Raw genomic sequence first — 57,671 nt, forward strand, 5'->3', positions numbered from 1 at the left:
TCACGTTTCAGCATGTGGGCCGCAAATACTTGTTGTCAAATGCGCAATTTATTGTCCTGCTCAAGCAACGATGGATGGCTACGTCGACCTCCCAGCAGACCTCTGAGGCGACGCAGCATCCTGTAATGTTGTCTCTCGTCAATGTCGGGTTGTCGTTGTGGGAGGGCATGGCGGATCGGAGGATCAGTCATGGAAACCCAAACTTACCTGCCGTTCGCGCGCTTCGCCCAACCTGGAACAAAGGACGTATCGTCGGTCAGAAGCGGCCGCCAAAACCCAAGCATGTCTGGGCGACCCGAGTTCGACTTGAACTGGCCGAAAACCACCGCGATTTCGCGTTGTTCAACATGGCATGTCTTACGGGCGAGGGCATCGATGACGATTGACGGCCTGCACATCATCGAAAGCTTTTTCAGTTACTTTTGGGTTGTCTCTCCCATAAAGTGCGTTGAAATCAGAGTTGGCGGTGATCGAATGAACGGCGCAGAATCGTTAGTCAAAACCTTTCTTCACAACGGTGTGGATACGGTTTTCGCCAATCCAGGCACGTCTGAAATGCACTTTGTTGCGGCTCTTGATAGACATCCCGAGATGAACTGTGTTCTGTGCCTTTTCGAAGGTGGAACGACGGGCGCTGCTGATGGCTACTACCGCATGAAACGGGACGTCGCCGGCACTCTGCTGCATCTTGCACCGGGGCTAGGCAACGCATTTGCCAATCTACACAACGCCCGAAAATCGGGGTCCGGGATCGTGAATGTGGTGGGAGATCACGCAACACATCACCTGCGCTATGAAAGCCCACTCAGAGGCGACATTATTGGCGTAAGTCAAGCCATAAGCCATTGGACACGAGTTTCTGATCAGGCCACAAGCGTCGCATCGGACGGGGCCGCAGCCATCCAGGCCGCCCGATCTCAAAACGGCCAGATCGCCACCCTTGTTCTTCCCGCCGATACGGCTTGGGATGCAGCGACTGGCCCTGCGATGACCAGCATTCTGGCCCAACCACTTCATCGTCCGTCCTTGGAAGACATCGAGGCCGCAGCCATGCGTCTAAAGGCTGCAAACGCGGCTTTGATGATAGGTGGGTCCGCGCTTTTTGGTCCACTTCGTGTACTGGCTGGAAAAATTTCCGTCAAAACCGGATGCCGCCTGTTGGCGGATACTCTAATCCCTCGAATTTCGAAGGGGGCCGGGGCTGCCAAATTGGATCAACTTGTGTATCCAATTGCACCCAAGATCGCTCAGCTTGAACAGACCTCCTCAATCACTTTGATCGGCGCCGACCAACCCGTTGCCTTCTTTGCATACCCGGGCAAACCGAGCACACCCGAGCCCGCCGGTTGCACGGTTTCAAGCCTGTGCACTCCGACGGATGATATTGCCTGGACTATTCAATCACTGGCAGACGCAGTAGGTGTCACGAGCAAGACACAGCTGAACACATACGCTCTCGACCTGCCTCCAATCCCAACCGGAGATCTCACCCTAGCGAAAGTCGGCCAGGCGTTAGCGGCCCTCATTCCCGAGAATGCTATCGTTTGCAATGAATCCGTGACGTCTGGGTTTCACGTCATTCCTCCGACTGCAACCGCGCGACCACATGACTTGCTTGGGGGAACCGGTGGTGCGATAGGGCTTTGCCTACCGTGCGCAACCGGCGCAGCAATTGCATGTCCAGACAGAAATGTAATTGCTCTAACAGGCGATGGATCAGCCATGTACACGTTGCAATCTTTGTGGACGATGGCACGCGAATGCCTGGACGTTACGGTGATTGTTTTTGCAAACCGCGGCTATCAAATCCTTCGGGATGAGCTGGCAAATGTCGGTGTTGAGAGTTTTGGCAAGAATGCAGAGGCAATGTTTGATGTGGAAAACCCAACGCTTGATTGGGTTGCGCTCGCTAAAGGGCATGGTGTTCCTGGAATACGAATTGAAGACACCGATAGCTTTGTGAAAGCCCTTTCCGCGGGACTATCACGTAACGGCCCTTCCTTGATCGAAGTTATCTGCCCGCCAGCATCTTGAGCACAAATTCCTTATGAAACGGCCGGCCCAGACCTGCCGTTCACTCACCGCGCTGGCGTCGCACTGCGGCCCGTCATTCCTGACATTCGCTGCAACTGCACAGTCTGGACGAGTGTAAGTACACACATTGATTCCACTTGGTCGATCCAGCTTGAAGGGTAGATTCCATTAATTCGAGTTCTCAGGTAACAAGTAATGATGGATATCGTCGTCATTACGACCATCATCACTTCGCTTTTTGTTGTAATCGGCTTGGCGGAACCACTGGCCGCGCGAATGCGCCTGCCCTACAGCGTTATCCTCGCCGTCCTGGGGATAGTGATCGGGCTTGGCGCGACGTTCTTTCTCGACACTGACCTGACGAATGCACTGAACCCGGGGGCGCAGGCAATTATCGATCTACCGATCCGGTCAGACGTCTTCCTCTACGTTTTCCTGCCAACGCTGCTCTTTCAGGCGACACTCGGCATGAACCTGCGCAGGATGCTGGATGACTGGATGCCCATCCTGATGATGGCAGTTGTGGCAGTGATTGTCGCAACTCTCTCCATTGGCTATGCGCTGAGTTGGGTAAGTGCCCTGCCGCTGGCCGCCTGCCTGTTGATCGGCGCTATTGTGTCAACAACTGATCCTTCGGCGGTTGTCAGCATTTTCCGGTCGATTTCGGCACCGCGCAGGTTGTCGCGAATAATTGAGGGTGAAAGCCTTCTTAACGATGCTGCTGCGGTCGCTCTTTTCGGACTATTCATGAGCTTCGTAATGCTCGGGCGACCCGATCCATTGCTAAGTGAAGCCGTGGGGCAGTTTCCGCTGTTGATCGCAGGCGGAGCACTCACTGGTTGGCTCATGGCGCGCATGGCGGTCTGGCTGATGGCTTTTGTAGATCGCTGGGAAATGGCGCAGATTTCAATTTCCATTGCGCTGCCTTACCTCGCCTACATCGTTGCAGAGCAAAGCATCGGGGCTTCGGGTGTCATTGCGGTGGTGGCCGCGGGTCTTACGCTCAACCTCACAGGCCCCGGTCGTTTGTCACCGGTCGCCTGGACAAATCTGCAAGAAGTTTGGGATCTTCTGGCACATTGGGCAGGCGCGCTGATCTTTATTCTTGCAGCGTTGCTGATACCGAGATTGCTGGAAGAGGTGCGGCCGTCCGACTTTGGCCTGCTGGTTGTGGTGGTTCTGGCCGCCATGCTCGCACGGGCAACAATTCTGTTCGGGTTGCTGCCACTGCTTACGGCAATAGGCCTGTCGCCAGCTGTTGAACGCCCCTATCGCACCGCAATACTGTGGGGTGGACTTCGTGGTGCCGTGACGCTGGCGCTGGCGCTGGCTGTTACCGAAAGCACGCATATCCCGCTTGAGACCAAGCGCCTGGTCGGCATTCTGGCCACTGGCTTTACGCTGTTTACACTGATTGTTCAGGGTACAACCTTGCGCACGGTGATCACAAAACTGGAGCTCGACAGGCTTTCTCCGCTTGATACCGCCCTGTCGCGTCAGGTGGTCGCCGTAGCATTGCAATCCGTTCGCGAGGACGTGTCCCGCACAGCAGAAAACTATAACCTGACCCACGATATCGTCAGGAACGAAGCCAAACAGTTTAGTGAACGCCTGGACGAAGCCGTAAAGGCCGCTGAAGACAGCGCGCAGATCCTTGATCGTGACCGGGTCACGCTTGGTCTTATCGCGCTGGCCGGTGCAGAGCGGGATTCCGTCTTGGCTCGGATGCGGGAACGCACCATGTCATCGGTTCTGAGTGAGAAGATTTTGTCCGATGCGGATCGGCTCATTGAAGGCGCACGGACTGGCGGACGGATCGGCTATCAGCGCGCATCAAATCGGTCGGTCGTTTACGGCAGATCTTTTCGGATCGCCGTGTTTCTACACAACCGGCTTCGAATTTTGTTCCCACTCACGCGTATCACAACGGACAGGTTCGAAAGATTGCTCATGCAACGTCTGATCCTGCAGGACCTCGATGGGTTCGTCCGCGGCCGCATCCGCCGGATCCATGGCCGCCGGGTTGCGGAATTGCTGGATGAAGTGTTGGCGCGTCGATCCGAGGCGGTTGAGACGGCGCTTGATGGTCTGAGACTGCAATTTCCCGGTTACGCCGAAAAGTTAGAGCGACGGTTCATCCAGCGAACCGCGCTGCGCCTTGAAGAACGTGAATATGCGGTCATGCGCGAAGACGGCCTTGTGGGCGAAGAACTCTATTCCGTGTTGATGCAGGAAGTGGCGACGCGACGTACGTTATCTGAAGGACGTCCAAAGTTGGACATCACTCTTAAAGGACGGGATCTGGTTAGGCAGTTCCCACTATTTTCCGATCTCGACAAATCTTCGCTCAGGAAACTTAGCCGGGCGCTGCGTACCCGATATGCCAACGCGGGTGATACCATCATATCCAAAGACGAATTCGCCCGGAGTGTATTCTTCATTGCTTCCGGGGCGGTGGAAGTGGAACTCGGCAGGCACAGCTCGCGGCTGGGTCGCGGTGAAATGTTTGGGCAATTGGCCATGCTATTGAAACGGCCCCGTCGCGTAAACGTGCGGGCGTTGGCACCCTCGACCCTGCTTATGCTTGACGAGGCAAGTTTCCGGCGCTTACTGCGGCGAAGCAATGCCATGCGAAGCTCTGTCAAGATCAGCGCTGACAAGCGCATGATCGACCCAGCGGTGTTGGATCTGGATGAGGCAGAGGGATCCTCAAAAAAAGGGACTATATCTTGAGAGTTTCTCAATTGGAAAGGAACCGCAAAATCAACAGCGGTGTTTCACGGGCACCAGCCGGGTTCTGTTTCGTTGAATGTCTACACCTATCAGAGGCTTGTTCACTCGAGAAAAACCGTCACTACCCTCAACATCTCGGAAAATCGCCCCAATTGCCGACCTCTCATTTTTTAAGCGTCAGTCAAGAAGTGCAGCTGTATTAGACAGCGGGGCGCACGATCTGCGATATCAACGGCCCAAACCTGCCGTTCACAGACCGGTCAAGATGCCGCGGTCGCAGCCCGCTTACCGGCCATTCACTGCGGGAGCAAAATCTCGAGGTCCACGAATGCTAAAGTCGCGGACAAAGCCGCCCATGCCGGTTTGGATGCGAACGTCTGCTATTCATCCCAATACAAATAAGCCCACACCCTTGACCAAGCGCCCTAGCACATTTAGGCAAAATTGATCTGCCCGCCGGGACGACCCGGCCAGGAACGGCGCTTAGTCAGGACGACCTGATAAAACTGAGGTCGAAGATGACAACCAAACACAAAAATGCAAAGAAACTAATAGAGGGTCGACCCGCCCTAATCGTGATCGACATTCAGAAGAGCACGTTCATTGATAACAGCGCAATCCGCTCAATCGACAATATGCCGGGCTATAGGGAACGAATGATCGCGGCGCGCGATTTGGTTGACGCTGCACATCAAAACAATGTGCCCGTCATCTTCATTCAGGAAGTTCATCGTTCCGACCGGATCGACTTCGGCCGGGAGCTGGATGGCGATGAGGACATACACTGTCTCGAAGGTGATCCACGGACAGAGGTTGCCAAAGAAGAGATGGGATATCGCACTGGTGACTATTTAGTTCCGAAGCGGCGTTATTCTGCGTTTTTTGGAACCGATTTCGAAATTCTGCTACGCGGCCTGAAGGTAGATACTCTGATACTATGCGGAGGGTTGACCGATGTCTGTGTGCACTACACGTTCGTTGATGGCCACCAATCAGACTACTTTTGCCGCGTTGTGGAGGATTGCGTCGGCGGGTCATCGCTCCAAGCCCATGAAGCTGCGCTTAGAGCAATGGAGTATTTGCAAACCGGCGCTGTTCAGAACCGTGAAACAGTGATCAACGCGATCTCTCTACTCTGATCCGAAATGGCTTCTTTATTTCTATTTCACATTGCCTAAAGCCCAATCCAGCCATTCGAAATGTGTCGAAGGCTGTTAGGTTTGGGCTCGTACCTGTCCTCGGATGCGACGCGGCATCGGCATGATCTTTTACGCCCGGCGATCCAACCACGGCCCGTACCGGACTCTCAACACCCTCTAGAATTGCGGCGGTCGCAATCCGCAAAGCCGCCATTCGCCGCAACAGCAAGACGCAAGACGCAAGGCTAGGCGAACTCACAATCTGCGCAACAAGTCGTCCGTACTCTTCCTCAATATCCGCTAGGGCTTAGACTCCGACATTCGTGCTTTCTCCGAAATAGGGGATGGTTCTTTTGCTGTCTTTTAGTGCAAAAAAGGATGTCTTCGCTCCTACTGACGGATATGAAACGTGTTGAAACTTATCAAGAATGCGAACCTCTATTCGCCTGCACCTTTTGGTTTGGGCCATATTCTCACCGCAGGTGAACGCATCATTTACCTCGGTAGCGTAGTGCCCGAATTGCCGGATCAGCTTCAGGCCGAGGTCATTGACGTCGACGGCGCAGCGGTTGTTCCGGGCTTCATTGACGGGCATGCGCATATCACCGGCGGTGGCGGCGAAGCCGGACCAGCCAGTCGGGTGCCGCCGATGGTCCTGTCCTCTTTCACCCGTGCTGGTGTCACTTCGGTCGTTGGGGTCTTGGGCACCGACGATCTGACCCGCAACACGCAGACGCTGGTACAGCAGGCCTATGGGCTGCGGGCCGAGGGGCTTTCGGCCTGGTGTCACACTGGTGGCTATCACGTGCCTCTAACCACCCTCACCGGCTCAGCCCGCGGTGATATCGTGTTTCTTGATCCGGTTATCGGTGTTGGGGAACTGGCGATTAGTGATCACCGATCGAGCCAACCGACGTTGGACGAGTTTCTGCGGATTGCAAGCGAGGCGCATGTCGCGGGCCTGATGACCAGCAAGGCCGGCATAGTTCATTGCCATATGGGAGACGGCGAGCGGGGTCTGTCGATATTGGAACAGACGATCGCGACTTGTGAAATCCCCGCACGTGTCTTCAACCCAACCCATGTTAATCGCAACAAACCACTTTTCGAACAGGCCGTCGCGCTGGCGCGGCACGGATGTTACATCGACGCGACCGCATTCCCCTGCGCGCATATCGAGCCGGGCATTTCAGCCGCCGAAGCCTACATCCAATTCCGCGATATGGGCGGTCGCGCGGACCGATTCACCATCAGCTCTGACGGTGGTGGTTGCCTGCCTGCCTTTGACCGTGACGGTAATCTGACACGGTTCGGTGTGGGTTTGTCGGACACTTTGCCCGAAACGCTGCGCGACCTTACCGATAGGGGAATGCCCCTGTCTGATGCGCTGGCTCCGTTGACGTCAAATGTCGCCGATCTGCTGAAGTTACATCGAAAAGGTCGTCTGAAGGTTGGCATGGACGCGGATCTGGTGGTTCTTGACGAAAACACTGCGGTGCGGCATGTGATGGCCCGGGGGGAATGGCATGTCCGCGATGGCCAAATAGCCCGACGCGGCATGTATGAACAGGTTTGAGCGTCCGCGCGGTCCCCGGTGGCTGCCCGCTGTAGCACCGGAAGGTAGTTAGATATGTGCCCTGCACCCATTGATGCAGAGACCCCGCGCGGGTTCATCATTCCAATCGGCGGTGGCGAAGACCGCGTCAAGGAAATGCAGATTCACCGCAAATTCGTGGAACTGTCCGGCGGTGCGGATGCCGATATCGTCGTGATCCCGACAGCCTCGATGCTGGAAGAAACCGGACCGGATTATAACCGTATTTTCTCAGAACTCGGGGCCGGTCAAGTCGAGTTTCTGCCGATCTCGCGCCGCGCCGATTGCGACAATCCCGACTATGCCGAAATGCTGGACCGCGCCACCGGGATATTCATGACTGGTGGGAACCAGCTGCGCTTGTCGGCGATTCTGGGTGGGACGCTTGTCGCGCAGAAAATCCGGCGTCGGAATGCGGCGGGTGTACCGGTTGCGGGGACCTCTGCCGGGGCTTCGATCATGTCCGAGCACATGGTTGCAGGCGGTAGCAGCAATTCGGCCCCTGCCGAAGGCAATATCACTCTGGCCCCGGGTATGGGGCTGACCAATGCGGTCATCATTGACCAGCATTTTACACAGCGTAACCGTCTAGGCCGCCTGCTAACCGCCTCATCTTTCAACCCATTTCTGATTGGGCTGGGCGTTGACGAAGACACGGCGGCCTTCATCGGGCCCGATAACGTTCTTGAGGTTGTCGGCAGCGGATCCGTTACTGTGGTGGATGCCAACCATCTGACGCATTCGTCGATGTGGGATGCCCGCCGCGGCGAGGCGCTGAGCCTTCTGGGACTTCGGCTTGACGTTCTGGGCGAAGGGTGCCGTTATGATCTGACGGCTCGCCAGGCTTTTCCGCCGGATGAGCATATGGCGTTCTGTACCTTACCGGACCTGTCCGGGGATGAGGTCGCCAGCGAGGGGGGAATAAAAAGTTAACCAACGGGGAGCCTCATGAAAATAATTTCGACCAACGTCTTTGTCGGCCCGAATGTCTGGGCAAGTTTTCCGGTTATTCGTCACGTTATCGACTTGGGTATTCTGGAAGAATGGCCGTCGGCGAAAATTGGTTCCGAATTTATCGACGCATTGGTCGAGGCACTTCCCGGTTTGGCCGAACACGGCTGTTCCTACCGTGAACCCGGCGGGTTCATCCGCCGCTTGCGCGAAGATGAAGGCACTTGGCTAGGTCATGTGCTGGAGCATTGCGCCATCGAGGTGCAGAACGTGGCCGGTTCGGATGTAACTTTTGGCCGAACGCGCGGCACTGGTGAACCCGGCCAGTACAACATGGTCTATGAATACCGCCAGCGCGATGTCGGCCTGGCTGCGGGCAAGCTGGCGATGCGTCTGCTGATGCATTTGCTGCCACAATCCCTCAAGGAGCAGGTGGATTACGACTTCGACCCAGATTTCAACTGGGATGATGAGTTGCGCAGCTTTGTGTTGCAGGCTCAGCGCAAGGAATTTGGCCCCTCGACTGGCTCGTTGGTCAAGGCGGCACAAGAGCGGGACATCCCCTGGATCAGACTGAACTCAGGCTCGCTGGTACAGTTCGGGCATGGGAAGTACCAGAAACGCATTCAGGCAACCATCACCTCTGAGACCAAGCATATCTCGGTCGAGATTTCCTGCGACAAGGAAGATACCCACAATCTGCTGAACGATCTGGGCCTGCCGGTGCCGCAGCAGCGCATGGTTTATTCGGCACGCGAGGCGGCAAGAGCGGCGGGTCGTATCGGGTTTCCTGTCGTCGTCAAGCCGCTCGACGCCAATCACGGACGCGGCGTTTCGATCAATCTGAAATCGGAATCAGAGGTCGAGGCCGGTTTTGCCGAAGCCAAGGAACACTCCCGCAGCAGGGCCATTTTGGTGGAAAGCTTCATCACCGGTTTCGATCACCGAATGCTGGTTGTGAACAACAAGCTGGTCGCAGTGGCCAAACGTGTCCCTGGACATGTCGTTGGCGACGGCACGCACACGATTGCCGAACTGGTTGACATCGTGAACCAGGACCCGCGCCGTGGCATCGGGCATGAAAAAGTGCTGACCATGCTTGAAATCGACAATCAGGCCAAACGCCTGATGGAGAATGCGGGCGTGACAGAAGAGACCGTGTTACCGGATGGTGAGATTTTCTATCTCCGATCGACGGCAAATCTGTCGACGGGCGGTACAGCCATTGACCTGACGGATGTCGTACATCCTGACAATCGTGACATGGCCGAACGCGCCATCATGGCGGTTGGGCTGGATGTGGGGGGTGTGGACTTCCTGATCGACGACATCACCAAATCTTACAAGGATATCGGTGGCGCTATTGTCGAAGTGAACGCAGCCCCCGGCTTCCGAATGCACGTGGCTCCGTCCGAAGGTCAGCCGCGCGACGTGGCGGGCAGAGTGATTGATATGCTGTTCCCCGCCAATGAGGAAACCCGCATCCCGATTGCGGCGATCACGGGCACCAACGGCAAGACTACGACGTCACGGATGCTGGGGCATATCATGAAAACAAGCGGCAACACGGTTGGCATGACCTCGACAGACGGCGTCTATGTCGACGGTAAGCTAAGCGTCAAGGGCGACATGACAGGGCCCAAATCCGCGCAGATCGTCCTGCGCGATCCGGCGGTCGATTTCGCGGTGATGGAAACCGCGCGTGGCGGGCTTGTGCGGTCAGGTCTGGGCTATCAACGCTCAAACGTGGCGGCGTGTCTGAATGTCTCGGCAGATCATCTGGGTCTTGGTGGCATAAACACGGTCGAGGAACTGGCTGTCGTCAAGCGCGTGGTGGTTGAAAGCGCCACAGATACGGCAGTGCTGAATGCCGATGATATCAATTGTCTGAAAATGGCCGATTACGCTGGCGCGGATCAGATCTTCTACGTCACCACCAATCCGGGGCACAGTCTGGTCAAAGAACATATCAAGGCCGGTGGCAAGGCCATCGTGCTGGAAAAGGGCATGAATGGTGACATGCTGACCATCTATGACAACGGGCTTCATATCCCTGTTCTGTGGTCACATCTGATCCCGGCGACGTTGGAAGGCAAAGCGATTTTCAACGTCCAGAATGCCATGTTCGCCGCCGCGATGGCCTATAGTTTCGGAGTAGACCTGGACAATATCCGTCACGGTCTGCGCACCTTCGACACCAGCTATTTCCAGGCACCCGGGCGAATGAATGTCTATGACGAACATCCCTTCAAGGTGATCCTGGACTATGGCCACAATCCAGCCGCACTGAAGGCGATGGCGGCGCTGGCCGATCAGTTGGAGGTCAAGGGCCGCAGGCTGTGCGTTGTTGCGATGCCCGGAGACCGGCGCGATGAGGACATTGTAGACGGGGCCGCCGCGCTGGCTGGACATTTTGATCATTTCATCTGCAAGGCAGATGACCGCCGTCGCGGGCGTGGGCATGACGAGGTGCCCCAGATGATGCGTCAGTCATTGATCGACAACGGCGTCGACGATGCAGCCATCACGATCATCCCCGACGAGGTCGAAGCGGTGAGTGCCGCGTTGGAGCAGGCTGCACAGGGCGATCTGCTGGTGATCTTTGGTGACGACACGACGCGTTGCTGGAAACAGATCATCTATTTCAACTCTGATGGTGAAGCACCCGAGGCCGCGCCGGTGGCAAGCCCCGCCGAACCCGCATTCGAAGACATGTTCGAAGGCGACCAGAACCTGATCCGGGATGAGCGTGGCGTTCGTCTTGCCCGTGAAATCAGCGAAGACGCAGATTGAGCGGAGGCACCGGAATGGACCGGATTGAAGAACTTGAGACCGCGCTGACAATCGAAAGCGCGACCGTCGACCATATTCAGGTGGATGACGCCCGGCGTCTGACCGGGCCGGGTCTGTTGTGGGATCGACCCGGTGCGGTAATGGACGTGTTTTTCACCGAAATTGATGCCACGCAGGTCACCGCCCTGTGGGAGAACCACGCGCGTCGTGTGCTGGATGCGCTTGGCTGGCAGGATCAGGATCTGACCCATCGCATCTTTACCGGTGGCGTCAATTTGGCGATCTCGGCGCCAATGGATCAACTCTATTCCTCGATCTTTGCTGCGCAAACCGCCTGGCATTTCTGTGCCGCTGACCTGCTGGCATCCGAGCCCGGAGAATTCGATCAGATGGTTGCGGATGTCAAAGGCGTGATGGAGAAAGAAGCCAACCCCGCGCTGATCGCACTGATCGCAGCAGCACAGGCGCATGGTGTGGATATTCTTTGCGATGATGATGACGTCTCGATCGGGCATGGGACGGGCAGTCAAACCTGGCCGGTCGATGCGCTGCCAGCCTCTGATGATGTAGACTGGTCTGCCCTACACGATATCCCCGTCGCGTTCATCACTGGAACCAACGGCAAAACTACCACAACCCGGTTGCTTGAGGCGATCGCGCGCGCTTCCGGCAAGGTCGCTGGGCTGACCTCAACCGAGTTTGTGCGGGTGGGTGACGATATTCTGGACCGTGGCGATTACTCAGGTCCCGGCGGCGGGCGGATGTTGCTGCGCGACAAACGTCTGGAACTTGCCTGTTTGGAAGTTGCACGTGGCGGCATCCTGCGTCGGGGACTGCCGACCCGCGCTGCCACGGCAGCCGCGGTCACAAATGTGGCGAATGACCATCTGGGGCAATACGGTGTAAACACGGTACCAGAACTGGCTCAGGCCAAGTTTGCCGTTCATCGCACGCTGGCCGAGGGCGGTGTGCTGGCCCTGAATGCCGACGACCCCTATGTCCGCACCGAGGCCGAGAAGACTTCGGCAAACATCTGGTGGTTTTCGCTGGACGCACAGAATGGCCTGATCCGGCAGGCTCGCGATGCAGGCAAGTGTTGCGCCTATGTGCGGCAGGACGATATCGTCTTTTTTGACGGCGCGGCCGAACAAGTAGTGATTGCAGTTTCCGATGTTCCCCTGACCATGGGCGGCGCTGCGAAATACAATATCCTGAACGCTCTGGCGGCCTTGTGCCTAGGCCTTGCACTTGACTTGCCCATTCAGGCAGTGCGGGATGGGTTGGCCGGGTTCAAGCCAGACGCCAAAGATAACCCAGGTCGTTGCAACGAGTTTGAGTACAATGGAGCACGGGTCTTTGTGGATTTCGCACATAACCCACATTCCATTTCCGCCGTTTGCGATGCGCTGTCTAGCTTGCCGGCAAAACGGCGTTTCATCATGCTCAGCCATGCGGGGGACAGATCGGATCAGGATATCCGGAACGTAACTGCGACAGCGCTGAACTTCCAACCTGATGTGGTCGTCGCAACCGAACTGGAGGGGTATTTAAGAGGTCGCCAACTAGGAGAAATTTCTGATCTGATCGAACGGACAACGTTAGAACATGGGTATGATGCGAAACAAATACTCAGAGCTACTTCACCCTCACAGGCTGCTTCAATGATACTTGAAATGCTGGAGCCGGGCGATATTGCCTTGCTGCTGGTGCTATCCGATCGCGACGCCGTTCTTGCGATGCTCGACGGTTAATAACAAAGCCGGCTGCTGAATTCACGGAGTTTCAGCCAATACGAGGCAATACCAGCAAACGCAATGCAGATGGTGTTGTCAGACTAATTCGAACTAGTCTCAGTTTGCCTCGGAAACCGCGAACCTATCCGGAACAAAGTTGACGCCACTCGCTAAGAGCGGCGGCGCGGGTCAGCTTGCAGGTATCTCTGCTTGCGAGCGATCTTTCCTGGTTGAAGTGGTTGTAGACGGAGGAGTGGACGGAAGCGAATTTCTGTAAACTTCGCATGCGCCTGAACCTTTGCATCGCGCGTTCGCGCCGTCGGAAAGGAAGGTGGGGATTCTCGACGCGGTTGTTGAGCCACCTGCCCGTCTGCTGTTTTTCGGTAGCACCAAGCTCCCTGAAATCGGCCCGATACGATGCGAAGCGATCCGTGACGACGTTTTCCGCTATACCGTGCCGCTTCATCACTTTCTTGAGGAATTTCAGCGCTACAGCTTTGTTTCGGCGTTTGGTGACAACGGCTTCCAGCACCTCACCTTCGTGATCAACAGCCCGCCAAAGATAATGCCACTAGCCATTCACCTTCACGAAAACCTCGTCCACGTGCCACTTCCATTTGGAGAACGCGCGCAGCTGCTGCACACGCTTCCGTCTGATCTCAGCAGCAAACATCGGACCGAACCTGTTCCACCAATATCGGACAGTTTCGTGGCTCACGTCGATGTCTCGCTCGTGCTGCAGATCTTCGACATTCCGAAGCTAGAGCGGGAAACGGATGTACAGCATCACCGCAAGGCGGATGATCTCGGGACTGGTTTTAAAGTACTTGAAAGAGGCGGGTCTGGTCATGGGCAAAAGCTACGCAACCGCCCTGCCCCGTTCAAGCAAAGTTCTTCTGACAAGACCTTCTGACGCCGTCGAACTGGTTCAAACCGGAACTTCACAGCAACGATCAATTTCCTTGATTCCTGGCTTCCAGCCGCTCCAGATTTACAACTGTGGAAAGCATTAACCGATCGTGGCTCCAATCCTGAGTTTGACGGATTGATGCGGAACCAATGGCTAGGACTGTAGCCAAGGTTAATGTCATCCCGAGGAACGCTGCTGGTAAGTGTGCCTTCGTGATTGGCGCCTCAGTCAGCGCGACTACGCGTTGCCGCAATACATGCTTTGCCTTGGTGCCATTCACCAAGGCCACGTGAAGAACGCGTGGGTTACTCAATGCGACAGACCGCGCACAATAGTCCAACAGGCAAGTGGTATAGTCTTTTACGTTGATCCCTTTGCGCGACACTACAGATTGATCACAGGCCAGTTCCCGAAGTCGGTCAAACTGATGCTTCAATACAAGATAGGCCGGGTTCCAGAATAATACTGGTCGCAGGAGTTCGAAGCCCAACTCCCACTCCACATCCCTAGCACGGATATGCTGGAACTCATGAACCAGCACGAACCGGAGTTCGGCTGGCGCGTTCAACAGATGGCTGGGCAAAACGACATGCCGTCGACGCAAGCCCCGCACGGCAAAGGGCACGGTTACACGGTCGGACAGCCGAATATCTACATTCAATGAGCGGCGCCAAAGGAAGCTGGATTTTACAGCTTTACGAATAGCCCAAGCATCGCGCATTACCCTGACCGCCAACATTGCCGAAATCAGCGCCAGCGCAATCGAAGCGTAGGTTACAAAGGCATTGTTGCCGGACAATACGTGATCAATCCATCGCTCGCGACTATTCAGCAGCGCTTCGAATTGCGCTGCTGGCATAGCGATGTCGCCGCGCAAGTAGGCGGCAACAGCAATGTCACTCAATGCCACCGCACGTCCCGGCCAAACCTGACCGGCAATTGTCGAAACACCCAGTGCCAAAACCGGGCTCAGCACAACACAGATGCATAACGTCTTGAGGGAACGGAGTTGCGCAACAAAGCCATGTCGCATTGATGTACGACCCAACGCCGCGCGGGCAGCCAGCCAAATTAACGCTGACAATCCAAGCACAATATTGAACTCGAGAAACGCGTCGAGAACCGGTTTAACCGCCGTCATTTTGCAGTCTCCTCTCTACCAGTGCTCGAATTTCCTCCAGATCATCTTCTGTCAGCCCCGCATCGTCGACCAACCTTGCAACCAAAGTTGCGGGGGTGTCGTTGAACAACGTCCGGGAGAGATTTTGCAGCGAACGCGACTGATACCTGTCTTTTTCCAGAAGTGGCCTATAAATCAACGATTTGCCGTTCTTTTCGCTTTCTACAAATCCCTTTTCATCGAGAATGCGCAAAATTGTTGCGCCGGATGTGTAGGCCAGATTTCGATCCGGCGCCAAACGATCAAGAACATCTCGGACTGAGCCCTGACCCAGCGCCCAGAGTTCGTTCATGAACTCAAGTTCTACTTCGGTCAGCAAGTTTGTAGTTTTTTTCTTTCGCATCAGTCTCGGTGTCGCCATTTTTTAGTATGCCTGACAGACAAGCATCCTTTCTCTGTTTCGCAAAGCCTAAACTTTCCAGAAGACGAAGATGCCCCAACCGATGGACAAAAACAGCGGCGTCCAAACCGGTTGTCCAACCAATCCGAGCCAGGCCAGAAAGATGTAGGCGGACCCCAGAAGCGTGATGAAGAGCCGATCGCCAAGCGTGGTGGTCAGACCCAATACGCCGCGCCGCTCAATCCCGTCGCGATATTTGAAGCCTTCGAGAACGCCAATCAGCGCGATGGCTGAGAATATCCCAACGAAAACTGCAAGTGTCGCAGGCGTCCAGGCCATCCAGAAATCGGGCCACAAAGGGTCGGTCCAGGAAAATCCCTTTTCCTGTTGTTGGCCAACGTTGCCCCATCCGGTCTGAGCCTGAGCCAAGGCCGTCGTAGGTAGGAAGGAGACGATGAGAAGAAGTTTACGCATATTGAACCTCACACACGACCCATCGCGAAACCCCGCGCGATGTAGTTGCGGACAAACCAAATGACGATGGCTCCGGGGATGATGGTCAGGGTTCCGGCAGCGGCCAGCAGGCCCAGCTCGTACCCGGCGCTGGAGGCAGTACGCGTCATCACGGCCGCGATGGGTTTAGCCTCTACCGCGGTCAGGGTTTTGGCCAACAGCATCTCGACCCACGAAAACATGAAACAGAAGAAGGCCGCAACACCGACACCCGCTTTGATGTTCGGCAGGAAAATCGTCACGAAGAAGCGTGGAAACGAATAGCCATCCACATATGCAGTCTCATCCAGCTCTTTGGGAATACCGCGCATGAAACCTTCCAGGATCCAAACAGCTAACGGCACGTTGAACAGTGTATGGGCCAATGCCACGGCCAAATACGTATCGAACAATCCGATGGAGGAGTAGAGCTGGAAGAAAGGCAGCGCGAACACCGCAGCCGGAGCCATACGGTTGGTCAGCAGCCAGAAGAACAACTGTTTGTCACCAAGAAACCGATAGCGCGAGAACGCATAGGCGGCGGGCAAGGCTACACAAACGGAAAGCACCGTGTTGATTGTCACGTAGGCAATCGAATTTATGTAGCCCCAATACCACGTCGGATCTGTGAAGATGGTGATGTAATTTTCCAGCGTGAAGGTCTGAGGGAACAGGGAAAAGCCCGACAGAATCTCGTTCGTGGTCTTGAAGGACATCGCAACCAGCCAATAGATCGGCAGCATCAGGAACGCGATATAGAGGATTGGGATAAGGGACCGCTTTTTCATTGCGCGTCATCCTTTGTCATCAGAGTGTAGAATACCCAAGACACCAGCAGCGTGATGGCGAAGTATATCAAACTCATCGCGGCCGCAGGTCCAAGGTCGAACTGTCCCAACGCGATCTTCACAAGGTCGATCGACAGCAAGGTGGTTGAATTGCCGGGGCCGCCTCCGGTCAGAACGAAGGGCTCGGTATAGATGTTGAAACTGTCCATGAACCGCAGCAGAACAGCGATGGTCAGGACTGTTTTCATCTTGGGCAGCTGAATATAGCGGAACACCGACCACGGGCTGGCGCCGTCAATCTTGGCGGCCTGATAATAGGCGTCCGGGATCGACACGAGGCCAGCATAGCAGAGTAGTACGACCAATGAGGTCCAGTGCCAGACATCCATGATGACGACTGTGATCCACGCCGACAGCGGCTGCTGCGTCATGTCATAGTTGATGCCCAGAACGTCATTCAGGAAATAGCCAAGCAGCCCGATCTTGGGCAGGGTAAAGATATTCCACATCGACCCGACCACATTCCACGGGATCAGCATCGGCAGAGCCATGAGAACCAGACAGACAGGAACCCAGAACCCTTTGCGCGGCATCGACAGGGCCACGATGATGCCCAAAGGCACCTCAATCAGCAGGATCAGCAAAGTGAACAGAAATTGCCGTCCAAGCGCGGCCTGGAACCGGTCGGACCGCAGGATCTGTTCGAACCAACCCAGTCCCTCCCAGAAGAACTGGTTGTTACCAAAAGTCTCCTGCACCGAGTAGTTGACGACCGTCATCATCGGCACCAGCGCGTTGAACGCGACCAGTCCCAGCACCGGCAAGACAAAGAACCATGCCTTTTGGTTTTCCGTTCTCATTGTGTCCGCTCCTCGCTTGCGATCCAGCCGTCGCGGTAGACGCGCGATTGTTCAGGTTTGAATTGCAGGAAGACTTGCGATCCCGGTTCCGGAACACTGTGTTCAGTTACTGCTTTCAGGGCCGTGTTACCTACCATGGCGCTGACCACGTAGTGACGGCCAATATCCGAAACCTTTGTCACACGTGCCGGGATACCGGTGTCACTGAACCCCACATATTCTGGGCGGATGCCCAGATCTGTGCGACCGCCATCACCATGGGTCGGACCTTCCAGCGTCACTTCGTGGCCTTCGAAAACGGCGCGGTCGCCCCTGGCTTCACAGGGCAGCACGTTCATGCCGGGTGAGCCGATGAAGTGACCAACAAACGTGTGCTGGGGCCGCTCGAACAGTTCGACAGGCGTGCCGATCTGAACCACTTCGCCGTCTTGCATCACGACCACTTCGTCCGCGAAGGTCAGCGCCTCGGTCTGGTCGTGGGTCACGTAGATCATCGTGGCTTTGACGCGCTGATGTAGTTCTTTCAGTTTCGACCGCAGTTTCCATTTCAGGTGCGGGTCGATCACAGTCAGCGGCTCGTCGAACATCACCGCATTCACGTCATCGCGCACCAAACCGCGACCCATCGAGATCTTCTGTTTGTTGTCCGGGCTGAGACCCGACGCGCGGGTTTTCAGCAACTCGGTGACGTCCAGCATCTCGGCTATCTCATCGACGCGGCGTTTGATTGTCGCGGCGTCGACACCCCGGTTTTTCAGCGGAAAAGCTAGGTTTTCACCCACCGTCATCGTGTCGTAGATTACCGGGAACTGGAACACCTGCGCGATATTGCGTTGATCGGGCGGCAAGGCCGTTACGTCGCGGTCGTCGAACAGGATCTGCCCCTCAGACGGTGTCAGAAGGCCGGAAATAATGTTCAACAGAGTGGACTTTCCACAGCCTGACGGACCTAACAAGGCATAAGCCCCGCCATCTCGCCAGGTCACGTCAATTTCCTTCAATGCGTAGTCATCCGGGCCTTTTGGCGTCGGCATATAGCTGTGTTTGAGGTTAGAAAGCTTGATCTGTGCCATGTCAGGCTACCCTTTTGCCGTCTTGGCCGAAATACCGGCAATGGGCCGGGTTCATGAAAAAACGGTGGTCTTCACCCACCTGGTAGGGGTGTACTCCAGCTGCCAAAGAAACCCACGCATCCTCCCCATGCTGGAAATGAGCGCTGGAATCCGACCCTGACAATTCGGTTACAATCACCCGACCGGTCAGTTCCACATCCGCATCCGAGGTGCGGATTGGTGTCACTCGGTGCGGCCGCACTGCGACCATGTACTCGCCATCGGTCATATCCGCGACCTGCCAGCCACCTCCACCCGCCAATCGCGCTTGTGCACCGGACACGGTGACGCGGGCCACATTGATTGGCGGGTCTGAGAACACGCGCGCAGCGGCAATATTCTCAGGGTTGCGATAGATATCAGCAGTCGGGCCGAATTGCGTAACGCGACCGTCTTCCATAAGGGCAGTATATCCCCCCAAAAGCAGCGCCTCTTCGGGTTCCGAGGTGGCGTAAACCACCACCGCCCCACGACCGGCAAACAGGTCGGGTAGCTGCTCGCGCAGTTCTTCGCGCAGCTTGTAGTCGAGGTTCGCCAACGGTTCATCGAGGAACACGGCTCGGCTTTCTTTTGCGATGGCACGGGCCAACGCGGTACGTTGTTGTTGGCCGCCTGACAGCTCATGCGGTCGGCGATGCAACATCGGGCGCAGCTGCAGTAAGTCGGCGGCTTCTTCCACGCGCCCTTCAATCTCGGATTTCGCCATTCCAGCCACGCGCAAAGGCGAGGCGATGTTGTCAAAGACAGTCATATGCGGATAGTTCACGAAGAATTGGTGCACGAGGCTGATCTGCCGCTTTTGCGTGTTCAGCCTTGTGACGTCCTGCCCGTCCATCAGCACCTTGCCCGAGGCGATCGGGTCCAGCCCGGCCATCATCTTGATCAGAGAGGTTTTGCCCGATCCCGTCGCGCCCAGCAGCACATTAAAATGGCCGGTTTGCAGCGTCAGCGTCGTGGGCTTGATATGGATAACGTTGCCAACGCGTTTGGTGGCATCTTGTAGTTCGATCATGTCCGTGGGTTCCGGTTCTTCAGTGCGTCGCACTGGTCTTGAGGTGGGGATGCCTGAAACGGCATCCCCGGGTTTCAATGGCTTACTGAGACTGCCAGCGCTGAACCAGTTCGTCATAGTTGACGGTCTGGCCCTGCGGCTTTTCGTTCTCAAGCTTGGCTTTGGGCGAGCCTGCTTTTTCCAACCAGAACGACGCATCCTGCGGTTCGTTCAAGCGGGGACCACAGCCACCGTAGACACCAGCACTTTCATCCGCGGCCTGCATACGGGCCATGGTGATGTCCATCTCTTCAGCCAGACGGTCCATCGCCTCTTGCGGGGTGAAGGCACCCGAGTTCACGTCACCGATCTGCTGCCACCAGATCTGGGCCAGCTTCGGATAGTCCGGCACGTTGATGCCGGTGGGCGACCATGCCACACGGTCAGGCGAGCGGTAGAACTCGACCAGACCACCCAGCTTGGGTGCTCGCTCGGTGAACGACTCGTGGTTGACCGAGCTGTCGCGGATGAAGGTCAGACCCACGTGGGACTTCTTCACATCGACGGTCTTGGAGGTCACGAACTGAGCATAGAGCCAAGCCGCCTGAGCACGATCAGCAGGGGTCGACTTCAGGAATGTCCAGGAACCCACGTCCTGATACCCGACCTTCTGGCCATCTTCCCAATAGGGGCCGTGCGGGCTGGGTGCCATCCGCCAAAGCGGCGTGCCTTCGTCATCCACGGTGTTGTTGCCCTCGGACTTGGGCTTCACCATGTCTGCGGTAAAGGCGGTGTACCAGAAGATCTGCTGGGCCACGTTGCCCTGGCTAAGCGCCGGCAGTGACTGGTAGAAGTCATAAGAAGCCGCACCCGGAGGTGCATAGTTCCGCAGCCATTCATCCCATTTGCGGATTGCATAGACCGCAGCCGGACCGTTCGCAGCACCACCGCGTGACACCGAAGCGCCGACAGGGTTACAGGTTCCTGCTTCCATGCGGATGCCCCATTCGTCGACGGGGATACCATTTGGCTCGCCTTTATCACCTGCACCAGCCATCGACAGCCATGCATCAGTCATACGCCAGCCCAGGTCGGGCGCACGCTTGCCGTAATCCATGTGACCATAGATCGTGGTGCCGTCGACTTCTTTCACGTCGTTGGTGAAGAAATCTGCGATGTCTTCGTAAGCTGACCAGTTGACCGGAACACCCAGATCGTAGCCGTACTTCTCTTTGAACGCGGCTTTGTTGGCCTCATCATCGAACCAGTCCTTGCGGAACCAATAGAGGTTTGCGAACTGCTGATCCGGCAGCTGATACAGCTTGCCGTCCGGACCGGTGGTGAACTGAATGCCCATGAAGTCACCCAGATCCAGCGTCGGCGAGGTCGTGCCTGCCCAGTCGCCTCCCATCATGTCGGTCAGCGGATAGGCCAGCTGCAGACGCGAATGCGTGCCGATCAGGTCACTGTCGTTGACATAGCCGTCGTACAGGTTCCGGCCTGTCTGCAACTGGGTCTGAACCGCCTGAACCACTTCGCCCTCGCCAAGGATCTGGTGATTGACCTTGATACCGGTGATTTCCTCGAACGCCTTGGTCAGGACCTCGGATTCGTAGGAATGGGTCGGAATGCCTTCGGACAGGACGTTGATTTCCATGCCATTGTAAGGCTGTGCAGCTTCGATGAACCATTGCATTTCCGCCATCTGTTCGTCTTTCGACAGGGTCGATGGCTGGAATTCGTCGTCGATCCAACGTTGTGCTGCGGCTTCGTCGGCCCAAACGGGACCGTGCCCCGCAATGACGGCAGCAGCCGCCACTGCGGAAAGTAGATGTCTCCGCATCTCTTTCCTCCCAAAAATTTATGGTTTTCCGGCGCAAACCGGATAGCAGACAGCATCAACGATTTTCTGCGCACCTGTCAAACTAAATTTTTAGTAATTGAGTGGGGCGCCTGGAAGCAATTGAAAATTGGAACTTTTTGCAATTCATGAACTACATGCGGACAATTATTCATCTTAGGCCTGAGGATTCGTGCAGGACACTCGTATTGCTAGTGCTCATGCGCCTCGGGGCCTGATTCCTTCCCGTAACGCTGACAGGCACTTCTAATTTAGGAGACTTGTTGAATCCCGGTCGAACAAATCACCAGATGTTCTAACAACCTACTTACCACATCGGTCTTTCCGAGCTGTCTTATATCACGGCCGGCAAGTGGAGACTAAATCAATACAGTTTTGGTTTTGTTACACCCATCCTTGAAATTCTCGATGAAAGTCAACTTCGTTACTTACAGCGTGTACTACTACTTTGAGTCAATACTCGGATCAAGAGATACGCTGAGACAAACTTGTGGATCGCATCGAATGTCGGCTTTCACATGACAGACATATGAAACACGAGAGCGCAGCGAATGACTGCTTCCCGCCGCTTGTGCCGAAAGCTATGTGTTGCAAATGGAGATAGCGATGGTTTAAGCCCCCTGCCCTCCAATAGCTTTGCGCATCTATTAAGTAGCCGCCCACAGGCTCGATAGAGGTGCCGCAAACATGTTGTCTGCAAAGGGTACAACCTGATCATGGTCGTAGAGAACGAGCCCTTGGACAAATTTGTCGCCACACGCTTCTGCCAATTTGCGCATCCCGGAAAAGTCGCTGGAAGTAACCGTTGCAGACGACTTCACCTCGATCCCGACGATCTCCCCACGTCTGTTTTCCAGAACGATATCTACCTCGTTTCTGTCTTTGTCGCGGAAATGAGAAAACGTGCACCTTTGTTCGCTCCAGGTGGCAATCTTGCGCAATTCACTGAACACAAATGTTTCCAGGATCGACCCGAATGGTGTCTTTTCCTTTTTGACAGTATCAGGGGTGACGTTGCGCATCGCTGCAAGAAGTCCTGCATCAAGAAAGTGCAGTTTGGGGGATTTGGTGAGGCGCTTCAGACGATTTGTGAACCACGGCTGCAAACTGTGCACGAGAAAGAGGCTTTCGAACACGCGCATGTATTTCTGGGTGGTCACATGATTCAAACCAACGGCGGCACCCAACCCCGAATAGTTGACCAACTGACCGGAATGCTCCGCGAGAACTGCCAGTAGTTTCGGCATGATGGCGAGCTGTTCGATCTGGGCCACGTCGCGGACATCCCGCTGGACAATTGCGTCGACGTAATCTTGGTACCAATCCTGCTTTCGTCCCCATCTTTTCCGGCCAAGTGCCTCAAGATAGCCACCAGAAAGAACTGTCTCTACAAGGTCATCTCCGATGACCAGCTTGTCTACGACAGGGTTCTTTGCGTCAAACGCCCTGTCGATATAGCCCGATTTTGTTTCAAAGATTTCTGTCTGGCTGAGGGGGAGGAGACGAACAATTTCCATTCGACCTGCAAGGGAGTCCGCGACCTTCGGTATGGTCATGAGATTGGCAGAACCGGTTAGCAGAAACCTCCCTGCCCTTCTGTCATCATCCACCGTTTTCTTAATTGCCAGTAGTAAGGGTTCTGTTGCAGAGTTTTGGGAACGACGAGCTATTTCAAAGATCGCATCGGAACTAGGCGGCCAGCTCTGCGAACTGTTGAAATGGACAGAGTCCGGGCGTGAGTTGACCTTTGCGGATCATGTGCGCCACTTCGATTCCGCTCAAGGTAGCTGATGCTGATACAAACGATTTGAAACCCAGCATGGGTCGAGTGCGTCGCTTAATGAAACGGTGGTCCTGCTCGACGATATTATTCAAGTATTTCCGCCTCACCATCTCGATCGGAATGGGGCAACCAAAGCTCTTGAGCATCTTGTTGATAGCTTTGATACCAGCTGTTTTGGCCCCGCTTTTGTCGATGACAATCTTTCGTGGAAGGCCGTTGACCTCCAGCATCCGAGCGAAGAACTTTGTCGCAGCAGCCTTATTTCGTCGTGGTGATAGCATGAAATCAAGCGTCTTGCCGTATTTGTCGACAGCCCGATAAAGATACACCCAAGCTCCCTTTACCTTTATATAGGTTTCGTCCATTCGCCAGGAACGGTCACACAATCCCTTACGTCTGCGCGCTGCGTCTGCAATGGCACCAGAGTATCGCGTTACCCACCGGTTCAGCGTCGTGTGGTCGACCGATACGCAGCGTTCTGCCATAATTTCTTCCAGATCACGGTACGACACACCGTATCGAACATAGAAGAACACTGCGAAAAGGATCACATCCTTCGGATACTGCGCGCCTTTGAAGGAAATCATGAGCTGGCTTTCGATTTGATACGACCGATAGCCATTCACTCGCTAACTCTGAGAGCGTCAATGGTCAAAAGTTTGCAACAGATCCGGCGTGGGTTGAAGCGGCTGTCGAGGACGCCACTTCACAGAGCATCACGTCTTTACGGCGCTTCTTGTGGCGGTACGGCAAAGACGTCGCCGCGCCACGCCGGTCGTTTCCGCATCTGGTCGAGATCCATGAAGCCATGTCGCAGGAGCCCTCCAGCGTGGGTCTTGCTGTTGCCGAACAGGTGCTGGCTCGGTTTCCTAAAGCCTCGGACGCATTGACACTTAAGCGAGATCTCATCGGAGCTTCGCCACCTGCACTGGCGATCATACCCAGGGCGCAACCGTCGGACATGTTCAGACTGTTGGCGAAGTGGCACGTGGTTCAAGACGGCATTGTGGACGCTGATCTGCTGAGCAGCGCAATCGCCAACTTCGACAAAGACGATCTTATTGCGATGTCCGAAACTTTCAGCGAGATCGAACAGCCGGAATCTAGGGAGGTCGAGATCGCTGCGGAAGCGCTGGTGGACATGCTCGAAGTCGACGCTGTTGAGGCCGCGAAGCTGTGCGAGCCGATCATGCTAAAGGTTTTGAAGCGTCGCCCCGGACTGCTCGAGACCTTTGACGTCAGGCTTTTAACACAACCCGACGCAATCGACCTGATCGGCATTGCTTCCTCCCAGAAAGCGATTTCGAACTTGTTGCGCCGGATCTTGTCTTTACCGCCGAGCACAGAGGCGAGCACTACGGTTTCGCAGCACGCGATACTTGCTTTCGACCGAGCAATCGATCTTTCTATCAGCGGAGAACTTAACGAGGAATGGGGAGAGATGTTTAAGCGGTTGGTCGACGACATCTTACCGCATGGCCTCGCAACGCTTGTGAGTGGTTCTGATCGTACGGCTCACGGCTTGTCGCTGCTCGGTTTCCCGATATATGGCTCGCCCTCGGCGGCGATATGGAGCGAGGGTTTGGGCGATGCGGCCGTTGATGATCGATCCTGGGCCCGATCAACCGTCGATGCTTATCTCTTATTGTTGTGTTTGAGGGACGGGATCGCGCAGACAATACCGATTCTGACCAAGACACTTCCACGAATAAGATACATGGCGATCCACGACATGCTTTCGCCTGAGGCGCGCGAATTGCTCAATAGGCGTCTGCCGTCAATCGGTGACAGTTGGGACTTCAACAAGCGGATACTCAAGATCCTGCGGAAGGCCAACCGTGACGCAATTGACGTCAGGCCTATCGTCTCACAATTGTCACTCACCGAAGAAGAGCTCAACTATGTTTTTGGGGATAACGATGAAGAGAGCCATTCCTTTCCCCTGATGCGGTTTTTCTGGCCTTGGTGATTGTCTGCGGTGGAAACAGGCACCCGCTACGGCGGCACTCGGAGGGAATATAGCCGTTCCGCATAGTTGCATCGGCAAGTTTTCCTTTCGACCGCCTAAACGAGTGCTAGAAGTTTCTCACCACCCGGTATTTGCGCTTGTGGTTCACACGGGGCTACCTACAAAGATAATACAGGACAAAAACTTGAGTTTTGAGCTGCGCCTTTTTGGGATGAGGCAGAACGAGCAAACGAATTATCGACTGTTGAGGTTTTTCATTAGGAATGCGTTTTGATTGAGATCGTTGACGATGAGAGCGCTAGATTTTGGCTATCACAACAAGATCGACAAACTAGGGTTCGGTTTGTTGCGCGTATGGCTCTAAGGTCATTCCCTGCTGCGATTGGGGAAGCGCCATTTGATCAAGAAAACACGCTACGGTTATTGCACCACTTGCTCATAGCTACCGTCGCAAGCCACGATTTGGGCGTTGCAAAGAAGGCCGCACGCTTTGCGTTTGGCGGCGTGAACTACGCAGGCTCGGTCCAACAGATTTACAATGATCAATTATTTTTTTCATCAACGCATCCAAATCAAGAACAAGTTTTGTACGACGATGAACAGCCGCCGCCAGGTTCTCTCAGGAGGGAAGTTGCCGAGAATGTCATTAGCAATGCACTTGCTTGGGGGGTTGGCTTCAGAGAACCAGACTTTTCCGTGGAACGTGGAGGAGGTTTCTGGGAGTTAGCTTGGTTGGCTGGAGGTGAAAATGCGGCCAAACTAGCCAAATCAGACGCAGCAGCCTTAAGTGAGTGGACCCCGCTGTGGGATGTTGTTGGGCGTCCGAACAATATCATGGCTGACTATTCGAATCTTGATGATTTTTTTGATTCTGACCGAAGCGTGTGGAGCTTCTGGCAAAAATGGTTCAGTGCCATCCACGACGGTAAACCGCTACCCTGGGATCTGAGCGGCTTGATCGTTTCCTCACTGTCCGATCAAGACTGGAAATCAGGGCCCGCACACGTGGCTCTAGAGATTGAGAAAATTGAAGCTCTATTTTCTGTAAGGCAGTCATTATCTGAGCTAGAGAAAGATCGGTCTGCGGTATTCTCCAACAGCCGTCTAGGGATTGGTGGAAACAACCCGCCCAAGGAAGTAGAACTGCCTTCTGCCATACAAGACAATTACGCAATCATTTGGGCGGCGGTCGATGAAATCTCCGAACAAGCTGAGGCTGAGGAGCCAAACAAATCGCTAGTTTTGTCAGCGTTGAAAAAGCTTACAGAGGCATTGAGCTCTTGTCTGAGCTGGGTGGGACAGAAGGCTGACCTGGCTGTCGATACAGTGATCAAATGGAGCATTCCAGCTACCGGCGGGTACTTCGTTCTTAATCCAAGCAAGTTTCAGGCGTTGATTGAAGCAGTAAAGAACTGGAGCGCAATTTTGCCATGAATTGAGGGGGCAATAGCGAGACTTGGCACCATGATTTCGGCATTCCACTATGGAGCCTTTAAAGCTCTGAGCAACACCATAGCACCGCTGGTTCGGACATAGATATCAGTTCGCTTCCAACATTGCTTTTATTTTGCGCGTGCAGCGAACGTCTCCTTTGGCGGCGGCGCCGCAGCGACGATGCCCACCGATCAGCGGCAGCTCAGGGCCGTGGTTGGATCGCCGGGCGTAAAAGATCATGCCGATGCCGCGTCGCATCCGAGGACAGGTACGAGCCCAGTTTTGCCGATTTTGGCTGGCTTCTAATTGTAACAATGCTTGGACAGCCCTACCTTGCAAAGTTTGGTGGACAACCCAAAACAGACGTTGACGTGTCTACTCACTCGCATTGCTACCTATAACAAGAAACGCTGCAATGCAGCTGGGGAAAGTCACCTGGACACTTTCTGTTAAATCCGCCTGTTCGCAACCAATGATGGAAATCGCGAAAGGCGGATGTGGCCGCCTTTCGATAAATTGTACATCAAAGCTGGATTATCTGTTGAGAAACTCCAGTTCATACTTGTCCGCAACATCGGGCAAAGGATGCTCAGCATGAAGCGACTTGACGATGCCGTAGATCATGAACAGTAGGATCACGGCAATTGGCAGCCCGGCGACGATTGAGGCGGTCTGGAGCGCGCTCAAGCCGCCAGCTAACATCAGAACCCCAGCAACAACGCCTGCCGTAACCCCCCAGAAAACACGAAACTTGACCGGTGGGTGTTCATCACCCATCGACAGCATTGTACACATCACCAACGTCCCCGAGTCAGAAGACGTGACGAACCACGAAATCAGCAGGACCGTGATCAATACGGTGATCGGATAAACCAGCCATGTGTAGCCAAATCCTTTGACTGTTTGGAACACGCCAGCCGCATAGTCGTTGTTAACCGCTTCGACGACGCCTGCGTCATAGAACAGATCAACGCCTGCGGCAGCGCCACCAAAGACCCCCATCCACAACATCACAACCGATGTCGGAATAAGAAGCACACAATAGCAGAACTGCTTGATTGTTCGACCTTTGGACACGCGGGCAATGAACAGACCTACAAACGGGCACCATGCGATCCACCAGCCCCAATAGAAGATCGTCCACCAGCTCTGCCATTGGTTCTCAGGCTCACCATTGATCCAGAAGCCCATCGGAATCACTGTCCACAAGTAGTCGCCGAAGCCGGATATCGTGATGCCCAGCAAAAATGCCGTCGGCCCCAGAATTACGAAAAGGATCAGCAGGCCAATACTTGCCATAACGTTGGCCTCGGACAGGATGCGCACGCCCTTGCCAACGCCGGAGGCAGCGGACGCTGTACCGAGACAGGTAATGATTGCGACAAGGATCAACTGATTTGTTTGGGTGTTTGCCATCCAGCCCAGGTCTTCAAGACCAGCGGCGATCGGTGTTACGCCCAACCCCAATGAGGTGGCTAGGCCAAATATGGTACCAAATACTCCGATCAAGTCGACGAGGTGCCCCCAGGGACCATATATCCGCTCCTTGAGCACCGGATAAAGCGCCGTGCGCAGTGTAAGCGGCAACCCATGACGATAAGAAAAATAGGCGAGAGATAGTCCTACCAGCACATACAGAGCCCAACCGTGGAACCCCCAATGGAAGTTCGTAATTGTAACGGCGGAGACCGCCGCACCGACCGACCCGGGTTCAATTCCGGCACGATCGAGAAAAGGGCTGCCCTGAATATGGAACATCGGCTCAGCCACGCCCCAATAGATCAGCCCAGATCCCAAGCCCGCACTAAACAACATGCAGATCCAGGAAAACGTCGAAAAATCGGGCTCATCGTCATCTTTACCCAGTTTCACGTGACCGAACCGACTGATCATCAGCCAAATCACAAAGAACAGTGCTACGTTGACGACCAGTACGTAAAACCAGTCCAGACTGCCGATGATAAAATCCTTGCCTGACGCAAAGATCGCACTTGAAGCTTCAACATCGCGAATTGTGAAGAACACAAACCCCAATATCATTACCATTGAAGCGATACCCATCGTCGGGTTCATACCTTTGAACAAGCCGCTTTTTGCAACAAGATTTTCAGGTTTCTGTGTCGATTGATCACTCATTTTGCACCTCTTAGCCCTGTTGTTTCGGCTTACCGTGTTGATCCCGCAGCGCCCTGACGAGCGGAGGTGGCGAGCCAAGACTGGAACGCCTCTTCCAAGCGCCCGTGGTTGATTGCCCACCACTCGGCGTCTGACAGAATGTAAATATTGTCCTCGTAGGCCGGGCCGTTCGGAATACGCTCCAAAACGTCATCTGACAGGAGTGCCAACGAAGATTTTCGGGTAGGGCCGTTTGGTAAGTACCCAACCATATCGGCCAGAGAGTTTGAGCTGCTGGCAAAGCGAATGAAATCAAGAGCGCCTTCTTTGTTCTGGCTTCCCTTTGGAATTCCGAACAGGTCTAGTTCGATCACGCGCCCGTCCATGTTGACCGTAAAATCGGCCCCTTCTTCCTGAGCGGCAGTGGCACCCGTAGTCGCCCAGATCGATGACATCGCCACGTCGCCAGAATTCAACAAGCGCACTGGTTCACGACCGGTTTCCCAGATTTGCAGGCCAGTTTTTATTTCGTCCATCTTATTCAAGGCGCGCTCGACTCCATCCTCGGTTTCCAGCATTGGATAGACATCTTCTCGGGGCACACCATCGGCCATAAGGGCCCATTCCATGATCACTGTCGGATCATTTCGGATCGCGCGTGGCCCAGGGTAGGTTTCCGTGTCAAAAAAATCAGTAATTGTTGAGGGTGGCGTGTCTGCAAATTGAGAATTGTTAAATGCGTATGCGGTTCCCCATACAATGACACCAACGCCACAATCATTCAGAGCTCCCTCAACGAAATCGTCGCGAAATGGAGTTCCATCTACTCCGTCAGGCAGATCAATGTCAGAGATATTCTCCAGCAAACCTTCATTGCATGCCCGCAAAGAGTCGGCCTGCGTCAGGTCAACAACATCCCAAATCACATTGGCGCTTTCGACCTGGTCCCGGATTTCCGAAATGCCGCCGTTGTAATGTGCAACATGCACTTTGGTGTTGTTGGCCTGTTCATAAGGGCGCACAAACCCAAGCATCTGACTTCGCATATAGGGGCCGGTCCAGGATGTGAACGTGATGGTCGGCTCGGGTTCTGGGATCGTGACGCCACTCTCAGAAGTACTTTGTGCTATTACATTGCTCGTAGAGAGAGACGTAAACAGCACGGCTATCAAAATCTGACAGCCTCTGACTGCGGTTATCTTAGAATACATTGATAAAGCTCCTCCCTGACCGCTTCCAAGTTTGTTTTAGAACGTCGTTTAGGTCGTCTTCAGAGCCCACGCCCGATCCGCTCAGCAACAATAATTCAACATACCTCAATGATCAGTAATAATTGAAAGCAACGATGGTCAAATGCGACGGTTCTGGAAGGCAGGGCGACAGAAGTGGAGCCGTGGTGTTAGCGTTTAGGAACTGTTGAGGTCCCAATCTTTTATTTTTCCATGCTTCCACCTGTCGCGATATTGCAATTAACGATTGCTGCGCATGGCAGATACTTGCAGCGGTGAAGCAAAGACCGTTCTCCACCCGAAGCACAAAATATTATGACAGCTTTTCAGCCCGTCGATCCGAACATTGAGGCCGTTCATGGCCACTGCGTGTTTGGCCCTGATCGCCATCGGGTTGGCGAATTGCGGCCAAGTTAGGCAAACCCAAGAAGCGCCTAACTCAGATGGGTAAGATGATTGAGGAAAATGGGTCTGCTTGTTCGAGGCTTTCTGCATGAGCAAAGCTCTTGAAGACGGTGGAGGTCTTGATAAGTCCTCTAAGGACTTGTTCACCTCGGCGCAGAGAAAGGCGGCAGTGAGCCCTTCCGACCATCAGTCCCCTTGAAACCAGCGTGGTTTATGAGGTTCATGTAAAATGGAAACTCAACTAGTTTTGGCAGGTAATACCAGATCGTGGATAGTCTCTATACAACCCTGATAGACGTAACGTGTCATTGGGTGGGGATATAGCTGGATGGATTGCCGTCACTGCCTTCGTTCACCATGTAGTACTGATTTTCACCGCTGTCCCACACCAAGAATGCATCACGATTTTCCGGTTTTGTTTGGGTGCCCCAGGGTGCTTGTATGATCAGTTCCTTGTCCAACTCATACCCCAGCTCTGAGACACGGATCATCTCAACTGGTGTGGTCTTCAGTGCGCCTACCATGCCTGCGGCTCTTTGATTGAACATTGCCTGCACCTCAGGTGCCATTTCCAGTCGCTCCACCAGGCGGCTGTTCTTTTCTGCCACCTCGTCCAGAGCAACCACCTCGTATTTGTTGTCAAAGGTCTCTTTGCCGATGATGTAGAAATCAGTGCCATCCTTGCGCATCTGTAGGGCTACAATAGACCCTATGTTTTTGGCCAGATACTCAGTGTCGTAACCAGTGGCATCGACGCTGCCCAGTTCATCGCGTATCGGCGCCGGAATGTCTTCCAACTTGTCACTGGTCAGGTTCCAACCCAGGATCGGACGATCTTTGATGTAAGTTTCCTTCTGCGGGCTGTGTTCCGCCACGCGAGAAGCCAACATCTGTTGATCTTGGATTGGCAAATCGTCAGCTATCACAGGTGCGGCGCTAAGGCACAGAACAGTCGCGGCAGCTATTAGCGGGGGCGTGAAGATTTTCATAATTTCGCTTTCCATTGAGTACAATTTTTCACAACGGGATGAGGCAATAGGCTATTTGCGCAAGGAATCACTATCCTGTTGGCCTCGCCATGATCTTATCTCGTTTGGGATTCAATGTCAGCGATGTCCGCAGTACAGTCGTCCTGATAACTGAAATGCTGCGCGCCGCACCAACGGCAGCTATGACGGGACGCACCGCAGCACTGCAGAAAGTGAGTGAAGGTCCGGAATGGGCCGTTCCACACCTGAGCGAGGTGGGGCAGTCGAAAAGGATGTGTCGCAAACTTTTTGTCTGGATTGACGAGCCCGCAGGTTCCAGCGTTTGTTCTCAGCATATAGTTCTTTAACAGGTTTCAGCATGATCTCTTTGAAAGGCTGCCATTTCCCGAAAGATGTAGTTTTGTACGCTGTGTATTTCTATTTGCGGTACAGTGTCGTATCGTGATTTGGAAGAGATCATGGCCGAACGCGGCGTGCAGGTGGACCACGCCACTCTCAACAGGTGGGTTGTGAAGTTTTCACCGATAGTTGCTGCGCGAGCGCAATCGAAGAAACGCCCAACGCTGAGTTCCTGGCGCATGGACGAGACATATATTCGTGTTCGTGGCAAATGGATGTACCTCTATCGGGCCGTCGACAAAACTGGAAATACCCTTGATTTCATGCTGTCCGAGCGCAGGAACCGTCCAGCAGCCGCCAGGTTCTTTGCCAAAGCGCTTTCGTCAAATGGAATCCCGAGCAAGATCGTCATCGACAAAAGCGGTGCTAACGCGGCGGGCATTCGAGAAGTAAACAGAATCCTGAAGCGATTTGGATGCCCGGCCAAAATCCAAACAGTCAGGTCCAAGTATTTGAACAACGTGATCGAACAGGATCATCGGTTCATCAAGCGTCGCATCCGGCACATGTGCGGGTTCAAATCGTTCAGATCCGCCTCGGCTACTTTGGACGGTATCGAGGTAGCCAACATGATCCGGAAGCGACAATTCCCCAGTACTACGAAGTCTGGCTTTCGGCTATTTGCAGAGATCGCAGGATAGATGTGTCCAGTAAGTCGATGGCTCTGGCCGCTCCAAAAGTTTGCGACACATCCCCCTCACCTGCATGATTTCTGTTACAGAGTAAAACCTCAATTTGTTTTACGCTCATAAATCGAGGTTTTTGCTCGTTACATTTGTTGCGTTATCAGATCCCTATTACATCTGATAAGTATCCCTTATCACAAGTGATTGATTTTACCGGGAATTGGGCGCAGAATGGACCTCATGAAACGCCCCACCCCCTATCTGCCCGGCCCTTCCCCCGCCCTGTCTCAGGCAGATCAGGAAGCCCTCACGGATCTCTATATCCGCGGCACACCCGCCAACACGCTCAGGGCTTATGAGCGCGATCTGCTCTACATCACCGCCTGGAAGGCTGCGCGCTTCCGGTCGGCGCTGGAATGGCCTGAGAGTGAAGCCACGGCGCTGGCCTTCATCGTCGATCACGCCCGCGATCTCAGCGACGCGCCCGCCGAGGACGTAGCCCGTCAAACGGCAGAGATGCTCATTGCACAAGGGCTGCGCAAATCCCTCGCCTGCCCGGCGCCGTCCACGCTGGACCGGCGCATCGCCTCTTGGCTGGCGTTTCATCGGATGAAGAACCTCGCCAGCCCCTTTAGCACGCCGCAGGTGAAACAGACCCGCGCCAAAGCGCGCCGGGCGGCAGCCCGCCCCCCTGCCCCAAAGTCGCAGCATCCGATTACCCGCGATATTCTGGAGCAGTTGCTGGCCACCTGCCGTGGTTCCCGCCGCGATTGCCGCGACCGTGCGATCCTGATGCTGGGCTGGGCCTCGGGAGGCCGGCGCCGGTCCGAGATCACCGGGTTGAGACGCGAAGATGTCTCGCTGAAGGAATTCGAAGAGAAGGGCCGGGTTTGGATCTCGCTGCTGGAAACTAAGACCACCCAGAAGGGCGACACGCCACGGCTGGTCCTCAAGGGTCGCGCAGCCCAAGCGCTGGTGCATTGGATAGAGGTTGGACAGATCGAAGGCGGACCCTTGTTTCGCCCCGTCTCCAAGGCCGACCGGGTGCTGAAACGCCGTCTCAGCCCGGATGCGATCTATCAGATCGTCAAATATCGCCTGAAACTTGCCGGGCTGCCAGCAGGCTTTGCCTCGCCACACGGGCTGCGCTCAGGCTTTCTGACCCAGGCGGCCCTCGATGGCGCTCCAATCCAGGCCGCCATGCGTCTCTCCCTGCATCGTTCCATGGCACAAGCCCAGAAATACTACGATGATGTCGATATTACAGAAAACCCGGCGACAGATTTGTTGGGGTGAAGACACTGCCGAAAACTGACGGCACCAAGTAGCTGGCGCGTATTGTCCGAACGATCTTACCCGTGGGTAAGATCGTCTTCCTCCTGCAAACCGTCAATCAGCATTGCAACCGCCTGCTCCAGCTTCGCCCGATCCACCCGTGTAAAATCAAGATCATAGCGGAGATCAATTCTGCCACTGGATGCAGAGCATTTAGCAATCCCTGCCCTGCCCGTGACCTGAAATGTAGTCTTGGCACGACGCGGCTTATCTAGCGAATTCACTTTCGGTTTGGGCAGGATGGTGTTTTCAGCCGAAAGAAACCCACGAAGTATAGAAATTTCCTGCGCACTGTTTCGATCCGGTTCAGCCATCAACGCTGTCGAGACTTGGCGAATTAACCCTGGATCACCGTCGAGTTTGCGCTTGAGTTCGACACCGACATTCCGCGGGATATCGTTGGGGTGCATAATGACCTTTTCCAACATGGTCAGCAGGCTGGCAAACGCCCGGATATAGCTACGCTTGGTATAGCTCGCAGATTTGAACAGAATAGAGACTGCCTTATCGACATCAACGCAATCATTTGCTGGATCTTCGGCATAGACACGGGCGAGAGCGCCCATTTCAGCAAATGAAATGTCTTTACGGACGAGGTTTTCGTCCACCATTCGGCGATAACTGTCGTCAAGCTCTGCAGCATCAGAGACCCCGGCAGGAATTGTCGCATACCGGTCGCTGCCCGTCTCCTCAAGTAATGCGCGAAATGCTGATAATCTGCGCATCCCTTGGATCAGATCAAACCGTCCATCGCTGCGACGCTCTACCCGAATTGGGTTCGAAAGACCTACATCCCGGATCGAAGCCTTGAGTTCATCTAACTCCGGATCAGGTCCCGGCTTGCGATCGCGTTTCAACCGTTCGGTGACGACATCGCTGAGTGCGATCTGTTCGGTAATATACCCTTCCGAACGCAATCGTACAAGCTCATGAGCTAGACGGTCGTTTTCGACCCTGATTGCATCTTCAGTGGACTGCTGATCACGAAGCGCGTTGGCATTCTCGGAAATGGCGGCGGCCATCGGGCCGCGCCGTTTCTCAAGAACCTTATCTGGTACCTCGCCGGCCGGGATTTCCTCCATCGTCGGCATATCGATATCAAACATTCTGCGTTTGCGGCTCATACGTCATCCTCCAGCTTATCCCAGGCCGATAGCATGACGCCCCGGAACTCTTCATAAACATTATCAAAGGTTGAACGGGCTCGACGCCATGTTTCCCGTGTCATTTCGCGATAGTCCATCTCGTAAACTGAGCTTAGGAACCGCCCCGATTGCTCTACTGCCCTTGTCATCTCAACCGGGTGTTCGGCCAGATGTACCCCAAAGACCTTGCGAAATGCGTCATACATCGCAGAGTGGAGCGCGTTGCCAGGTTCATAGCGCGTCAACAGAAACCGAACCTCGCAGAAGGTTTTTGGCAAACCAATCTTACCCGTGGGTAATGTCTTATCAAAACCGTAGGCCAGATCCTCTAGCGCTTCGGCAAGCTGCCCAATGAATGACGTTGTTGAATCATACTCCCAATATCCGGGACCTGACGGAATATAAAGCATATCGGCAGCAAACACCGCGTTCATTGACTGGTAGCCAATTGCAGGGGGGCAATCGAACAGGATCAGATCATAAGCGTCATCAGGTATCTGATCCAAATAACGGGAAACAGCAGCAAAGAACGACCACTCTGGATTCAGGTGCCGATATTGCGCCGAGGCAAACTCGACAAAGGCAGCGTTCGCACAGGACGGGATCGCATCGATCGTCGACCAGGAAGTCTGTTTGATGAAATCCGAGATCCTCAAATCGCCCAATCCCATATCAGTGATCGAAGGCGGCAGCTCACGACGGGGCAGGGCGGTTCCCGACTCAGCCGCAGCTGGGCGGCTGTTCATACGTTCGGTTTCGCGGATCAAATCCCGCGCCATGATGCCCCAGACTGTATAATCTTCCGCAACATCCGTTAGACCCATCGAATGGCTGAGCGTGGCCTGAGGATCGAAATCCACCACGAGCACACGATAGCCGTCCAGCGCAGCCGCGTGGGCAAGATGCAACGCCACGGTCGATTTACCAGCACCGCCCTTGAAGTTCGCAACCGCAGCCCGAATCGCACGCTTGCCAGCCGGGCGAACAGGCGTGAGCGCTTTGCGATTAATCTTCAGGCGTCGTCGCAACTCGTTCACCTCTTCAAGACTGAACCAGCGCTGACGCCCATCTGGTTCAACTTCGCCACCTGGTAGTGATGGATCAGCTGCAAGCTTTCCTCGGAAGGTCGACTGATTCACCTTAAATATCAGTTCTGACACCTCCCAGCTTGAGAACCGCCTCAGGGTCTTCTCCATCTCGGGGCTGAAAGTCTGCTGCCGGATCCAACCCTGCAGCTTCAGCGACTGATTCCGCAGTGCGTTTAGTTCTTCGTGCGTGTACATGCCTCAAATCTCAATCTTAGGACGCTATTTCTATACTATTTGTTATTTACGCCTGATTTGCACTTTTGGCAAAAGAAATTATTGTAACTATGTGATGTTACCCATGGGTAAGGAAATAAGGCTCCTGATGCCACTGACCGATTCGGAAAGGCAGGGCACAGCAGCGAGCGATCCGATTGGGCCGTTAGGCAAGATTTAGGGGGTCAGTACTTGATTAATACCTGGATATAGGGGGACAAAATAGCCAATTAAGGGGACATCTATAGTGTCCCCCATCACCAATACATCACCTATTTCTTTTAAATTTTGATCGTGGAAAAGCTCTGTATCAATCTCAATTCCAACGAACTCTTGACAGAATCGGAGTATTGGACGCTAATCAGGGCACAATCATGAAAAGCGTTGGCTAACGACGCATTCAGAGCGGGATTGACCCGCATGAGGCAAAGAAGAGCGGCGAGGAGACGAATGCAGGTTGCAAAACCAGTCGGGCGAAGCGCGCCCGCGCTGAAGTATGATATTTTGTCGGCGCTCGCCGTATACGCTCTTACGGGCGACAAGCACCGTCATCGCAGCATTCTACGCATTATGGTGCTGATAACGACGCGATACAATTGGCGTTCCAACGAACTTTCGATCGGTCGGGAGGAGATCGCCAGACTGTGGTCAGTGAATGAACGTACGGTCAAACGCGAAATGGCCAAGCTCCGCAGCGCTGGTTGGATCACTGTAAAACGACCCGCCGTCCGTGGCCGGGTTGCTGTATATGAGATCGACATTAAGCAAATCCTGCTCGACACGGTTGATATCTGGCCCGTGATTGGAACTGATTTTCAAGACCGGATGCAGCAGGAACCGGCACAGGACACCAATGTTGTTCCGTTTCATTCAAAGCTCGCTATCCCTCCGCCCGAAGGCGAAGATGTCTGGGGGCAAGTTCAATCGATCCTTCATGGTCGCGACCCCGAGCTTTGGGCCAGTTGGTTTCAGCATTTAAACGAAGCCGAAAGGGCAGGGGGGGTGGCCACTCTGATCGCTCCATCCCGTTTTATGGCCGATTACATCGCGCAGAAGTGGGCAGGACGTCTTCTGGCTGTCTATACCCGTGTCGATCCTTCGATCAGGTCGCTGCGCATCGAGGCTGCGGAATAACACTGAAATCGGTGCGGGCTTGCCCAATAGGGAGTGTGCGACTATCTAGCGGAGACGATTTATGAGGCAGTCATCAGACATGCCTCGATCCTGATCACAGTGGACATGTGCCTTGCAAAAGATCAAATCAAAGTTTTCGGCAATATTGGATGATTCCGTCCTCTGGCGATTGCTCTCCGAGAATATGCGCGAGCAAATGGTGCCCTATACCATTGCGATAATTGCAATGGTATTTGTTGCTGCAACCACCGCCGGTATCGCCTTTATTATGCGCGACGTGGTGGATTCGTTGTTCGACGCCGAGGATTCCGCCAAGATTTTGGGCGTTTCGATGGCCGTGTTCTCCATTTTCCTGGTTAAAGGTGTTGCAACCTATGTCCAGGTCGTGGCCTTGACCCGCGCCGGGAACCGAATTGTCTCAAAGCAGCAGATCAAACTGTATGATAAGCTTTTGCGGCAGGGTGTATCGTTCTTCAATCTGACCGAAAGCTCGGATCTGTTGTTGAAAGTGACGCAAACGGCCCAGGCCGCGCGCACAGTAATCGAGATCATGGTTACCACCGCCGTTCGCGATATGCTTACACTTCTTGGGCTGTTGGCGGTCATGTTCTATCAACAGCCGATTTTGTCCTTGTTTACATTGATTGTTGGTCCGCTGGCGGTCCTGGGTGTTCGTGTATTGATTCGTAAGGTGCGCGAGATTGCGGATATGGAACTGCAATCGATGGGCGTGATCATGAAGGTCATTCAAGAGACTTCGGCCGGAATTCGGGTGGTCAAGTCTTTTGGATTGGAAGAACGCATGGCCGAACAGATGAAATCAGCCGTAAAAAGCGTTGAGAAACGGCGGAATAAGCTTGCGCGTCTTCAAGCCGCAACAAGCCCTCTGACGGATATTCTGGCAGGCTTTGCAATCGCTTCGGTTATCGGGTTGAGCGCAGGCAAATTGTTTGGAGCAGCGGCGTCGACACCCGGTGAGCTGATGTCGTTCGTTACAGCTGTCATGATGGCTTATGAACCTTCGAAGCGGTTGACGAAGGTGCGAGTGAAGATGGAACTGGGTTTGCGCCGGGTGCAAATGCTTTTCAACATGCTGGATGAGCCTGAAACCCTGCCCGAGGAAGCCAACCCCAAGACCCTGCCGGATGGGCCGCGAGAGGTTGAATTCAACGACGTGACCTTTGGTTATCGCAGCCGAAATCCGATCCTTGAGGCGTTTTCACTGACCTTTGAGGCTGGAAAAACCACTGCATTGGTTGGCTTGTCCGGTGGGGGAAAATCAACTATTCTGAACCTTGCCTTGCGCCTGTATGATCCAAGCAGTGGGTCGATTTCGATTGATGGACAAGACATCAAATATGCGTCTTTCAAGACGTTGCGGCAGAACATGTCCTTCGTCGGGCAAGAAACTTTTCTATTCTCGGCGTCGATTGCCGAGAATATTCGATTTGGCCGCGAAGGCGCGACTCAAGAGGACGTGATTGAAGCTGCGAAGGCGGCCAACGCCTACGATTTCATTATGACGTTGGAGCAAGGCTTTGATACCTTGGTGGGCGAAAACGGAGCCTTCTTGTCAGGTGGTCAAAAACAGCGCCTCGCTATTGCCCGTGCGCTATTACGAGACAGCCCGATCCTTTTGCTGGACGAACCTACAAGTGCGCTGGATTCAAAGTCAGAACATCTGGTTCAGGAAGCGCTGAGCAGGCTTACGGAAGGGCGCACCACGATCATCGTTGCACACAGACTTTCGACGATCATGCACGCTGACAAGATCGTGGTAATCGAAAGTGGAAAAGTGTTGGAGCAGGGTGCCGCCAAACAATTGTTAAAGAAACCAGGTCCCTTCAAAACGCTTTATGACCATCAGTACTCAAGCGCCGTTACTGCTGAGTGAGGTTAACTTGACGCAAAAGGTCAGCAGTACATCTGCACTGAGTCCACTTGACGCAACAGTCATTATTCCAACTTACCAAAGTTGGGATCAACTTCAGGTTTGTCTGGACAGATTGGCATGCCAAACGCTGAATTCTGACCAGTTCGAAATCATCGTGGTTAACAATGATCCATCCGACCCCACCCCGGATGGATTTCGTTTGCCAGCAAACGCTCGCATGCTGAGTGAGGCAAAGCCAGGTTCCTACGCGGCGCGGAACCGAGGCATCGACGAGGCCAAAGCAGGCCTGCTGTTTTTCACGGACTCGGACTGTCAGCCTGACCCAGAATATCTGGAGGCCGGTCTGAAAATGGCTCAGGCCCACCCTGAGATTGGCCGCTTTGGTGGCAATGTTGTTTTGATTCCGAACGGAGATGATTGGACAACAACCGAATTGTACGACGTCCATCTTGGTCTGGAACAACAGAAATGGGTTGAGCGCGGCAGAGCGGTCACCGCCAACCTAATCGTGCGCCGTCGTGTGATGGATCATGTCGGTCGGTTCAACGATACTGTCCTCTCTGGTGGTGATATGGAGTGGAGCGATCGGGCACAGGCTGCGGGCGAACCCATCTTGTTTGCCTCTGATGCCATCGTGCGCCATCCTGCACGCGAAAGTCTTGGTGAACATCTCTCCAAGGCTCGCCGTATCGAGGGCGCCCGTTTGCGTAGGAATTCACAACGCGGTGCCGTGAATTACGTTCCACCCATTCACAAGCTGATCCCATCTTTTAAAACGCTGAAAAACCTTCTGGGATCTCCCGATCTGACAACCGGTCAAGCCTTTAAGGTTTGGGGCGTCCATTATGTTATTCGTGTGATCAAGATCACCGAAACCATACGCCTGCTCTGGCTCCGACGTCCCGATCAACGGAAATAGGGCTTAGTCGCGAAAGCTAGTTCAGCGTCGTGTGATCTACTACGCCACCTCGCTCGAGCATGATTTTTATAACACGTCGTATCGGACTTAGAAGAAAGCCGCGAATAGGATCGATTTTTGGGGGATTTTGTGCGCCGTTGAAGGAAATCATGAACCGGTTTTTGACCTAACAGCACCGATTGTCTATCACTCACAGCATCGGCGGGCGTTAATAGTCAAAAATCTGCAACAGAACTTGCTAGGTTGCATACAAGGCTTTGTTGCAACAACATTTTCGAACACCGTGGCTCGGTGGATGGTCCTGTCGCCGCAGGCGATCCGAAACCGCGCTCCATGAGGTTTTTACGCGTGAGGTGAATACACAGCGCAGTTAGTTCGGTCGTATTTTCTGAACTTGTCTGCAACGCTGCGCCCAGTCAAGGCCGACTTCTTCTTCCAAGTTTGCTTCCACTTGACAGCATACACGTATTTAAGTTGGCAATACCGTTCGCGGTTGTCCCAGTTTTTAAGATTATCCAACGGGGTCTCGCCCTGGACCGCTGCTTGCTCGCCGTTTTCTTAATCATAACTGCGGACCACTTTTGTGGAGGAGAAACAGTCCTCAAGCGGATAGATCGTGCACCCGGTACGCGTGGGATACTCAGCATCAAACCCAACGTCATCCTGCATCGCATCAATGGCGTAGCTGAACACTAGCCCGTAATAGGCGCCTTGCATGTTGCCGTTGTAGTCGATCCATTCACGTTTCACTGTTGTTTCAAAGGTGAACATCAATCCTGCGGCATCTCGAGATCATAGAAACACTCTGCGGTCTCTCTGAACACCGCCGAATGCGCCTCAGCGGGCACCAGATCACGGTAAGCCTGTGCCAGAGAGACGTAATCACCATAGAGTTTGTCGACCGGGAAATTTGAGCCAAACATAACCCTCTCGGGCCCGAAATGTTCAAGGCAGGCCTCCACGATCGGTCGAATGCTATCGGTTGTCCAGGTGTGATCGAACATGCCCAGACCAGAGAGTTTGCATGAGACATGCGGCAAATCGGACAGAGCGCGCAATCTTTGAGCCCAGTCTTTCAGGCCCGCTGGGCTGCGGTCATGCGGTGATCCTGCATGGCACAGGGCGACCCGTGTGCCTGGGGCCTGCGCGAGAACTCGGGCAGTTTTTTCGATCAGTTCGGGAATGAGCTGCAGATCAAAGCTGAGGCTGCGCTGTCCGGCCTCCTGCAGCCCGTCCAGAAATCTCGAATCGTCCAGCAGAGAATTTGTGCCCGTCTGTGCGTCCTCTCCGGGTGCACGGCCAACAATCTGACGCACGCCACGCACAGTCGGAAGGGTCTGAAACGTGTCGAGCTGGGCGGGCAAGTCGGTCGAGGTCAGGTCACAAAACACAACCTGCGCCATTGGCCAGTCTGGATTGGCATCGGCGACGGTTTGGACCCACCGAGCTTCTTCCAGACCGTTTTCGGCCCCCACCTGGATATGGATCGAAGCATCAACTCCGCAGGGCGCGGCTTCGGACCGGAACTCGCTCAGCAGATAATCTCGCTGAATCGGCGTCGGGTCGCCAAAGAATCTTTCCACCCCGCGTGCCATCAGCCACGGGTAGCGTACAGCCTCAAGGTCCCAGAGGTGGTGATGCGCGTCGATCCAGCCGGTCATGTCCGCGGCGCTTTCGCCATGCGCCCCAGAATATCGACGCCTTGTTGCTTCCAGAAATGCAGCAGGTCGATGAAAATCCAGTTTTCGGCCAGCTTGTCACCCTCGCGTCGATAGATGTCGATCACGCGGAATTCACCCGCCTTGTCGGTGGCGGGCATGCCCATGAACCCGCCCGTGGGCCGCGCCGTGAAATTCGGCCAGCCGAAAAAGCCACCGTAATGACCTTCAGCCATGCGGCAAATGTGCTTGGTCTTTGAACGGTCCGTGAAGGTCGCGCGGAACGGGCCCGAGTGCTGCTTTGCATAGCGCTCGATCGTATAGGTCGCACCGATCCCGGCGGGCCCCCACCAAATCATGTCTTCGCACCATGTCTGGCGCAATTCGTCTTCAAGGTTCAGGCCACTGTTCCACTGGCCAAGATCGGAAATCATGGCATTAATCGTGCCGAGGGTTTTCTCACCTTCTGCGGCGGGCTGCGGGCTGAACATTAACCCGTCATGCGTTAGCGGTCCGGGTTGAACCAGATGGGCCGCGGTCTGGGGCGGGAAGGGCTGCAAACCGGCCTGCATCATGAAATGCGGAATGTCGAAAAACATAGCCGTATCCGTGATTTTTCCATTCTCAACTTTGTTGAATTCGCAATAGCGCAGAAACGCCATCTTGCCTGTTGGGGCGACGCCCAGCCATGCATTGTCGAACAGGCCCATCAGATGCCCCATCGAAACAACCCAGACCGAGGTGAACCCGTCTATCTCGTTTTTGCCAGCCATGAACACGTCCATCCGACGTTGCAGGTGTTGTAGGCTGTGCTTCAGGGGGCGCCAGAATTTCTGCGCCACATCTTCGGTGCCGTACAGTTCATCAAACGGATGGAACCCGCGCCACAGGTAGTTCTCAGCGCAAAATTTGGACATCGTTTCCGCAACATCCGATTCAGTGCTACCTAGCGCCTCATAGTATTCAAGAACGACTGTTTTTTCGGTTTCATAAGGCATTATTGAATTATTCCAGTGTGTTACCCGTTGAATTTGTTCAGTCGCCTGAGTGGTTTGACCTGCAATTGCATGCGCATGCAAAAAAAGCTTGCCAGATGTTTCTTTTGTTGTCTATGCTTTTTGCAAACGTATGCACAGCGACCCACAGGGAGGGACTCAATGGCCGAGATTCAACTTCGCAACGTTGGAAAGCGTTGGGGCTCGTTTGTGGGGGTGGACAACTTCGACCTGACGATTTCCGATAAAGAGTTTCTGGTCCTTCTTGGTCCATCGGGTTGTGGCAAAACGACGACCATGCGCATGATCGCCGGTCTGGAAGACGCCAGTGAAGGTGACATTCTGATCGACGGCACTCGCGTCAACGAAATGGAGCCCAAGGATCGTGACGTCGCGATGGTGTTTCAGTCCTACGCTCTGTATCCGAACATGAACGTTTATGAGAACATTCGGTTCCCGTTAAAGGTCCGTGGCATCGATCCCGCCACTCACGACGAAAAAGTACGCCGCGCATCAGCGATGGTGGAACTTGACGACTTTTTGCATCGCAAACCGGCAGAACTGTCGGGTGGTCAACGTCAGCGGGTGGCGCTGGCACGTGCGATTGTTCGCGAACCCAATGTGTTCCTGATGGATGAACCGCTGTCGAACCTCGATGCCAAGCTGCGCGTGTCCACCCGTGCGCAGATCAAGAACCTCAGCCATGAACTGGCAGTGACGACAATCTATGTGACCCATGACCAGATCGAGGCGATGACTCTGGCTGATCGTGTGGTTGTTATGAAACAGGGCGTTGTGCAGCAGGTTGGCAGCCCGACCGATATTTACGACACACCGGCCAACACCTTTGTGGCCAGTTTCATTGGTAACCCGGCGATGAACCTTATGGAAGGTGAAGTTCAAGGTGGCACCTTCACGGCCAAAACGGTTGAAATCTCCGGACTTAACGCTCCGGACGGCCCGCTTACGCTGGGCTTTCGGGCCGAAGATGCCAGCCTTGCTGCCGAAGGACAGGGACAGATCAATGCTCCTATCTACACGCAGGAATTGCTGGGCGACGCCACCATGATTTCGGTTCGCGTTGGCGGCGCTTTGATCTCGGTGAAAGCTGACAAGAATTTCCGGGCAGAGATCGACGACATGGTTTCAATCTCGGTTCCAGCTGAAATCTGCCATCTGTTTGATGGCAAGACCGGCACCCGGATCTAAACACGGCCCCGCTCAATGTTCGGGGACAAACCCCGGCGCTAAAATTTCATGCGTGAACGGGCCACGCGCTCAAAAACTCAGAAAAACAGGGAGACAGAAATGTTCCTGAGAAAAATCGCTACTGCAACCGCCTTTGTAGGCCTGATGGGCTCGGCAGCTTACGCCGCCAATTGCGGACCTGAAGGTCAGTCCATTCGAATCCTCGCCAGCGACTTCCCGGCAATTCACGCGGTCGCGGGAGCCGCCGAAACCAATTGTGGTGGGGCCGCGGCTGAATTCAACACCAACCACACCACTGAAGCGCGCTCGATCATGAACGCCGCTCTGACACCGAACCCGTCGGAATATACTTCGGTGATCCTGGCCAACTCGACGTTGACCCAACTGATGAACGACGGTTTAGTGCGGCCGCTGAACGATCTGGTCGAAAAATACAAGGACAGTATCCCGCCGAACCTGCTGATCACCATTGATGGCAACGTCATGGCCGTGGCCTTCATGGCCAACTCGCAGCACCTGTTCTCGCGCAAGGATATTCTGGAACAAGCTGGTTTCGAGGGCATCCCGGCCACCTATGAAGAGGTTCTGGAAGCCGCTGAGAAAATCCGGGCTGCTGGTATCATGGAACATCCGATTGCATTGAACCTTCAGACCGGATGGAACTTGGCTGAAGTGTTCAACATGATCTATCTCGGTCATGGTGGTGAGTTTTTTGTCCCCGGTTCGGCCGAGCCGTCGATCAACAACGAAAAAGGCGTAGCCGCACTGGAAGTCATGAAGGCGCTGGCGGAATACGCCCATCCCGACCACCTGACCCACGCGTCGAACGAAACGCAGGGCCTGTGGGAATCCGGTCAGGCGGCTCTGGCCGTTATGTGGGGGTCGCGTGGCGCGCCAATTCTGGATGATGAAGGGTCGACGGAAGAGGTGACCTCGAATACGGTTTTGTCTGCTGCGCCGACGGTTGGCGGTGGATCGATCCCATCTGCCACGCTGTGGTGGGACGGTATTACCATCGCATCCAACGTGTCGGACGAAGAGGCCGAGGCAACCTTTGCTGCGCTGATCAGCGCCCTGACTCCGGAAATGGTGGCTGCGAACAACGATGATGCCGTCTGGCTGCTTGAAGGGTTCCAGCCCGGACCGGCTGCTGCAGGTGTCGCAGAAACCGTTAAAGGTGGTGCCAAGCCCTATCCGATGATCCCACAAATTGGCCTGTTGCATGCGGCGCTTGGCGCGGAACTCGCAGATTTTCTGAAGGGTGACGAAAGCGCTGAACAGGCGTTGGCGGATGTCGAAGCCGCCTACCGGACGTCAGCCAAGGAAGCTGGCTTTCTGAAGTAACACTCCCCGACTTGAGGGGGCGCAATTTGCCCCCCCTCATCTTTTTCCGGACTAAAGACTGGGACGTACGCCATGAAGCACCGCACCTTTTTCTGGTTCATACTACCGACACTTTCCGCGATGATCCTGTTCATTGCGCTGCCGATCGTCTCGGTCTTTGTCCAGTCACTTTTCGTCGAACACGAGCAGGTTCTGCTGGTTTCCGAAAGCTGCGGCCCATTTGGATGCAGCCCGACCACCACGGTTGATACCGAGGCTACGGCCAAGCTGCAGGCAGAACAACCGCTGGGCCGGTTCAATGGTTTGGGCACATACATCAACCGTTCGCACCTGGCTTTTGCCGAGATCGGAGAAGCGTGGGCGAATTCTGACAGCTTGGGTGATTTTTGGGCTCAGGTGTATAACCTGCCGTTCTACAGCGCACTGACATTCACCATGGCCTATACCTTTATTGTCACGCCGTTGGTTCTGGCCCTTGGGTTGGCAATTGCCGTAGGTGTCAACAACCTGCCCCGTGCGCTCAAAGGGGTTGCGATCTTCATCTCGCTTCTACCGTTTCTCGTTACTCCGCTGGTCGGCTCGTTGATCCTGTTCTGGATGGTCGATAGCGACGGCGTTATTGGCGCCACTATTCAGCGCATATTCAATGACCCGTCACTTAGCCTGAAGGCCTCGACGGCGCTGACATGGACGATGCTGATGGTCTACGGCGTGTGGCATACCTTGCCGTTCAGTTTCATCACCTTCTACGCGGGTCTGCAAACTGTCCCCGATGATACGATGGAAGCGGCACAGATCGACGGTGCGACGAAGTGGCAGCGCTTGATCCACGTGATCGTACCGCACCTGATGCCGCTGGTCTCGTTTGTGACGCTCATGCTGATCATGGATAACTTCCGCGTTTTTGAGCCGATCGTCAGCTTCAAGGCCGAAGCCCATGCACAGTCACTCAGCTGGATCATCTACAATGACCTTCGCGAAAGCGGCAATCCGCTTTACGCGTCAGCAGGTGCGACTTCGCTGATTACCATCATTCTTGCGGTCATCCTGATGTCACCGGTGCTTGTTCGCACCTGGCGCGACTTCACCCGCAAATCTCACTGAGGACACGATATGGCGACCAAAGCACAATCCCGCATGACCCCGCTAAAGCTGTTCTCTTACGGTTTCGTGACCTTCTGGCTGATAATTGCCGCCTTCCCGTTCTTCTGGACTTTCTGGGGCAGCTTCAAGGTACAGGCTGACTTCTTGTCCAAAGCCGACTGGATGAACGCCCTGACCGGTGCCAACACGATTGAGCAAACCGGCGGCGCCTTTACCGGTGCCGGCTATCACGGAGCTTGGGTTCTGGAAGATTTCTGGTTCAACTTCAAGAACACCGGCATCGTGGTTTTCTTCACTGTGCTCATCTCGCTGACCTTCGGAACGCTCGGGGGTTATGCGTTGGCGCGGTCCGGTTTCCGCTATGCTTTCTGGATCCTGATGGCCGCACTTGTGTTTCGTGCGATGCCGCATATGACGTTGGTTTCGGGCTACCTGCTGTGGTTTTTTGAGTGGAATGTCTGGGGCATCCTGCCGACCACGATCATAGTGCTTGTGGCGATCAATCAGCCCTTTACCTTGTGGATGCTGCACTCGTTCTTCAAGAACATCCCCAAGGACATGGACGAAAGCGCCATGGTTGATGGCTGCACCCGGTTTCAGGCCTTCCGACATGTAATCGTACCGGTCATGTGGCCCGGCGTGATCACTACTGGTCTGTTCAGCTTCCTGCTGGCCTATAACGACTTTACAGTGGCCGTGATGCTCTTGAGCGAAGAGAATGAGACAATCATTCCCGCCATCAACAGCTTCATGGGCACCACTCAGGTTGAAGGCAAGGTCATGTACGCGGTTGCGGCCGTGGTTTCGGCCACCGCCCCGCTGTTTGTCCTGATCCTGTTCTTCCAGCGCCAGATCGTCAGTGGCCTGACCGCTGGAGCGGTAAAGGGCTGATGAGCGCTTCCGCAAGACATCACGCAGTTGCTCGCCACCCGGCGCTCAACCGGATGCCAAGGGATTTTCTGACGACCGACTAACCCTCGCCGTCCACACAGAAAACCCCTTGGTAACCATAAAAGGAAGAGAGATATGAAGGGCTCCCGCCCCGAACAGGCCGTGCTGACCCGCGACACGGACATGAGCAAAACCGACGAGACCCGCGCCGTGATCGAGGGGATGGTCGATGGTTTGAACGACCACCGTATCGACAATATTGGCGAATTCTTTTCAGAAGGGTTTCGCTGGATCGGCAACCAGGGCTGCGGCACCAAGACCGGACTGAAAGAATTTCAGAAAAACTGGCAGCGCCCATTCCAGGCTGCATTTTCCGACAAGACCTGCATCGACGAGGCCAGGCTTTATATGGGCGAATGGGCCGCGGCCTTTGGCCGTCAGGAAGCAACCCATTCAGGTGAGTTTCTGGGCATCGCCCCGACCGGCAAGCGGGTCGAGATCCGCTATATGGACTTCTGGAAAGTTGTCGATGGCAAGATCGTCGACAACTGGGTGAACGTCGATTTCGCCCACGTCGCCGCACAGCTTGGCGTTGATCTGTTCAATGGTGAAGGCTGGGAAACATTTGACCGGGGAGAGAAAACTCCACCCCGGCCCGACAATTGAGGATTAGGACAATGGCTATCGAATATCTGAAACGCGGCAAACCCGAAGCCGACCGGGCCGAAGACGACGCCAAAACCCGTGCCGTCGTTGAAGCTACGCTGAAAGACATCGAAACCTGCGGTGACGCGGCAGTGCGCGCACTGTCGGAAAAGTTCGACAATTACTCGCCAGAAAGCTTCCGTCTGAGCCAGCAACAGATCGACGCCCTGATCGCATCGCTGACCGAGCGAGAACTGGCCGACATTAAATTCGCACAGAAGCAGGTGATGAACTTTGCGCAAGCGCAGCGCGATTCTATGCTGGATATCGAAATTGAAACGCTGCCGGGCGTGATCCTGGGCCACAAGAACATTCCGGTGCAGTCTGTTGGCTGCTACGTGCCGGGTGGTAAGTTTCCGATGGTGGCTTCAGCGCATATGTCGGTTGCAACCGCCAAGGTGGCCGGTGTGCCGCGCATCATCGCCTGCACCCCACCGTTTCAGGGCAAACCAAACGCGGCCGTGATCGCGGCCATGCATCTGGGTGGCGCTCACGAGATCTACGTCATGGGTGGTATCCAAGCCATCGGTGCCATGGCAATCGGGACTGAGACCATCGACCCGGTTCACATGCTGGTTGGTCCCGGGAACGCCTTTGTGGCCGAAGCCAAGCGCCAGCTCTTTGGTCGGGTCGGCATCGATCTGTTTGCTGGTCCAACCGAAACAATGGTCATCGCAGATGAAACCGCAGCCGATGCCGAGCTATGCGCCACGGACCTACTGGGACAGGCCGAACACGGCTACAACAGCCCCTGCGTTCTGGTCACCAACTCGCGCAAACTTGCTGAAGAAACCATGAACGAGATTGATCGTATCCTCGGCATCCTGCCCACCGCCGGCACCGCCAAGGTCAGCTGGGAGGAGTATGGAGAGATCATCGTCTGCGATACCTATGACGAGATGCTGCAAGTGGCAGATGACATCGCGTCCGAGCATGTTCAGGTCATGACAGATCGCGACGATTGGTTCCTGGAAAATATGAGCTGTTACGGCGCGCTGTTCCTAGGCCCGCGTACAAACGTGGCTAACGGCGACAAGGTGATCGGTACCAACCACACCCTGCCAACCAAAAAAGCTGGCCGCTATACTGGTGGGCTCTGGGTCGGCAAGTTCATGAAAACACACAGCTATCAGAAGGTAGTCACTGATGAGGCCGCAGCGATGATCGGCGAATATGGCTCGCGCCTGTGTATGCTGGAAGGCTTTGTCGGCCATGCCGAGCAATGCAACATCCGCGTCCGGCGGTATGGGGGCATCAACGTGCCCTACGGGGAAGGCGCGGCTTATCGCGAGACCGCCGAGGCGTCCTCGTGACTGTCAGGCAACCGCCACAGAAATTGCGCCCGGGATTGCGCGAGCGTTACGGATTTTGAAAGAGAAACAGATAACACAATGCGAGATTTCGCAATGGATACACATTCTAACCACAAAGCCCTGATCGCGCCCTTGCGCGAGGCCATGTACAACTTTGACGAAACCGGCGTCCGCGCCGCGCTGCAGGCGGTGATTGCGCCTGATGCCGTCATTCACATGCCGCATCCATTCGGTGACCTGACCGGGCCGCTGGAACTCTACGATACCTGCTACGCACCACTTCTGAAATCCATGCCCGATTTGGAACGCCGGGATTGGATCGTGATGGGCGGGCCCACGGAACATGACGATGATTGGGTCGGCTGCGGCGGCCATTACGTTGGCACATTCGTCGCCCCCTGGTTGGACATCCCGCCGACGGGGCATCTGACCCATATGCGGTTCCACGAATTCTACCGCTTTGAAAATGGCAAGATTGTCGAGATTCAGACACTTTGGGACATTCCCGAAGTGATGATGCAGGCCAACGCCTGGCCGATGGCTCCGTCGCTAGGGTTTGAGTTCTGCATTCCCGGCCCGGCAACGCTGGACGGTATCGTGCCCGGACCGTGGGATGAGGCGAAATCTCAGGCCTCGTGCAATCATATCGTCGACATGCTGAACCATCTGAAAAAACACCCCAGTCAGGGTGGGCCCGCAGTGATGGAGATGGAGCGGTTCTGGCATCCGCGCATGAACTGGTACGGCCCTGCCGGGATAGGCACCGGGCGCGGCATCGCAGGATTCCGCAACTGGCATCAGATACCGTTCCTGAACGGGATGCCCGACCGCGGTAAATACGTTGAAGATATCACCTACCATTTCTTTGGTGATGGAGACTATGCAGCTGTGACTGGCTGGCCGGACATGATCCAGACCGTCACGCATGATGGCTGGATGGGGATTGCGCCTTCAGGCAAGCGGATCACCATGCGTAGCCTTGATTTCTGGCGGCTCGAAGATGGGTTGATCCGTGAAAACTGGGTCATGGTCGATCTGCTGGACGCCTACCGCCAACTGGGCGTAGATGTCTTTGCCCGCCTGCGCGAGTTCAACAAAGCACGTGTTCCGGGCACAATTCCGTTCCCGATCGGCGAGGTCTGATATGCCCCAGTTCCCCAGCACCCCAAGCTTTGACCTGAGCGGCAAGCACGCGCTCGTTGCTGGAGCTTCGTCCGGCATCGGCATGGCCTGCGCTGTGGCGCTGGCGGAACATGGTGCTGAGGTCACTTTGGCGGCGCGCCGCACTGGCGCGCTGCAAGAAATCGCACAAGGTATGTCCGCACAAGGGTGGTCTGCCAATGTCCTGGAACTGGATGTTTCAGATGTGGGGGCAACCACTGAGGCCGTGGCGCAGAACGGGCCGTTCGATATTCTGCTGAACTCGGCGGGGCTTGCCCGTCACAGTAAGGCAGTGGACACGCAGCCAGATGATTTCGATGCAGTGATGGGTGTTAATGTCAAAGGCGCCTATTTCCTGACCCAGGCCGTTGCCAAGGGCCTGCTTGACGCTGGTCGCCCCGGTTCGCTGATCAATATCTCTAGCCAGATGGGCCACGTCGGTGGTCGTGAGCGCGCGCTTTATTGCGCGTCGAAATTCGCGGTTGAAGGGTTCTCCAAGGTGATGGCGCTGGAATTCGGCCCTGCGAAGATCCGGGTCAACACGATCTGCCCCACCTTCATCCTAACCGATCTGACAAAGTCAACTTTTGAGGACCCGGACAAACGAGCCTGGATTCTGGACAAAATAAAACTGGGTCGCCCAGGAGAGATTGAAGACATCATGGGGGCCGTCGTCTATCTGGCCTCGGATGCATCGGCATTGGTGACGGGCACCGCGCTGATGATTGATGGAGGTTGGACCGCGGATTAATGGCGACACAAAAAGTTACATCCTTGGAAGTCGCCCGCCTCGCAGGGGTCAGCCAATCTGCAGTCAGTCGGGTTTTTACCCCTGGCGCATCGGCATCCAAGAAAACCGTAGAAAAAGTGCGCAAGGCTGCCAAAGAATTGGGATATCGCCCGAACGTTTTGGCCCGTGCTGTAGTGTCCGGGAAAAGCCGGATCATCGGCCTCGTCGTTGCTTATCTGAACAACCAGTTCTACCCTGAAGCGCTGGAAAAGCTGACGAACGCCCTGCAGGAGCGGGGATACCACGTACTGATATTCATGGCGTCGCAACAGGCTGGTAACATTGACAGTGTGGTCGAGGAAATACTCGACTTTCAGGTCGACGGAATCATCGCGGCCTCTGTGGCTTTGTCGTCGGACCTGTCCGATCGCTGCCGAACCGCTGGTGTGCCGATGGTGCTGTTTAACCGGGCACAAGACGACATTGCAATGTCGTCGGTCACATCCGACAACGTCGCCGGAGGACGAAAGGCCGCCGAATTCCTGTTAGCTGGCGGGCATAAAAAGATCGGTTTTATTGCCGGATGGGAGGGCGCCTCGACCCAGCGCGATCGCGAAGCTGGATTTGTAGCGGCCTTACAGAAGTCAGGTGTCACCTTGCACGCCCGCGAGATTGGGAATTTCGTCGCAGAAGAAGCGCGGCAAGCGACACTAAACATGTTCGAAGCCGATCCGCCTGATGCGGTGTTTGTCGCCAACGATCACATGGCCATTTCCGTGATGGATACGCTGCGGTTCGAATTGGGATTGAGTGTCCCGGGCGACGTTTCAGTTATCGGGTACGATGATGTTACTGTCGCCTCATGGCCGGCCTACAACCTGACCACAATTCGACAGCCCGCCAATCGCATGGTCGCGGAAACGGTGGATATTCTGCTCAGCAAGATCGAGGATTCCGACGCTCGCCCACGCAAGGTTGAGATTGACGGACCGCTTATTGTTCGCGGCTCGGCCCGCATACCTGAAGGATGGAAGACATGAAGGGATTTGATCCCAAATTCAAAGATTTTCCCGATTACATCATTGGGATCACCAAAGAGATTTGGGAGGATCGCGGCATTGCCACTTTGCACCACTATTATGCGCCGGATATCGTGGTACGTTCGCCCGGTTCAGTTGTTGTTGGCAATCAGGGGGTTATCGCCGCCACGATGGCGACCCTTGCCGAGTTTCCGGATCGTACATTGCTTGGCGAGGATGTGATCTGGTCGGGCACTCCCGAAAAAGGCATGCTCTCGTCGCACCGCCTGCTGTCCACGGCTACGCATTTGGGCGATGGCGTTTATGGCAAAGCGACCGGCAAAAAGCTGGTTTATCGCATCCTGGCTGACTGCCACGCAATCAATAACCAGATCAACGACGAATGGCTGATCCGCGACCAGAGTGCGATTGTCCAGCAGATGGGCTGGGATCCCAAGGAATATACCCGTGACTTGATCGCGCGAGAGGGCGGGTCTGACGGCTGCGTGCAACCCTACACGCCTGCAAACGACAAGCCTGGCCCTTACAAGGGTCGTGGCAATGACAATGAATGGGGCCAGAAATACGCCGACATCCTGAACCGGATCATGAATGCCGATATGTGTGTGATCGAGGCTGAATATGACCGCGCTGTTCTGTCGGAGTATCCCGGCGGCACCACAGGCCATAGCTGGGGGCCGGTGGATCGGTTCTGGATGGGCCTGCGCGCTTCTTTCCCAAATGCAGAATTCAAGATCCGCCACCAGATTGGCCGCGACGATCCGATGATGCCACCTCGCGCCGCGATCCGCTGGACGCTGCACGGCAAACACGACGGCTGGGGTGTCTTCGGTGTGCCGACCGGGGCCGAGGTTTTTGTGCTGGGCATCAGCCAGGCCGAGTTCGGACCCTGGGGATTGCGCAAGGAATACACTCTGTTTGACGAAACCTCGATCTGGAAACAGATTCTGCTGAAAACCGGCGATCTCTAGAATGTTGCACCGTATCTCAAATCTGGATGCTGGGCAGGCGTTGCGGCGGTACCACGCCCATCGCGCCAGTCTGCGTGCCCGGCGGCTGAATAATCGCCCGCCGGGAGGTTTGGTTTGATCCGATCAAAGCCAAATCAAAAGGAGAAATGATATGAGTATCATCCAAAGCCGCATCGTCCGTTATGGCGAGCTGAAGCCTTGCAAAACCGCGTTCATTGACGCCCATACGCCGGGCTCTGACCAGAAAGAGAACTTTACCATCATTGGTGGCGGCGTAAGCGAAAGCCCCGACCAACACGTCCACATCACCGACAAGATCGGGTTCAACATCGGCGCGGCGGGACAACCGCCGAGATGCCGCAATTCGCTGCACAGCCACACCACCGCCGAGGTTTTCTTTGTTGCCAAGGGCCGCTGGCGGTTCTTCTGGGGTCGTTACGGTACCGCAGGTGAGTTCATCGCCGAGGAAGGTGACATCTTCAACATCCCAACCGGCATTTTCCGCGGGTTCGAGAACGTGGGCCAGGACTACGGTATGATCATGTCGATGCTGGGCGGCGACGACGCAGGTGGCGGCGTCACATGGGCACCGCAAGTCATTCAGGACGCACAGGCCCATGGCTTGGTGCTGGGTAATAATGGTGTCCTGTACGACAGCAAGAAGGGCGAGGAATTGCCGCACAATGTGCAGCCCATGCCGCTGCTGACCGAGGAAGAGCTGACGGCGTACCCCGAGGTTCCCGTTGACGCGGTGATCGGCAAATATGTAGCCCGCTACTGGGATTTGATGGCGCTTGCTGCGGACAAACCCGCAGTTGTGATCGGTGAAAATGGCCTGATCAAGGACAAGCCCGGTTTCGCGGTTGATTTCCTGACACGCGGCTCGGCCGTGACGCAGCAGGTAAAGGTGGACAAACCCGTGGTTCTGATGCCGGCCAGCGGCCATTGGCGCATCAAGATCAACGAGGTCGAGGTTACCCTGTCCAACGGCGATACCGCGCTGGTTCTGCCCGGTGAAAGCTACAGCACCGAACCGTCGATGACCGGCGAAGCGGGTCAGTACCGCATCACCGCGACCGACGATCCGGCAGGTGCGACCTGGACAGGTGCATGACACCAAAATTGCGTGTCCCGATTTCATTCGGGGTGCGCTCAGCGCATGATCAAGATATGAATGGAGATGAATACATGACCCGCATTTTAACCACCCATGTGGGAAGCCTGCCGCGCAGTCAGGAGGTTGTTGACTTCATCTTCGCGCGCGAGCGGGAGGAACCGTTCGATCAAGCCGCATTCGATGCCTGCATGACCGCTGCCGTGTCCGAGACCGTGCGCAAACAGGCCGAGGCCGGGGTTGATATCGTCTCGGACGGTGAGACGTCAAAAATCTCTTATGCCACTTATGTGAAGGATCGCTATACCGGCTTTGCTGGCGACAGCCCGCGCAATGCGCCGGCGGATCTCAAAATGTTTCCGGGCTTTCTGCAGCGTTTGGCGGATGACGGCGGTACGCCGCAATATGCGCGGCCCATGTGCGTGGGTGAGGTACGCTCGAAAGGGACGGGTGAGCTTCAAAAGGACATAGACAATCTCAAGGCCGCGATGGCCGAACATGGGGTCGAACGCGGATTTATGAACGCCGCCAGCCCCGGTGTGATTTCCCTGTTTCTGCAAAATGACTTCTATCCGACGCGCGAGGCCTATCTGGCCGCGCTCGCCGATGCGATGAAGGACGAGTACGAAACCATCGTTGGTGCGGGGCTGGATTTACAGCTGGATTGCCCGGATCTCGCGCTGTCACGCCATATGCTGTTCACTGATCTTTCCGACGATGAGTTCGTGAAAATTGCCGATATGCATGTTGAAGCGTTGAATCACGCACTTCAAAATGTCCCTTCTGACAAAGTGCGTATCCATATTTGCTGGGGCAATTACGAGGGCCCGCATTGCTGTGACATCGGCATGGACAAGGTATTTTCGACATTGATGTCCACCAAATCTCGTTATGTTCTGTTCGAAACTTCAAACCCTCGACACGCGCATGAGTGGACGGTATTCCGTGACCGCGTGGGTGAAATCCCGGATGACAAGATTCTGGTACCCGGCGTGGTCGACACAACGACCAACTTTGTCGAACACCCGGAACTGATCGCGCAGCGTGTTGAGCGGTTTGCGAAAATCGTAGGCACCGAACGTGTGATTGCCGGATCGGATTGCGGCTTCGGCACCTTTGCGGGCTTTGGCGCGGTCGACCCGGATATCGCTTATGCCAAGCTTGGCGCGCTTGCCGAAGGGGCTGCCTTGGTCAAATGACGCCGCTTATCCTCCTGCCCGGAATGATGTGCGATGCGCGGTTGTTCACCCCGCAAATTGACGCTCTGTCGGGCAAATACCCGATCCTGTCCGCACCCATCGGCGGACATGACTCGATGCAGTCTCTGGCCGCCGAGGTTCTGGCTTACGCGCCCCAACGCTTTGCGCTCGCGGGGCTGTCAATGGGCGGTATCGTGGCGATGGAAATCCTGCGGCAGGCCCCGACCCGAGTGGCTGGTCTGGCATTGATGGACACCAATCCTCTGGCAGAGTTGGACGAGGTCAAGGCCAGGCGCGGCCCTCAGATCGATGCCGTCGAACGGGGAAACCTGCGCAAAGTGATGGCCGAAGAGATGAAGCCGAATTACTTGACGGATGGCCCGCGCCGCGCCGCCATTCTGGATATGTGCATGGATATGGCCATGGATCTTGGCCCTGATGTTTTCATCAATCAATCCAAAGCTCTGCGTGATCGCCCTGATCAAAGTAATACGCTGCGCGACTACACCGGCTCAGCAATCGTTCTCTGCGGCCGCGACGATACCCTGTGTCCCGTCTCAAGGCATCAATTGATGCACGAGTTGATGCCCCACAGCCGGTTAGAGATCATCAAAAACGCCGGCCATCTGCCGACTCTGGAACAACCACAACAAACAACGGCGGCTATGACCCGCTGGCTGGAGATGATATGAACCAATCCCTGCTGGACTTGCTGAAAAAGGTCGATACTCCGACTGTTTGCAACGCCATCGAAGTGGCTCAGGGCAGGCGCGGTTTTAATGATTTCACCCGGGGCACAATGTTGTGCTCTGATCCCGATGCGGGCGCGATGGTGGGATATGCCCGCACCGCGAAGATTGCCGCCGTGAACCCACCGACCGACGCATCTGACGTGATCCGCGCGCGTCGCATGGATTACTATCGGCATATGGCTTCAGGCAGCGGCCCATCTGTGACCGTGGTGGAAGATACGGATTACCCCGACTGCGTTGGCGCATATTGGGGTGAGATCAACACCACGGTCCACAAGGGCTTTGGCGTCAGTGGCGCGCTGACCAATGGCGTGATGCGGGATCTTAGCGACCTGCCGGACGAGTTTCCTGTCGTTGCCGGGTCTGTTGGGCCAAGCCACGGATTCGTACACGTGAAAGAAATTGGAACACCGGTGACAATCTTCGGCCTGTTGATCAGGGATGGAGACCTTGTGCATGCCGACCGGCATGGCGCTCTGGTGATCCCGTCCGAAGTGTTGGACAGGCTAGAACAGGCGATCATCAAGCTGCTTGCTACTGAAAAACTGGTTCTGGATCCGGCGCGCGCGCCGGGTTTCGATTTCGACGCCTTTGAAAAAGCGTGGACGGCGTTCGAAGCCTCGAGAACTTAGAAGCAAGAGGCTGCGTAACGGGTACAGGAGACCGGTCGAGACGAAACATTCTGGAGGCGGTTTTGCATAGTTGCATGGGTGACGCGAGTTGTGTCTCGACGTAGACATTGAATGCGGTCCGATTAATTGGGTCATCAAGCACCAAAAGTGCTCTGAGTTCATTAACGCGCAAGCTTTCGATAAAGACCTGCGCCCGCCAGGGACCGAAGGGCGCATCCGCTTCCTAGAAAATGCCGCACGCGGATCGTCCCAATAGACGGGTCATCTTGGTTGTGTTAGCGGGTTCGTCGATGAAGACCTAGCCGAGCTTTGTCGCAATCTTTGGAGAACAATGTCCAGATTGAGCGATCGCGGCGGATCTAGGCGGCCAGTACCGCGAACTAGCGATACGAGCAGAGTCCGGGCGTGATTTGGTGTTTGCGTATCATTTGAGTGCCATGTTCTCGCGCATGATAACAGTTATGACTTCTTGTCCCAGCCGCTTAGTTTCTTCGGCGGCTTGCTTGTGGATCGACTGATCGGGAGCATAGACAGCGATGCACAGATGATGGTCGCCAAATACAACGCGCCCGGCTTCCTGATCATCCGCCGCCTCCAACAGCTGCTCGTGCAGGGACATCCAGCGTCGTCCGCAGTGCGCACTTGCCGGCGATGTGTTGCTGGTC

The 57,671-nt window shown here is 55.1% G+C and carries 46 protein-coding genes and 4 pseudogenes; 29 read left to right on the top strand and 21 right to left on the bottom strand.

Annotated features, from left to right (window positions below; translation table 11 throughout):
- Positions 1-167: 167 nt before the first annotated feature.
- From Q1B46_RS18125 to Q1B46_RS18160, 8 genes and pseudogenes are all read left to right on the top strand, one after another.
- Positions 168-353 (top strand): annotated as a pseudogene (locus tag Q1B46_RS18125) (hypothetical protein); the annotation flags it as partial.
- A gap of 121 nt (positions 354-474) precedes the next feature.
- Positions 475-2,034 carry an acetolactate synthase large subunit gene (locus tag Q1B46_RS18130; protein ID WP_299950209.1) on the top strand — a complete coding sequence of 520 codons (1,560 nt, stop codon included), beginning with the start codon at positions 475-477 and terminating at the stop codon, positions 2,032-2,034.
- A gap of 198 nt (positions 2,035-2,232) precedes the next feature.
- Complete coding sequence (locus tag Q1B46_RS18135) at positions 2,233-4,767, top strand: cation:proton antiporter (RefSeq protein ID WP_299950417.1); 2,535 nt, start codon at positions 2,233-2,235, stop codon at positions 4,765-4,767.
- Between the two features lie 518 nt (positions 4,768-5,285).
- Entirely contained in the window at positions 5,286-5,906 is a 621-nt protein-coding gene (locus tag Q1B46_RS18140; protein ID WP_299664310.1) for a cysteine hydrolase, read from the top strand.
- Positions 5,907-6,315: 409 nt separating this feature from the next.
- The gene (gene iadA, locus Q1B46_RS18145) at positions 6,316-7,482 is read left to right on the top strand and encodes a beta-aspartyl-peptidase (protein WP_299950211.1); all 1,167 of its coding nucleotides are present in this window, start codon (positions 6,316-6,318) and stop codon (positions 7,480-7,482) included.
- Between the two features lie 54 nt (positions 7,483-7,536).
- Positions 7,537-8,433: a cyanophycinase gene (locus Q1B46_RS18150; RefSeq protein WP_299950213.1), complete on the top strand. Its 897-nt coding sequence runs from the start codon at positions 7,537-7,539 to the stop codon at positions 8,431-8,433.
- A 15-nt stretch (positions 8,434-8,448) separates the two neighbouring features.
- Positions 8,449-11,244, top strand: a complete 2,796-nt coding sequence (gene cphA, locus Q1B46_RS18155; RefSeq protein WP_299950215.1) for a cyanophycin synthetase — start codon at positions 8,449-8,451, stop codon at positions 11,242-11,244.
- 14 nt (positions 11,245-11,258) lie between these two features.
- Entirely contained in the window at positions 11,259-12,995 is a 1,737-nt protein-coding gene (locus tag Q1B46_RS18160; protein ID WP_299950217.1) for a Mur ligase family protein, read from the top strand.
- 124 nt (positions 12,996-13,119) lie between these two features.
- On the opposite strand, the pseudogene Q1B46_RS18165 reads toward Q1B46_RS18160, so the two are convergent.
- From Q1B46_RS18165 to Q1B46_RS18215, 11 genes and pseudogenes are all read right to left on the bottom strand, one after another.
- A pseudogene (locus Q1B46_RS18165) lies at positions 13,120-13,827 on the bottom strand (IS6 family transposase).
- Between the two features lie 103 nt (positions 13,828-13,930).
- Positions 13,931-15,028: a M56 family metallopeptidase gene (locus tag Q1B46_RS18170; RefSeq protein ID WP_299950219.1), complete on the bottom strand. Its 1,098-nt coding sequence runs from the start codon at positions 15,026-15,028 to the stop codon at positions 13,931-13,933.
- A complete protein-coding gene (locus Q1B46_RS18175) occupies positions 15,015-15,410 on the bottom strand; it encodes a BlaI/MecI/CopY family transcriptional regulator (protein ID WP_299950221.1) in 396 nt (131 codons plus the stop codon). The genes Q1B46_RS18170 and Q1B46_RS18175 overlap by 14 nt, the downstream gene beginning before the upstream one ends.
- A 66-nt stretch (positions 15,411-15,476) precedes the next feature.
- Complete coding sequence (locus Q1B46_RS18180; RefSeq protein WP_299950223.1) at positions 15,477-15,881, bottom strand: DUF2160 domain-containing protein; 405 nt, start codon at positions 15,879-15,881, stop codon at positions 15,477-15,479.
- Positions 15,882-15,889: 8 nt separating this feature from the next.
- Positions 15,890-16,687, bottom strand: coding sequence for a carbohydrate ABC transporter permease (locus Q1B46_RS18185; RefSeq protein ID WP_058274621.1), 798 nt, complete (start codon positions 16,685-16,687; stop codon positions 15,890-15,892).
- Positions 16,684-17,547 carry a sugar ABC transporter permease gene (locus tag Q1B46_RS18190; protein ID WP_299950226.1) on the bottom strand — a complete coding sequence of 288 codons (864 nt, stop codon included), beginning with the start codon at positions 17,545-17,547 and terminating at the stop codon, positions 16,684-16,686. The genes Q1B46_RS18185 and Q1B46_RS18190 overlap by 4 nt, the downstream gene beginning before the upstream one ends.
- Positions 17,544-18,620: an ABC transporter ATP-binding protein gene (locus tag Q1B46_RS18195; protein WP_299950228.1), complete on the bottom strand. Its 1,077-nt coding sequence runs from the start codon at positions 18,618-18,620 to the stop codon at positions 17,544-17,546. The genes Q1B46_RS18190 and Q1B46_RS18195 overlap by 4 nt, the downstream gene beginning before the upstream one ends.
- A gap of 1 nt (position 18,621) precedes the next feature.
- The gene (locus Q1B46_RS18200) at positions 18,622-19,671 is read right to left on the bottom strand and encodes an ABC transporter ATP-binding protein (RefSeq protein WP_299950231.1); all 1,050 of its coding nucleotides are present in this window, start codon (positions 19,669-19,671) and stop codon (positions 18,622-18,624) included.
- 82 nt (positions 19,672-19,753) lie between these two features.
- Positions 19,754-21,493: an ABC transporter substrate-binding protein gene (locus Q1B46_RS18205; protein WP_299950233.1), complete on the bottom strand. Its 1,740-nt coding sequence runs from the start codon at positions 21,491-21,493 to the stop codon at positions 19,754-19,756.
- A 665-nt stretch (positions 21,494-22,158) separates the two neighbouring features.
- A complete protein-coding gene (locus tag Q1B46_RS18210; protein WP_366871604.1) occupies positions 22,159-23,190 on the bottom strand; it encodes a DUF4143 domain-containing protein in 1,032 nt (343 codons plus the stop codon).
- 10 nt (positions 23,191-23,200) lie between these two features.
- Positions 23,201-23,881 carry an IS6 family transposase gene (locus Q1B46_RS18215; RefSeq protein WP_299950423.1) on the bottom strand — a complete coding sequence of 227 codons (681 nt, stop codon included), beginning with the start codon at positions 23,879-23,881 and terminating at the stop codon, positions 23,201-23,203.
- Between the two features lie 419 nt (positions 23,882-24,300).
- Here Q1B46_RS18215 and Q1B46_RS18220 point away from each other — a divergent pair, with 419 nt between their 5' ends.
- Positions 24,301-25,263, top strand: coding sequence for a hypothetical protein (locus Q1B46_RS18220; RefSeq protein ID WP_299950235.1), 963 nt, complete (start codon positions 24,301-24,303; stop codon positions 25,261-25,263).
- 270 nt (positions 25,264-25,533) lie between these two features.
- Complete coding sequence (locus Q1B46_RS18225; RefSeq protein ID WP_299950237.1) at positions 25,534-26,697, top strand: hypothetical protein; 1,164 nt, start codon at positions 25,534-25,536, stop codon at positions 26,695-26,697.
- Between the two features lie 534 nt (positions 26,698-27,231).
- Here the strand turns inward: Q1B46_RS18225 and Q1B46_RS18230 are convergent.
- The 3 genes from Q1B46_RS18230 to Q1B46_RS18240 form a co-directional block, all read right to left on the bottom strand.
- Positions 27,232-28,833 (bottom strand): BCCT family transporter, encoded by a 1,602-nt coding sequence (locus Q1B46_RS18230; RefSeq protein ID WP_299950239.1) that lies wholly within the window; start codon positions 28,831-28,833, stop codon positions 27,232-27,234.
- A gap of 29 nt (positions 28,834-28,862) precedes the next feature.
- Entirely contained in the window at positions 28,863-30,023 is a 1,161-nt protein-coding gene (locus Q1B46_RS18235; protein WP_299950241.1) for an extracellular solute-binding protein, read from the bottom strand.
- 728 nt (positions 30,024-30,751) lie between these two features.
- Positions 30,752-31,435 (bottom strand): hypothetical protein, encoded by a 684-nt coding sequence (locus Q1B46_RS18240; protein ID WP_299950243.1) that lies wholly within the window; start codon positions 31,433-31,435, stop codon positions 30,752-30,754.
- 358 nt (positions 31,436-31,793) lie between these two features.
- Between Q1B46_RS18240 and Q1B46_RS18245 the strand changes: the two genes are divergently transcribed.
- Together Q1B46_RS18245 and Q1B46_RS18250 are read left to right on the top strand one after the other, a co-directional pair.
- Positions 31,794-32,475, top strand: a protein-coding gene (locus tag Q1B46_RS18245; protein WP_299950245.1) for an IS6 family transposase whose coding sequence is annotated in 2 segments (ribosomal slippage) — positions 31,794-31,870 and positions 31,869-32,475 — 684 coding nt in all. Because the reading frame shifts where the segments join, the coding sequence is not laid out codon by codon here.
- A 225-nt stretch (positions 32,476-32,700) separates the two neighbouring features.
- Positions 32,701-33,756, top strand: coding sequence for a tyrosine-type recombinase/integrase (locus Q1B46_RS18250; protein WP_299950247.1), 1,056 nt, complete (start codon positions 32,701-32,703; stop codon positions 33,754-33,756).
- A 56-nt stretch (positions 33,757-33,812) separates the two neighbouring features.
- Here Q1B46_RS18250 and Q1B46_RS18255 read toward each other — a convergent pair whose 3' ends face one another.
- Together Q1B46_RS18255 and Q1B46_RS18260 are read right to left on the bottom strand one after the other, a co-directional pair.
- Positions 33,813-34,919: a ParB N-terminal domain-containing protein gene (locus Q1B46_RS18255; RefSeq protein ID WP_299950249.1), complete on the bottom strand. Its 1,107-nt coding sequence runs from the start codon at positions 34,917-34,919 to the stop codon at positions 33,813-33,815.
- Entirely contained in the window at positions 34,916-36,223 is a 1,308-nt protein-coding gene (locus tag Q1B46_RS18260; protein WP_299950251.1) for an AAA family ATPase, read from the bottom strand. Before Q1B46_RS18260 ends, Q1B46_RS18255 begins: the two co-directional genes overlap by 4 nt.
- 468 nt (positions 36,224-36,691) lie before the next feature.
- On the opposite strand from Q1B46_RS18260, the gene Q1B46_RS18265 reads away from it, so the two are divergent.
- From Q1B46_RS18265 to Q1B46_RS18275, 3 genes are all read left to right on the top strand, one after another.
- Positions 36,692-37,375 carry a DnaA N-terminal domain-containing protein gene (locus Q1B46_RS18265; protein WP_299950253.1) on the top strand — a complete coding sequence of 228 codons (684 nt, stop codon included), beginning with the start codon at positions 36,692-36,694 and terminating at the stop codon, positions 37,373-37,375.
- 112 nt (positions 37,376-37,487) lie between these two features.
- The gene (locus Q1B46_RS18270; protein ID WP_299950255.1) at positions 37,488-39,269 is read left to right on the top strand and encodes an ABC transporter ATP-binding protein; all 1,782 of its coding nucleotides are present in this window, start codon (positions 37,488-37,490) and stop codon (positions 39,267-39,269) included.
- Positions 39,232-40,188, top strand: a complete 957-nt coding sequence (locus tag Q1B46_RS18275) for a glycosyltransferase (protein WP_299950257.1) — start codon at positions 39,232-39,234, stop codon at positions 40,186-40,188. The genes Q1B46_RS18270 and Q1B46_RS18275 overlap by 38 nt, the downstream gene beginning before the upstream one ends.
- 558 nt (positions 40,189-40,746) lie before the next feature.
- On the opposite strand, the gene Q1B46_RS18280 is transcribed toward Q1B46_RS18275, so the two are convergent.
- The 3 genes from Q1B46_RS18280 to Q1B46_RS18290 are packed head-to-tail and all read right to left on the bottom strand — an operon-like array spanning position 40,747 to position 42,844.
- Positions 40,747-40,959: a hypothetical protein gene (locus tag Q1B46_RS18280; protein ID WP_299950259.1), complete on the bottom strand. Its 213-nt coding sequence runs from the start codon at positions 40,957-40,959 to the stop codon at positions 40,747-40,749.
- Positions 40,959-41,849, bottom strand: coding sequence for an amidohydrolase family protein (locus tag Q1B46_RS18285; protein ID WP_299950261.1), 891 nt, complete (start codon positions 41,847-41,849; stop codon positions 40,959-40,961). Before Q1B46_RS18285 ends, Q1B46_RS18280 begins: the two co-directional genes overlap by 1 nt.
- Positions 41,846-42,844, bottom strand: a complete 999-nt coding sequence (locus Q1B46_RS18290; protein WP_299950263.1) for an ester cyclase — start codon at positions 42,842-42,844, stop codon at positions 41,846-41,848. The genes Q1B46_RS18285 and Q1B46_RS18290 overlap by 4 nt, the downstream gene beginning before the upstream one ends.
- A 159-nt stretch (positions 42,845-43,003) precedes the next feature.
- On the opposite strand from Q1B46_RS18290, the gene Q1B46_RS18295 reads away from it, so the two are divergent.
- The 14 genes from Q1B46_RS18295 to Q1B46_RS18360 all read left to right on the top strand — a co-directional run bounded on the left by Q1B46_RS18295 (position 43,004) and on the right by Q1B46_RS18360 (position 57,006).
- Entirely contained in the window at positions 43,004-44,050 is a 1,047-nt protein-coding gene (locus tag Q1B46_RS18295; RefSeq protein WP_299950265.1) for an ABC transporter ATP-binding protein, read from the top strand.
- Positions 44,051-44,149: 99 nt separating this feature from the next.
- A complete protein-coding gene (locus tag Q1B46_RS18300; protein ID WP_299950267.1) occupies positions 44,150-45,394 on the top strand; it encodes an extracellular solute-binding protein in 1,245 nt (414 codons plus the stop codon).
- Between the two features lie 72 nt (positions 45,395-45,466).
- Complete coding sequence (locus Q1B46_RS18305; RefSeq protein ID WP_299950269.1) at positions 45,467-46,498, top strand: sugar ABC transporter permease; 1,032 nt, start codon at positions 45,467-45,469, stop codon at positions 46,496-46,498.
- A gap of 9 nt (positions 46,499-46,507) precedes the next feature.
- Complete coding sequence (locus tag Q1B46_RS18310; RefSeq protein WP_299950271.1) at positions 46,508-47,389, top strand: carbohydrate ABC transporter permease; 882 nt, start codon at positions 46,508-46,510, stop codon at positions 47,387-47,389.
- Between the two features lie 135 nt (positions 47,390-47,524).
- Positions 47,525-48,055, top strand: a complete 531-nt coding sequence (locus Q1B46_RS18315; protein ID WP_299950273.1) for an ester cyclase — start codon at positions 47,525-47,527, stop codon at positions 48,053-48,055.
- Positions 48,056-48,066: 11 nt separating this feature from the next.
- Positions 48,067-49,407: a histidinol dehydrogenase gene (hisD, locus tag Q1B46_RS18320; protein WP_299950275.1), complete on the top strand. Its 1,341-nt coding sequence runs from the start codon at positions 48,067-48,069 to the stop codon at positions 49,405-49,407.
- Positions 49,408-49,500: 93 nt separating this feature from the next.
- Positions 49,501-50,550: an ester cyclase gene (locus Q1B46_RS18325; protein WP_299950277.1), complete on the top strand. Its 1,050-nt coding sequence runs from the start codon at positions 49,501-49,503 to the stop codon at positions 50,548-50,550.
- A 1-nt stretch (position 50,551) separates the two neighbouring features.
- The gene (locus Q1B46_RS18330; protein WP_299950279.1) at positions 50,552-51,319 is read left to right on the top strand and encodes an SDR family oxidoreductase; all 768 of its coding nucleotides are present in this window, start codon (positions 50,552-50,554) and stop codon (positions 51,317-51,319) included.
- Positions 51,319-52,338, top strand: coding sequence for a LacI family DNA-binding transcriptional regulator (locus tag Q1B46_RS18335; RefSeq protein WP_299950281.1), 1,020 nt, complete (start codon positions 51,319-51,321; stop codon positions 52,336-52,338). The genes Q1B46_RS18330 and Q1B46_RS18335 overlap by 1 nt, the downstream gene beginning before the upstream one ends.
- Positions 52,335-53,309, top strand: a complete 975-nt coding sequence (locus tag Q1B46_RS18340; RefSeq protein ID WP_299950283.1) for an ester cyclase — start codon at positions 52,335-52,337, stop codon at positions 53,307-53,309. The genes Q1B46_RS18335 and Q1B46_RS18340 overlap by 4 nt, the downstream gene beginning before the upstream one ends.
- Positions 53,310-53,460: 151 nt before the next feature.
- The gene (locus Q1B46_RS18345; RefSeq protein WP_299950285.1) at positions 53,461-54,423 is read left to right on the top strand and encodes a cupin; all 963 of its coding nucleotides are present in this window, start codon (positions 53,461-53,463) and stop codon (positions 54,421-54,423) included.
- 74 nt (positions 54,424-54,497) lie between these two features.
- Positions 54,498-55,622 carry a cobalamin-independent methionine synthase II family protein gene (locus Q1B46_RS18350; RefSeq protein ID WP_299950287.1) on the top strand — a complete coding sequence of 375 codons (1,125 nt, stop codon included), beginning with the start codon at positions 54,498-54,500 and terminating at the stop codon, positions 55,620-55,622.
- Complete coding sequence (locus tag Q1B46_RS18355) at positions 55,619-56,314, top strand: alpha/beta fold hydrolase (protein WP_299950289.1); 696 nt, start codon at positions 55,619-55,621, stop codon at positions 56,312-56,314. The genes Q1B46_RS18350 and Q1B46_RS18355 overlap by 4 nt, the downstream gene beginning before the upstream one ends.
- Positions 56,311-57,006, top strand: coding sequence for an RraA family protein (locus tag Q1B46_RS18360; RefSeq protein ID WP_299950291.1), 696 nt, complete (start codon positions 56,311-56,313; stop codon positions 57,004-57,006). Before Q1B46_RS18355 ends, Q1B46_RS18360 begins: the two co-directional genes overlap by 4 nt.
- An 82-nt stretch (positions 57,007-57,088) precedes the next feature.
- Here Q1B46_RS18360 and Q1B46_RS18365 read toward each other — a convergent pair.
- A pseudogene (locus Q1B46_RS18365) lies at positions 57,089-57,304 on the bottom strand (IS630 family transposase); the annotation flags it as partial.
- 129 nt (positions 57,305-57,433) lie between these two features.
- Positions 57,434-57,625, bottom strand: a pseudogene (locus Q1B46_RS18370) (type IV secretion system protein VirB4); the annotation flags it as partial.
- Positions 57,626-57,671: the final 46 nt, after the last annotated feature.

Origin of the sequence: uncultured Ruegeria sp. (genome assembly GCF_947500045.1) — a bacterium.
In the GTDB taxonomy this organism is placed as follows: Bacteria; Pseudomonadota; Alphaproteobacteria; order Rhodobacterales; family Rhodobacteraceae; genus Ruegeria.

Bases quoted from the DNA above. Each gene is read 5' to 3' on its own strand.
- Q1B46_RS18130 (WP_299950209.1), top strand. From the start codon at position 475: ATGAACGGCGCAGAATCGTTAGTCAAAACCTTTCTTCACAACGGTGTG.
- Q1B46_RS18135 (WP_299950417.1), top strand. From the start codon at position 2,233: ATGGATATCGTCGTCATTACGACCATCATCACTTCGCTTTTTGTTGTA.
- Q1B46_RS18140 (WP_299664310.1), top strand. From the start codon at position 5,286: ATGACAACCAAACACAAAAATGCAAAGAAACTAATAGAGGGTCGACCC.
- Q1B46_RS18150 (WP_299950213.1), top strand. From the start codon at position 7,537: ATGTGCCCTGCACCCATTGATGCAGAGACCCCGCGCGGGTTCATCATT.
- cphA (WP_299950215.1), top strand. From the start codon at position 8,449: ATGAAAATAATTTCGACCAACGTCTTTGTCGGCCCGAATGTCTGGGCA.
- Q1B46_RS18160 (WP_299950217.1), top strand. From the start codon at position 11,259: ATGGACCGGATTGAAGAACTTGAGACCGCGCTGACAATCGAAAGCGCG.
- Q1B46_RS18170 (WP_299950219.1), bottom strand. From the start codon at position 15,028: ATGACGGCGGTTAAACCGGTTCTCGACGCGTTTCTCGAGTTCAATATT.
- Q1B46_RS18175 (WP_299950221.1), bottom strand. From the start codon at position 15,410: ATGCGAAAGAAAAAAACTACAAACTTGCTGACCGAAGTAGAACTTGAG.
- Q1B46_RS18180 (WP_299950223.1), bottom strand. From the start codon at position 15,881: ATGCGTAAACTTCTTCTCATCGTCTCCTTCCTACCTACGACGGCCTTG.
- Q1B46_RS18185 (WP_058274621.1), bottom strand. From the start codon at position 16,687: ATGAAAAAGCGGTCCCTTATCCCAATCCTCTATATCGCGTTCCTGATG.
- Q1B46_RS18190 (WP_299950226.1), bottom strand. From the start codon at position 17,547: ATGAGAACGGAAAACCAAAAGGCATGGTTCTTTGTCTTGCCGGTGCTG.
- Q1B46_RS18195 (WP_299950228.1), bottom strand. From the start codon at position 18,620: ATGGCACAGATCAAGCTTTCTAACCTCAAACACAGCTATATGCCGACG.
- Q1B46_RS18200 (WP_299950231.1), bottom strand. From the start codon at position 19,671: ATGATCGAACTACAAGATGCCACCAAACGCGTTGGCAACGTTATCCAT.
- Q1B46_RS18205 (WP_299950233.1), bottom strand. From the start codon at position 21,493: ATGCGGAGACATCTACTTTCCGCAGTGGCGGCTGCTGCCGTCATTGCG.
- Q1B46_RS18215 (WP_299950423.1), bottom strand. From the start codon at position 23,881: ATGATTTCCTTCAAAGGCGCGCAGTATCCGAAGGATGTGATCCTTTTC.
- Q1B46_RS18230 (WP_299950239.1), bottom strand. From the start codon at position 28,833: ATGAGTGATCAATCGACACAGAAACCTGAAAATCTTGTTGCAAAAAGC.
- Q1B46_RS18235 (WP_299950241.1), bottom strand. From the start codon at position 30,023: ATGTATTCTAAGATAACCGCAGTCAGAGGCTGTCAGATTTTGATAGCC.
- Q1B46_RS18240 (WP_299950243.1), bottom strand. From the start codon at position 31,435: ATGAAAATCTTCACGCCCCCGCTAATAGCTGCCGCGACTGTTCTGTGC.
- Q1B46_RS18250 (WP_299950247.1), top strand. From the start codon at position 32,701: ATGAAACGCCCCACCCCCTATCTGCCCGGCCCTTCCCCCGCCCTGTCT.
- Q1B46_RS18255 (WP_299950249.1), bottom strand. From the start codon at position 34,919: ATGAGCCGCAAACGCAGAATGTTTGATATCGATATGCCGACGATGGAG.
- Q1B46_RS18260 (WP_299950251.1), bottom strand. From the start codon at position 36,223: ATGTACACGCACGAAGAACTAAACGCACTGCGGAATCAGTCGCTGAAG.
- Q1B46_RS18265 (WP_299950253.1), top strand. From the start codon at position 36,692: ATGCAGGTTGCAAAACCAGTCGGGCGAAGCGCGCCCGCGCTGAAGTAT.
- Q1B46_RS18275 (WP_299950257.1), top strand. From the start codon at position 39,232: ATGACCATCAGTACTCAAGCGCCGTTACTGCTGAGTGAGGTTAACTTG.
- Q1B46_RS18280 (WP_299950259.1), bottom strand. From the start codon at position 40,959: ATGTTCACCTTTGAAACAACAGTGAAACGTGAATGGATCGACTACAAC.
- Q1B46_RS18285 (WP_299950261.1), bottom strand. From the start codon at position 41,849: ATGACCGGCTGGATCGACGCGCATCACCACCTCTGGGACCTTGAGGCT.
- Q1B46_RS18290 (WP_299950263.1), bottom strand. From the start codon at position 42,844: ATGCCTTATGAAACCGAAAAAACAGTCGTTCTTGAATACTATGAGGCG.
- Q1B46_RS18295 (WP_299950265.1), top strand. From the start codon at position 43,004: ATGGCCGAGATTCAACTTCGCAACGTTGGAAAGCGTTGGGGCTCGTTT.
- Q1B46_RS18300 (WP_299950267.1), top strand. From the start codon at position 44,150: ATGTTCCTGAGAAAAATCGCTACTGCAACCGCCTTTGTAGGCCTGATG.
- Q1B46_RS18305 (WP_299950269.1), top strand. From the start codon at position 45,467: ATGAAGCACCGCACCTTTTTCTGGTTCATACTACCGACACTTTCCGCG.
- Q1B46_RS18310 (WP_299950271.1), top strand. From the start codon at position 46,508: ATGGCGACCAAAGCACAATCCCGCATGACCCCGCTAAAGCTGTTCTCT.
- Q1B46_RS18315 (WP_299950273.1), top strand. From the start codon at position 47,525: ATGAAGGGCTCCCGCCCCGAACAGGCCGTGCTGACCCGCGACACGGAC.
- hisD (WP_299950275.1), top strand. From the start codon at position 48,067: ATGGCTATCGAATATCTGAAACGCGGCAAACCCGAAGCCGACCGGGCC.
- Q1B46_RS18325 (WP_299950277.1), top strand. From the start codon at position 49,501: ATGGATACACATTCTAACCACAAAGCCCTGATCGCGCCCTTGCGCGAG.
- Q1B46_RS18330 (WP_299950279.1), top strand. From the start codon at position 50,552: ATGCCCCAGTTCCCCAGCACCCCAAGCTTTGACCTGAGCGGCAAGCAC.
- Q1B46_RS18335 (WP_299950281.1), top strand. From the start codon at position 51,319: ATGGCGACACAAAAAGTTACATCCTTGGAAGTCGCCCGCCTCGCAGGG.
- Q1B46_RS18340 (WP_299950283.1), top strand. From the start codon at position 52,335: ATGAAGGGATTTGATCCCAAATTCAAAGATTTTCCCGATTACATCATT.
- Q1B46_RS18345 (WP_299950285.1), top strand. From the start codon at position 53,461: ATGAGTATCATCCAAAGCCGCATCGTCCGTTATGGCGAGCTGAAGCCT.
- Q1B46_RS18350 (WP_299950287.1), top strand. From the start codon at position 54,498: ATGACCCGCATTTTAACCACCCATGTGGGAAGCCTGCCGCGCAGTCAG.
- Q1B46_RS18355 (WP_299950289.1), top strand. From the start codon at position 55,619: ATGACGCCGCTTATCCTCCTGCCCGGAATGATGTGCGATGCGCGGTTG.
- Q1B46_RS18360 (WP_299950291.1), top strand. From the start codon at position 56,311: ATGAACCAATCCCTGCTGGACTTGCTGAAAAAGGTCGATACTCCGACT.